The 57,125-nt window shown below is 54.9% G+C and carries 56 protein-coding genes and 4 pseudogenes (1 of these 60 running past the window's edge); 28 read left to right on the forward strand and 32 right to left on the reverse strand.

The genetic code is table 11. From position 1 onward, the window contains the following. Positions 1-100 precede the first annotated feature (100 nt). On the reverse strand, positions 101-946 hold the full coding sequence (locus tag ACR0J7_RS10135) for an EamA family transporter (protein ID WP_480483616.1): 846 nt from the start codon (positions 944-946) through the stop codon (positions 101-103). Positions 947-1,075: 129 nt separating this feature from the next. On the opposite strand from ACR0J7_RS10135, the gene ACR0J7_RS10140 reads away from it, so the two are divergent. After that, positions 1,076-1,525, forward strand: a complete 450-nt coding sequence (locus tag ACR0J7_RS10140; RefSeq protein WP_480478526.1) for a group II truncated hemoglobin — start codon at positions 1,076-1,078, stop codon at positions 1,523-1,525. A 69-nt stretch (positions 1,526-1,594) separates the two neighbouring features. Here ACR0J7_RS10140 and glnT read toward each other — a convergent pair whose 3' ends face one another. The 6 genes from glnT to ACR0J7_RS10170 form a co-directional block, all read right to left on the reverse strand. Continuing rightward, positions 1,595-2,923, reverse strand: coding sequence for a type III glutamate--ammonia ligase (gene glnT, locus ACR0J7_RS10145; RefSeq protein ID WP_480483615.1), 1,329 nt, complete (start codon positions 2,921-2,923; stop codon positions 1,595-1,597). A gap of 81 nt (positions 2,924-3,004) precedes the next feature. Next, positions 3,005-4,333: an FMN-binding glutamate synthase family protein gene (locus ACR0J7_RS10150; protein ID WP_480483619.1), complete on the reverse strand. Its 1,329-nt coding sequence runs from the start codon at positions 4,331-4,333 to the stop codon at positions 3,005-3,007. A 20-nt stretch (positions 4,334-4,353) separates the two neighbouring features. After that, positions 4,354-5,037, reverse strand: a complete 684-nt coding sequence (locus ACR0J7_RS10155; protein ID WP_480483614.1) for a protein GlxC — start codon at positions 5,035-5,037, stop codon at positions 4,354-4,356. Between the two features lies 1 nt (position 5,038). Next, positions 5,039-5,968, reverse strand: coding sequence for a class II glutamine amidotransferase (locus tag ACR0J7_RS10160; RefSeq protein ID WP_480914109.1), 930 nt, complete (start codon positions 5,966-5,968; stop codon positions 5,039-5,041). 147 nt (positions 5,969-6,115) lie between these two features. Next, positions 6,116-6,331 carry a hypothetical protein gene (locus ACR0J7_RS10165; protein ID WP_480483612.1) on the reverse strand — a complete coding sequence of 72 codons (216 nt, stop codon included), beginning with the start codon at positions 6,329-6,331 and terminating at the stop codon, positions 6,116-6,118. 11 nt (positions 6,332-6,342) lie between these two features. Further along, on the reverse strand, positions 6,343-7,716 hold the full coding sequence (locus ACR0J7_RS10170) for an ammonium transporter (RefSeq protein ID WP_480483611.1): 1,374 nt from the start codon (positions 7,714-7,716) through the stop codon (positions 6,343-6,345). Positions 7,717-8,056: 340 nt separating this feature from the next. On the opposite strand from ACR0J7_RS10170, the gene ACR0J7_RS10175 reads away from it, so the two are divergent. Genes ACR0J7_RS10175 through ACR0J7_RS10195 form a run of 5 tightly spaced genes read left to right on the forward strand, consistent with a single transcriptional unit; the run spans position 8,057 to position 12,420 of the window. Beyond that, on the forward strand, positions 8,057-9,202 hold the full coding sequence (locus ACR0J7_RS10175) for an aminomethyl transferase family protein (RefSeq protein ID WP_480508321.1): 1,146 nt from the start codon (positions 8,057-8,059) through the stop codon (positions 9,200-9,202). Between the two features lie 55 nt (positions 9,203-9,257). Beyond that, a complete protein-coding gene (locus ACR0J7_RS10180; RefSeq protein ID WP_480487939.1) occupies positions 9,258-9,854 on the forward strand; it encodes a dimethylamine monooxygenase subunit DmmA family protein in 597 nt (198 codons plus the stop codon). Next, positions 9,851-10,813, forward strand: a complete 963-nt coding sequence (locus tag ACR0J7_RS10185) for a PDR/VanB family oxidoreductase (RefSeq protein ID WP_480508325.1) — start codon at positions 9,851-9,853, stop codon at positions 10,811-10,813. Before ACR0J7_RS10180 ends, ACR0J7_RS10185 begins: the two co-directional genes overlap by 4 nt. Positions 10,814-10,826: 13 nt before the next feature. Beyond that, positions 10,827-11,894 carry a heme-dependent oxidative N-demethylase family protein gene (locus tag ACR0J7_RS10190; RefSeq protein WP_480508327.1) on the forward strand — a complete coding sequence of 356 codons (1,068 nt, stop codon included), beginning with the start codon at positions 10,827-10,829 and terminating at the stop codon, positions 11,892-11,894. 7 nt (positions 11,895-11,901) lie between these two features. After that, on the forward strand, positions 11,902-12,420 hold the full coding sequence (locus ACR0J7_RS10195) for a GNAT family N-acetyltransferase (protein WP_480492855.1): 519 nt from the start codon (positions 11,902-11,904) through the stop codon (positions 12,418-12,420). Here the strand turns inward: ACR0J7_RS10195 and ACR0J7_RS10200 are convergent. From ACR0J7_RS10200 to ACR0J7_RS10235, 8 genes and pseudogenes are all read right to left on the reverse strand, one after another. Continuing rightward, positions 12,398-13,027 (reverse strand): helix-turn-helix domain-containing protein, encoded by a 630-nt coding sequence (locus ACR0J7_RS10200; RefSeq protein WP_480483605.1) that lies wholly within the window; start codon positions 13,025-13,027, stop codon positions 12,398-12,400. The two genes, ACR0J7_RS10195 and ACR0J7_RS10200, sit on opposite strands and share 23 nt — an antisense overlap. A gap of 550 nt (positions 13,028-13,577) precedes the next feature. Beyond that, positions 13,578-13,709, reverse strand: a pseudogene (locus tag ACR0J7_RS10205) (IS481 family transposase); the annotation flags it as partial. 270 nt (positions 13,710-13,979) lie between these two features. After that, positions 13,980-14,579, reverse strand: a complete 600-nt coding sequence (locus tag ACR0J7_RS10210) for a short chain dehydrogenase (protein WP_480545995.1) — start codon at positions 14,577-14,579, stop codon at positions 13,980-13,982. Then, positions 14,576-14,938, reverse strand: a complete 363-nt coding sequence (locus ACR0J7_RS10215) for a MerR family transcriptional regulator (RefSeq protein WP_480914111.1) — start codon at positions 14,936-14,938, stop codon at positions 14,576-14,578. The genes ACR0J7_RS10210 and ACR0J7_RS10215 overlap by 4 nt, the downstream gene beginning before the upstream one ends. 197 nt (positions 14,939-15,135) lie before the next feature. Continuing rightward, entirely contained in the window at positions 15,136-15,561 is a 426-nt protein-coding gene (locus ACR0J7_RS10220; protein WP_480914114.1) for a type 2 periplasmic-binding domain-containing protein, read from the reverse strand. Then, complete coding sequence (locus ACR0J7_RS10225) at positions 15,562-15,846, reverse strand: transporter substrate-binding domain-containing protein (protein ID WP_480914117.1); 285 nt, start codon at positions 15,844-15,846, stop codon at positions 15,562-15,564. Continuing rightward, positions 15,843-16,208 (reverse strand): MerR family transcriptional regulator, encoded by a 366-nt coding sequence (locus ACR0J7_RS10230; protein WP_480914119.1) that lies wholly within the window; start codon positions 16,206-16,208, stop codon positions 15,843-15,845. Before ACR0J7_RS10230 ends, ACR0J7_RS10225 begins: the two co-directional genes overlap by 4 nt. A gap of 321 nt (positions 16,209-16,529) precedes the next feature. Further along, positions 16,530-17,441, reverse strand: coding sequence for a PLP-dependent cysteine synthase family protein (locus ACR0J7_RS10235; RefSeq protein WP_480914122.1), 912 nt, complete (start codon positions 17,439-17,441; stop codon positions 16,530-16,532). Between the two features lie 126 nt (positions 17,442-17,567). Between ACR0J7_RS10235 and ACR0J7_RS10240 the strand changes: the two genes are divergently transcribed. Both ACR0J7_RS10240 and ACR0J7_RS10245 read left to right on the forward strand, forming a co-directional pair. Next, the gene (locus ACR0J7_RS10240) at positions 17,568-17,945 is read left to right on the forward strand and encodes a winged helix-turn-helix transcriptional regulator (protein WP_480487944.1); all 378 of its coding nucleotides are present in this window, start codon (positions 17,568-17,570) and stop codon (positions 17,943-17,945) included. Positions 17,946-18,032: 87 nt separating this feature from the next. Then, positions 18,033-18,161 carry a hypothetical protein gene (locus tag ACR0J7_RS10245; RefSeq protein ID WP_480914124.1) on the forward strand — a complete coding sequence of 43 codons (129 nt, stop codon included), beginning with the start codon at positions 18,033-18,035 and terminating at the stop codon, positions 18,159-18,161. A gap of 148 nt (positions 18,162-18,309) precedes the next feature. On the opposite strand, the gene ACR0J7_RS10250 is transcribed toward ACR0J7_RS10245, so the two are convergent. The 6 genes from ACR0J7_RS10250 to ACR0J7_RS10275 all read right to left on the reverse strand — a co-directional run bounded on the left by ACR0J7_RS10250 (position 18,310) and on the right by ACR0J7_RS10275 (position 23,645). After that, on the reverse strand, positions 18,310-18,987 hold the full coding sequence (locus tag ACR0J7_RS10250) for an aspartate/glutamate racemase family protein (protein ID WP_480483598.1): 678 nt from the start codon (positions 18,985-18,987) through the stop codon (positions 18,310-18,312). Positions 18,988-18,994: 7 nt separating this feature from the next. Beyond that, positions 18,995-19,717 (reverse strand): ABC transporter ATP-binding protein, encoded by a 723-nt coding sequence (locus ACR0J7_RS10255; protein WP_480899800.1) that lies wholly within the window; start codon positions 19,715-19,717, stop codon positions 18,995-18,997. 3 nt (positions 19,718-19,720) lie between these two features. Beyond that, on the reverse strand, positions 19,721-20,503 hold the full coding sequence (locus ACR0J7_RS10260; RefSeq protein ID WP_480495253.1) for an ABC transporter ATP-binding protein: 783 nt from the start codon (positions 20,501-20,503) through the stop codon (positions 19,721-19,723). Then, a complete protein-coding gene (locus ACR0J7_RS10265; RefSeq protein WP_480483618.1) occupies positions 20,500-21,471 on the reverse strand; it encodes a branched-chain amino acid ABC transporter permease in 972 nt (323 codons plus the stop codon). The genes ACR0J7_RS10260 and ACR0J7_RS10265 overlap by 4 nt, the downstream gene beginning before the upstream one ends. Before the next feature lie 19 nt (positions 21,472-21,490). Continuing rightward, on the reverse strand, positions 21,491-22,360 hold the full coding sequence (locus tag ACR0J7_RS10270) for a branched-chain amino acid ABC transporter permease (protein WP_480483595.1): 870 nt from the start codon (positions 22,358-22,360) through the stop codon (positions 21,491-21,493). A gap of 97 nt (positions 22,361-22,457) precedes the next feature. Then, a complete protein-coding gene (locus tag ACR0J7_RS10275) occupies positions 22,458-23,645 on the reverse strand; it encodes an ABC transporter substrate-binding protein (RefSeq protein ID WP_480899798.1) in 1,188 nt (395 codons plus the stop codon). Positions 23,646-23,874: 229 nt separating this feature from the next. Between ACR0J7_RS10275 and ACR0J7_RS10280 the strand changes: the two genes are divergently transcribed. Next, on the forward strand, positions 23,875-24,585 hold the full coding sequence (locus ACR0J7_RS10280) for a GntR family transcriptional regulator (protein ID WP_480773860.1): 711 nt from the start codon (positions 23,875-23,877) through the stop codon (positions 24,583-24,585). A 54-nt stretch (positions 24,586-24,639) separates the two neighbouring features. Here ACR0J7_RS10280 and ACR0J7_RS10285 read toward each other — a convergent pair whose 3' ends face one another. The 3 genes from ACR0J7_RS10285 to ACR0J7_RS10295 form a co-directional block, all read right to left on the reverse strand. Further along, on the reverse strand, positions 24,640-25,323 hold the full coding sequence (locus ACR0J7_RS10285; RefSeq protein ID WP_480773859.1) for an IS6 family transposase: 684 nt from the start codon (positions 25,321-25,323) through the stop codon (positions 24,640-24,642). Positions 25,324-25,852: 529 nt separating this feature from the next. Beyond that, on the reverse strand, positions 25,853-26,962 hold the full coding sequence (locus ACR0J7_RS10290) for a ParB/RepB/Spo0J family partition protein (RefSeq protein ID WP_480914128.1): 1,110 nt from the start codon (positions 26,960-26,962) through the stop codon (positions 25,853-25,855). Further along, positions 26,959-28,266: an AAA family ATPase gene (locus ACR0J7_RS10295; protein WP_480483587.1), complete on the reverse strand. Its 1,308-nt coding sequence runs from the start codon at positions 28,264-28,266 to the stop codon at positions 26,959-26,961. The genes ACR0J7_RS10290 and ACR0J7_RS10295 overlap by 4 nt, the downstream gene beginning before the upstream one ends. Before the next feature lie 469 nt (positions 28,267-28,735). On the opposite strand from ACR0J7_RS10295, the gene ACR0J7_RS10300 reads away from it, so the two are divergent. Both ACR0J7_RS10300 and ACR0J7_RS10305 read left to right on the forward strand, forming a co-directional pair. After that, positions 28,736-29,419 (forward strand): DnaA N-terminal domain-containing protein, encoded by a 684-nt coding sequence (locus ACR0J7_RS10300; RefSeq protein WP_480483588.1) that lies wholly within the window; start codon positions 28,736-28,738, stop codon positions 29,417-29,419. A 261-nt stretch (positions 29,420-29,680) separates the two neighbouring features. Further along, positions 29,681-30,149, forward strand: a pseudogene (locus ACR0J7_RS10305) (DDE-type integrase/transposase/recombinase). A gap of 104 nt (positions 30,150-30,253) precedes the next feature. On the opposite strand, the gene ACR0J7_RS10310 reads toward ACR0J7_RS10305, so the two are convergent. The 4 genes from ACR0J7_RS10310 to ACR0J7_RS10325 form a co-directional block, all read right to left on the reverse strand. Beyond that, positions 30,254-30,877 (reverse strand): class I SAM-dependent methyltransferase, encoded by a 624-nt coding sequence (locus tag ACR0J7_RS10310; protein ID WP_480483589.1) that lies wholly within the window; start codon positions 30,875-30,877, stop codon positions 30,254-30,256. Between the two features lie 9 nt (positions 30,878-30,886). Next, positions 30,887-31,633: a CDP-diacylglycerol--serine O-phosphatidyltransferase gene (gene pssA, locus ACR0J7_RS10315; protein ID WP_480487950.1), complete on the reverse strand. Its 747-nt coding sequence runs from the start codon at positions 31,631-31,633 to the stop codon at positions 30,887-30,889. Positions 31,634-31,645: 12 nt separating this feature from the next. Next, the gene (locus ACR0J7_RS10320; protein WP_480773855.1) at positions 31,646-32,320 is read right to left on the reverse strand and encodes a phosphatidylserine decarboxylase; all 675 of its coding nucleotides are present in this window, start codon (positions 32,318-32,320) and stop codon (positions 31,646-31,648) included. Between the two features lie 84 nt (positions 32,321-32,404). After that, a complete protein-coding gene (locus tag ACR0J7_RS10325) occupies positions 32,405-32,788 on the reverse strand; it encodes a hypothetical protein (RefSeq protein ID WP_480833471.1) in 384 nt (127 codons plus the stop codon). Between ACR0J7_RS10325 and ACR0J7_RS10330 the strand changes: the two are divergent. After that, positions 32,769-33,257, forward strand: a pseudogene (locus tag ACR0J7_RS10330) (IS110 family RNA-guided transposase); the annotation flags it as partial. The gene ACR0J7_RS10325 and the pseudogene ACR0J7_RS10330 overlap by 20 nt on opposite strands. Positions 33,258-33,560: 303 nt before the next feature. Here the strand turns inward: ACR0J7_RS10330 and ACR0J7_RS10335 are convergent. Continuing rightward, positions 33,561-33,719, reverse strand: a pseudogene (locus ACR0J7_RS10335) (IS6 family transposase); the annotation flags it as partial. A 77-nt stretch (positions 33,720-33,796) separates the two neighbouring features. Here ACR0J7_RS10335 and ACR0J7_RS10340 point away from each other — a divergent pair. Next, positions 33,797-35,650, forward strand: a complete 1,854-nt coding sequence (locus tag ACR0J7_RS10340; RefSeq protein ID WP_480899793.1) for a caspase family protein — start codon at positions 33,797-33,799, stop codon at positions 35,648-35,650. 25 nt (positions 35,651-35,675) lie between these two features. Here the strand turns inward: ACR0J7_RS10340 and ACR0J7_RS10345 are convergent, their stop codons facing one another. After that, on the reverse strand, positions 35,676-37,490 hold the full coding sequence (locus tag ACR0J7_RS10345; RefSeq protein WP_480914131.1) for a CHASE2 domain-containing protein: 1,815 nt from the start codon (positions 37,488-37,490) through the stop codon (positions 35,676-35,678). 98 nt (positions 37,491-37,588) lie between these two features. Then, the gene (locus ACR0J7_RS10350; protein ID WP_480914134.1) at positions 37,589-38,239 is read right to left on the reverse strand and encodes a DUF928 domain-containing protein; all 651 of its coding nucleotides are present in this window, start codon (positions 38,237-38,239) and stop codon (positions 37,589-37,591) included. Positions 38,240-38,476: 237 nt separating this feature from the next. Between ACR0J7_RS10350 and ACR0J7_RS10355 the strand changes: the two genes are divergently transcribed. Together ACR0J7_RS10355 and ACR0J7_RS10360 are read left to right on the forward strand one after the other, a co-directional pair. Next, positions 38,477-40,237, forward strand: a complete 1,761-nt coding sequence (locus ACR0J7_RS10355) for a caspase family protein (RefSeq protein ID WP_480914137.1) — start codon at positions 38,477-38,479, stop codon at positions 40,235-40,237. Between the two features lie 134 nt (positions 40,238-40,371). After that, positions 40,372-42,069 (forward strand): caspase family protein, encoded by a 1,698-nt coding sequence (locus tag ACR0J7_RS10360; protein WP_480483579.1) that lies wholly within the window; start codon positions 40,372-40,374, stop codon positions 42,067-42,069. Between the two features lie 397 nt (positions 42,070-42,466). Here ACR0J7_RS10360 and ACR0J7_RS10365 read toward each other — a convergent pair whose 3' ends face one another. Continuing rightward, positions 42,467-43,120, reverse strand: a complete 654-nt coding sequence (locus ACR0J7_RS10365; protein WP_209506749.1) for a GntR family transcriptional regulator — start codon at positions 43,118-43,120, stop codon at positions 42,467-42,469. Positions 43,121-43,328: 208 nt separating this feature from the next. On the opposite strand from ACR0J7_RS10365, the gene ACR0J7_RS10370 reads away from it, so the two are divergent. From ACR0J7_RS10370 to ACR0J7_RS10430, 13 genes are all read left to right on the forward strand, one after another. Continuing rightward, positions 43,329-44,411 (forward strand): Gfo/Idh/MocA family protein, encoded by a 1,083-nt coding sequence (locus ACR0J7_RS10370; RefSeq protein WP_480483578.1) that lies wholly within the window; start codon positions 43,329-43,331, stop codon positions 44,409-44,411. Positions 44,412-44,511: 100 nt separating this feature from the next. After that, positions 44,512-45,522 (forward strand): sialic acid TRAP transporter substrate-binding protein SiaP, encoded by a 1,011-nt coding sequence (locus ACR0J7_RS10375; protein ID WP_480483577.1) that lies wholly within the window; start codon positions 44,512-44,514, stop codon positions 45,520-45,522. A gap of 30 nt (positions 45,523-45,552) precedes the next feature. Then, the gene (locus ACR0J7_RS10380; protein ID WP_480483576.1) at positions 45,553-46,128 is read left to right on the forward strand and encodes a TRAP transporter small permease; all 576 of its coding nucleotides are present in this window, start codon (positions 45,553-45,555) and stop codon (positions 46,126-46,128) included. Then, positions 46,125-47,420 (forward strand): TRAP transporter large permease, encoded by a 1,296-nt coding sequence (locus tag ACR0J7_RS10385; protein WP_170753386.1) that lies wholly within the window; start codon positions 46,125-46,127, stop codon positions 47,418-47,420. The genes ACR0J7_RS10380 and ACR0J7_RS10385 overlap by 4 nt, the downstream gene beginning before the upstream one ends. Next, a complete protein-coding gene (locus tag ACR0J7_RS10390; protein WP_480914140.1) occupies positions 47,420-49,306 on the forward strand; it encodes a bifunctional sugar phosphate isomerase/epimerase/4-hydroxyphenylpyruvate dioxygenase family protein in 1,887 nt (628 codons plus the stop codon). The genes ACR0J7_RS10385 and ACR0J7_RS10390 overlap by 1 nt, the downstream gene beginning before the upstream one ends. Next, complete coding sequence (locus ACR0J7_RS10395; protein WP_480492853.1) at positions 49,236-50,180, forward strand: shikimate dehydrogenase; 945 nt, start codon at positions 49,236-49,238, stop codon at positions 50,178-50,180. The genes ACR0J7_RS10390 and ACR0J7_RS10395 overlap by 71 nt, the downstream gene beginning before the upstream one ends. Beyond that, the gene (locus tag ACR0J7_RS10400; RefSeq protein ID WP_480487955.1) at positions 50,177-50,992 is read left to right on the forward strand and encodes a citryl-CoA lyase; all 816 of its coding nucleotides are present in this window, start codon (positions 50,177-50,179) and stop codon (positions 50,990-50,992) included. Before ACR0J7_RS10395 ends, ACR0J7_RS10400 begins: the two co-directional genes overlap by 4 nt. Then, positions 50,982-52,151, forward strand: coding sequence for a Gfo/Idh/MocA family protein (locus tag ACR0J7_RS10405; protein ID WP_480773851.1), 1,170 nt, complete (start codon positions 50,982-50,984; stop codon positions 52,149-52,151). Before ACR0J7_RS10400 ends, ACR0J7_RS10405 begins: the two co-directional genes overlap by 11 nt. 7 nt (positions 52,152-52,158) lie before the next feature. Further along, entirely contained in the window at positions 52,159-52,833 is a 675-nt protein-coding gene (locus ACR0J7_RS10410) for a hypothetical protein (RefSeq protein ID WP_480914143.1), read from the forward strand. Further along, positions 52,826-54,016 carry a Gfo/Idh/MocA family protein gene (locus ACR0J7_RS10415; RefSeq protein ID WP_480520412.1) on the forward strand — a complete coding sequence of 397 codons (1,191 nt, stop codon included), beginning with the start codon at positions 52,826-52,828 and terminating at the stop codon, positions 54,014-54,016. The genes ACR0J7_RS10410 and ACR0J7_RS10415 overlap by 8 nt, the downstream gene beginning before the upstream one ends. A 153-nt stretch (positions 54,017-54,169) precedes the next feature. Beyond that, entirely contained in the window at positions 54,170-55,084 is a 915-nt protein-coding gene (locus ACR0J7_RS10420; RefSeq protein ID WP_480914146.1) for a sugar phosphate isomerase/epimerase family protein, read from the forward strand. Further along, on the forward strand, positions 55,065-56,474 hold the full coding sequence (locus ACR0J7_RS10425; protein ID WP_480588942.1) for an aldehyde dehydrogenase family protein: 1,410 nt from the start codon (positions 55,065-55,067) through the stop codon (positions 56,472-56,474). The genes ACR0J7_RS10420 and ACR0J7_RS10425 overlap by 20 nt, the downstream gene beginning before the upstream one ends. Next, positions 56,474-57,125, forward strand: partial view of a thiamine pyrophosphate-binding protein gene (locus tag ACR0J7_RS10430; protein ID WP_480899766.1) — the start only. 1,130 nt of this gene lie beyond the right edge of the window; only the first 652 of its 1,782 coding nucleotides appear in the window; it begins with the start codon at positions 56,474-56,476; its stop codon lies beyond the right edge, outside the window. Before ACR0J7_RS10425 ends, ACR0J7_RS10430 begins: the two co-directional genes overlap by 1 nt.

Below are 57,125 nucleotides of genomic sequence, written 5' to 3' on the forward strand. Positions count from 1 at the left end.
CCTGCTGGCCAACACCCTCACCGCCTGCTGCCGCGCAAACAAACTCCCAGAACCAGAAGGCCTGACCGCCTGATAAACACGGGGGCCGGAGCGGGGCGTTTCAGAGTGCAAGGTACCCTATACCTGCAAATGCAACACAACACCCAAGCCACTGCTGAAGAGCCATTTTTTCCTTCAATATGGCCCAGGCCAGAACTACGGTTAACAACCCAAAAACGGATGCCGAGACCGAGGCAAATTGTGCATTGGGCAAACCACCCGCTGAGACCACGCAAAGGATGGCAACTGCATCCAGAACACCCATCACACATAACAGGGGCATCGCTTGGGGTCCGGGCCAAATTGCTTTTCCAGATGCCACAGCAACCATCCCCAGAGTCAGGATTGCCGCCAATCGGCTGACCAGCGAGACCGAGTACTCGTTGCTAAGCTCGGTTGCATATTGTCCTAGGGCAAAGGCCGCCGCGAAGCCGACGGCCGCAACCAGCGACAGCAGTATTGTTGGGCCTGTTGCCGGATACACCACCGCATCCCGTTCGGACTTGGCTGCGACCACGGAAACCCCGATGCCAATCGCAATGACGGCAAGCCAATGCAGCGGGCTGATAGTTGCACCACGCCATATGGCCAGCAACACGGACAAGACCGGGTAACTCGCGACAAGTGGCGCAACCAACCGAACCGGGCCACGCTGAAAAGCGGCATACATGCTGATACCCGCCAACAGATAAAACCCGCCCGCGGCGACAGCGGTGAACACTGCGGCACCAGAAATCGAGTCAAATGTACCCAGCGTCACCGTCAGACCAAACTGAAGCACCGCGCCCGATATCAGCACGACCATCAGCGACGCGATCACGCTGACAGACTGGCTGACATAACGTACTGCCAGATCGTGTATCCCCCAGCAAAGTGCCGCGACCAGGCCAAGCGCCAGAGCAGTCATTTTGTCATCACCATCATCGGCTTTGTTTCAATCCGCTTGAGACCATGCATACGTCAAACTGTCACTGGTATTAAACTTATTTTCCTGTTATGCAATATTATTGAAGCCAAAGGCAGTAAGAGGCAGCACATGACGTCTGCATTAGAGCAACTTGGCGGTGAGAGCCGGCTGCGCAGTCTGGTTGAGCGTTTCTATGATCGGATGGAAACGGATCCGGCAGTTTATTCCTTGCACAGGCTACACTTTCGCGGCCATGGGCTAAACCATACCAGACAGGCCCAGTTCGAGTTTCTCAGCGGTTTTCTGGGAGGGCGGGCCTATTACCGCGAACGATTTGGTCATATGGACCTGCGCGAAATTCATGCGCATGTCCCTATCCGCGAAGCTGATGCCGAGCTTTGGCTGGAGACGTTTGACGCCGCGCTGGCGGATTGCGGCATGTCCGGTCCGGTTGTCGATAGGATGCGCGTGACGTTGCGCAGGGCGGCGCTCATGCTGGTCAATGACGTACCTGACTGGCGGCTGGAGGCGGATGCGGGCGCAGATGCCCGTGACACACAGCGTGAAAAGAGCGACTAACTTCGCGTGGCCATCGCAGAAACAGGGCCGCCTATGGCGCGGCCCCGATATGCAACCCTGCAATCCGACTTAGATATCGAGCGTGTTGTCTTTTTCCCAGCGCGAGAAATGGGAAACAAAAGAGTTCCATTCCTGATGCTTCATTTTCAGGAAAGCTGACGAGAATTCGGAACCCATCATCGCCTTCAGCTCTTTGTCCTTGTCGTATTCGCGCAGCGCATCAAGCATGTTCAGGGGCAGTTTCGGTGCACCGCGTACCTTATGGCCTTCGGCATACATATCGATGTCCCAGCGCTTGCCGGGATCGGCCTTGGACCGGATACCTGACAGCCCGGCCGCGATGATGACGGCCTGTAGCAGGTAGGGGTTGGTTGCGCCATCGGGCAAGCGCAATTCGAAACGTCCGGGGCCGGGAACGCGCACCATGTGCGTGCGGTTGTTGCCGGTCCAAGTCACCGTGTTAGGCGCCCAGGTAGCACCGGATATCGTCCGCGGCGCGTTGATGCGTTTGTAGCTGTTCACCGTGGGGTTGGTGATCGCCGCCAGTGCCGAGGCGTGTTTCATGATCCCGCCGAGGAAGTGCTTGCCGCGTTCTCCCAGACCAACCTCGCCGGTTGGGCCGTCACCCTCTCCTGCGAATACATTGGTTTTGGCGGCATCACCCGGCGCATCCCAGACCGAGATATGGGCGTGGCAGCCATTGCCGGTCAGTCCTTCGACCGGTTTCGGCATGAATGTCGCCCGAAGCCCGTGTTTTTCCGCGATCGATTTTGCCATGAACTTGAAGAAGGAATGCTTGTCTGCTGTGCGCAGGACATCATCAAATTCCCAGTTCATCTCGAACTGGCCGTTGGCATCCTCGTGGTCGTTCTGGTACGGACCCCAGCCCAGGTCCAGCATGTAGTCACAAATTTCGCGCACCACATCATAACGGCGCATCACGGCCTGTTGGTCATAACAGGGCTTTTCGGCTGTATCAAACGGATCACTGATCTGTTCGCCATCCGGGGTCATCAAAAAGAACTCGGCCTCGATCCCGGTTTTGACATGCATGCCCTCGCTTGCCGCTTCGCCAATCAGGCGGCGCAGAACATTGCGCGGGGCTTGCGCGACGTCCTTGCCTTCCATCACACAGTTGCCCGCAACCCATGCCACCTCTGGCTTCCATGGCAGCTGGATCACCGATGACGGGTCCGGCACCGCCAGCATGTCAGGATGCGCAGGGGTCATATCCAGCCAGGTGGCAAACCCGGCAAAACCAGCGCCATCTTCCTGCATCTCGGCAATGGCTTGCGCTGGCACCAGTTTGGCCCGCTGTCCACCAAACAGATCGGTGAACGAGATCATGAAGTATTTGACGCCTTTTTCTTTTGCGAAAGCTGCGAGATCTGTCGTCACGATTGCTTTCCTTTCCCTGTTGAATTTTCGGTTTTCAAAGCAAGAACGCGGCCCCCATTCAGGAGGCCGCGTCGCATATGTTCAGAACCCTTCCTTGCCCGGGTACCAACTGGTTCCCGCTAAGGGCACCCGCGCCATCGCGGCGGCCTCCATGGTCAGGGCACACAGGTCCTCCGGCTCGAGGTTGTGCAGGTGGTTGTGACCGCAGGCGCGCGCAATGGTCTGCGCCTCTAACGTCATGACCTTCAGGTAGTTGCGCAGCCTGCGACCCGCTTCGACGGGGTTCAAGCGCGCGGCAAGCTCTGGGTCCTGCGTTGTGATGCCAGCGGGGTCGCGCCCTTCGTGCCAGTCATCATAGGCCCCTGTGGTCGTGCCCAGTTTCTGATACTCGGATTCCCATTTGGGATCGTTGTCGCCAAGGGCCACCAGAGCGGCGGTGCCAATGGCGACCGCATCGGCCCCAAGCGCCAATGCTTTGGCCACATCTGCACCTGTTCGTATGCCACCCGAAATGACCAACTGAACTTCACGATGCACACCTAGATCCTGCAACGCCTGCACGGCGGGGCGGATACAGGCCAGTGTGGGCAAGCCAACATGTTCGATGAACACATCCTGCGTGGCAGCTGTGCCACCCTGCATCCCGTCCATGACCACGACATCAGCCCCGGCCTTTACCGCCAGTGCAGTATCATAATAGGGGCGCGTCGCGCCGACCTTGACATAGATCGGCACCTGCCAACCGGTGATTTCGCGCAACTCAAGGATCTTGATCTCCAGATCGTCCGGCCCGGTCCAGTCCGGATGGCGACAGGCCGAACGCTGGTCGATGCCTTTGGGCAGGGTCCGCATTTCGGCCACACGGTCGCTGATCTTCTGACCCAGAAGCATCCCGCCACCGCCGGGTTTAGCGCCTTGCCCGACCACGACTTCAATCGCATCCGCCTTACGCAAATCATTCGGGTTCATGCCGTAGCGCGAGGGCAGATACTGGTAGACCAGCTTGGATGAATGACCCCGTTCTTCCGGGGTCATGCCGCCATCACCGGTTGTGGTCGACGTGCCCGCAGCAGATGCGCCACGGCCCAAAGCCTCTTTGGCAGGACCAGACAACGCGCCGAAACTCATACCCGCGATGGTGATCGGAATGTCCAACTTGATCGGATTTTTCGCAAAACGTGTGCCTAGCGTTACCGAGGTATCGCAGCGTTCGCGATATCCTTCCAGCGGATAGCGCGAGATGGATGCGCCCAAAAACAGCAGATCGTCGAAATGAGGGACCCTGCGCTTGGCTCCGCCACCGCGAATATCGTAGATGCCGGTCGCAGCAGCGCGTCGGATCTCGGCATTGATGGGGTTGGAGAACGTCGCCGACTGGATCGGCAGGGTGCGGGGGATCTGATCGTCCATATCTTTCATACCCTTCTTCCTCAGTATGCGGCGGCGTTGTCGATGTCGAAATTGTACAGCTGCCGAGCCGAGCCGTAGCGTTTGAACTCTTCCGGTTTGGCATCACAGCCCGCCCGGTCCAGCAGGTCTTTCAGTATCTCCAGATGTTCGGGACGCATTTCCTTCTCGATACAATCGGCACCAAGACTTTTGACCGAGCCGCGCACGAACAGCCGCGCCTCGTAGAGTGAATCCCCCAGCGCATCGCCTGCGTTTCCGCAGACCACCAGGTTTCCGGCTTGCGCCATGAAGGCGGACATGTGGCCGATATTGCCGTGCACGACGATGTCGATGCCTTTCATCGAAATGCCGCAGCGCGAGCTTGCATTGCCCTTGATCACCAGCAATCCGCCATGGCCGGTCGCGCCGGCATATTGGCTGGCGTCACCATCGACGATGACCTGACCGGACATCATGTTCTCTGCAACACCCGGCCCGACGGACCCTTCTACCTTGATAGTTGCCTGCTGGTTCATCCCCGCGCAGTAATACCCGGTCGATCCCTTGACCGTCACTTCGATCGGCGCATCCAGCCCAACGGCAATTGCATGGCTGCCCTTGGGATTTACAATTTCCCAACGGGTCTGGTTGGTCTCAGAATTTTGTGCCTGCAAGCAAGAGTTCAACCCGCGCAGCCCGTCTGCCTCTAGATCATAGGTCTGCATATCAGGCGGCCTTTTCGTGGGTTGTAGGGCTGTCGTTGTGCGACCAGAAATAAACGGTGGACGGTTCAGGTTCCCAAACTCGGGCATCTTCGATGCCGGGCAGGTTCACCAGGGCGCGATACTCGCTGCCAAAAGCCACATACTGATCGGTTTCAGCCATCACGGCTGGTTTGCACGCGATCGGATCACGCACGACGCCAAAGCCGTCCTTGGTTCCCACGACAAAAGTGAAGAAACCGTCCAGATCATCAATGCTGGATTCCAGAGCCTCGCCCAAGGTGGCACCATTCATCATCTTCCAGGTCAGGTAGGCTGCGCCAACTTCGGTGTCGTTCTCTGTCTGGATCGTTACACCCGCGCGGCGCAGCTTGCGGCGCAACGAGTTGTGGTTGGAAAGCGACCCGTTATGGACCAGACATTGGTCGGACCCTGTATTGAACGGGTGGGCACCCATTGTGGTCACCGCAGATTCCGTCGCCATGCGGGTGTGTCCGATGCCGTGCGTGCCGCTCATTCCGCTGAGGTCAAAACGCTCGGCAACATCCTTCGGCAGGCCGACTTCCTTGTAGATTTCAAGGCTGTCGCCACGGCTCATCACCCGGACCGACGGGCGGATTTCGGCCAGCACGGCGCGTGCAGCTTCGAACTGACCGGCAGGAACTTCCAAAACGGCATGTGTGTCGTTGTTTCTTTGACCAACGGATGTGCCCAGGCTTTTGCCCAACTCGTCCGCAAGGTCGACAAAATCGGTTTCGGGGTTGGGGGACTGAACCGTAATCTTGGTTTCACCCGCCGATTCTGCGCCATAAATCGCAATACCGGCACTGTCGGGGCCACGATCTGTCATCGTGATCAGCATGTCTGTCAGCATATTGCCCAGTTGAGGAGCAAGGGACTGATCTTTGAGGAATAATCCAACAATTCCGCACATGGCTGGCAGATCTCCTTGTGTGTTTCGTTATGATTCGACGGTACCAATTATTCTGCAGGATATCAATAACGGTAGGAAAGTTTTTTTCCTGTCAGGCAATGGACGCATTCATTGATCTTGCGCCCATTGCCGGTTCTCAAAACCGGATCAATAACGATCCAGCTGTGCTTTTACTCTGTCTTCGTCTCCTGCGTGGCGGGCTTTTTCAAGATGCTCGCCCTCGCGGACAAATTGGATACGGTGCCAGCCGATCCAGAAGACGACGCCGATGATGACCATCAGAATTTCGTACCCCTGGAAGGGATAGACCGGGCCGACTTCGGCAAGATCAACGGCCCAACTTGTATATCCGATTGTAGACATAACGTTCTCCTCTATTTCGCGGCTGCGCCGCGGGCGGCCAGCTCTTCTTTGTCAGCCGCGATGATCGCTGCTTTGGCATCTTCGTAGGCATGGTGTTCGGCGTAATCGAGGCCCTGAAGCTCAACCTCTTCCGGTATGCGAAGAACACCGGCAGCAGCTTGCAACTTGGCCACGATCCAACCGGGCATGAAACCCAGCACAAAGAACATTATGACTGCACCGGTGACCTGTCCGACCGGATTGATCGTCGCATATCCTTCGTAAGGCGAAGACGGGACACCCCACAGGACAAACCCAGCAATGATGAGGCCAATGACACCTGAGTACCCGTGCACTGCAACCGCCCCGACAGCATCATCCAGCTTGAACCGGCGTTCGACCCAGTAGTGCAGCTTGTAGACAATCACGACACCGATCGCGCCGATGATCATCGCCTGGATCGGGTGGTACAGGTCATTCCCTGCGGATGCGGTGATAACACCGGCCAGCCCGCCAGAGAACGTCCAGAAGGCATCGCCTTTTGAAACCACATACGCCGCCATCAATCCACCAGACAGAGACATCAGGAAATTGAAGGTGATCGCCGAGAGAGTCGTCGGAGCCAGATAGATGTTTGTTGCGGTCCAGGTCACACCAGTGATCTGCCCGTCAATCGCCTCGGGAGAGATCACCGGAACGTTGCAGGCAGCGTAGAAACCCCAGAAACCGGTGTAGATCAGGAAAATCCCGATCGTCAGCATCCACGGATTGTGAGGTGGAATATCCCGAGGAGTTCCGTCCTTAGCAAACTTGCCAAGGCGTGGACCCAGAACCATGATCACACCAAGCGCATACCCCCCGGCGATCGCGTGAATAACGCCGGATGCATAGGCATCATGATACCCCAGAACACGCACCATCCAGCCGGCATAGTGCCAACCCCATGCGGCATCGATGATCCAAAAGACCGACCCGATCAGCACCGCATGTACCCAAAGGGCCGAAGATCTGATCCGCTCGATCACCGAGCCGGAAACGATCGAGGCCGCGGTCCACGAAAACAGCAGGAATGCGGCCCAGAAGACCCCTGTGATTCTGTCGCCAAGGTTGGTGGCCATTGTGTCGGCCCAAGGCAGATTCGCGGCACCCGCTTCTGCATCCAGACCGCCCCAGAACGGAAAGTTCGGAAAGGCCCAATAGATCCACCATCCGAAGAAGAAGAACGTGACCGTCACCAGCGGGATGATCATGATGTTTTTCATCAATGTGTGCATGTGGTTACGCGCTCGGCTGGCGCCGACCTCGTACATGCAAAAGCCCACATGGATGAGGAACATGAAGACGACCGTTACCCAGTAATAAAACTCGGTAAAGACCGTTGTGAGTGCGTTTAGATTACCATCCACTTCGTAGTCTCCCTGTTGTTGCAGCAGGAGGTCCGCCCGCGCAGAATTTCCTGCTGGGAATATTTATCTACTCAGAGGACATTTTCATTTGCGACCTGTCAATAGATATGTGGGGCAAACACCTTTTAGGCCTGTCCGTGACTTGCGCTTTGATGCATCAAAAACGGACCTAAGCATATGATAAATAATTAACAAATTTCGCTCTCAGGGATGTTTCCAGGGTGCAAAAATTGCAGGCAAATATTCCCAACAGGAAAAAATTCTGCACTCAGGTGTTGATTTTCAATCCAACATCGGCCTCAATGTGGCCAACAAAAACGATCAACGGGAGACCTGAACCATGGCCATTCTTTGGAGGACGTCGGCCCTTGCGCAGCGCCATGCCGAGATCGGCGGCGAGCTTGAGGACTGGAACGGAATGGGGACCGCTTGGTTCTATGACCACAGCCCTGAACGTGCCAAAGCGGACTACGAAGCCATCCGCACCAAAGCTGGTCTTATGGATGTGTCCGGTCTGAAAAAGGTTCATGTGGTTGGCGAGGATGCCGCTTACGTGATTGACCGTGTTACCACTCGTAACGTGGAAAAGATCATGCCGGGCCGATCGACCTATGCCTCGATCCTGAATGCTGAAGGCAAGTTTGTTGATGACTGCATCATCTATCGTCTGTCGGTGAACACGTGGTTGGTGGTGCATGGCACCGGAACAGGTATGGAGCAGCTGACATCCGTGGCGGCAGGCAAGAACTGCTCGGTCATTTTTGACGACGACATGCACGATATGTCGCTGCAAGGGCCGGTCGCCGTTGATTTCCTGGCAAAGCATATCCCCGGCATTCGTGACCTGGCTTATTTCGGCATCATGCAGACCAAGCTTTATGGGTGCCCGGTGATGGTTTCGCGGACCGGGTATACCGGTGAGCGTGGGTACGAGATTTTCTGTCAGGCCAAACATGCTGTGCATCTGTGGGACAGCATTCTGGCTGACGGCAAGGACATGGGCATCGTACCAGTCCAGTTCTCGACACTCGATCTGCTGCGCACCGAAAGCTACCTGCTGTTCTATCCGGGCGATAATTCGGAAACCTATCCGTTCGATGGTGAGACATGTGGCGATACGCTGTGGGAACTAGGTCTGGATTTCACTGTCTCGCCCGGAAAGACCGGCTTTATCGGCGCCGAGAACCATTATGCCTCGGAAGGCAAGGAACGGTTCAAGATCTATGGCGTCAAGTTGGACGGCACGACACCAGCGAACGAAGGCGCGGACCTGCTGCAAAACGGCGAAAAGGTGGGTGTTGTCACCTTTGGCATGTATTCCGAAATCAACGGGCACAATGTGGGTATTGCGCGGATGCCGGTTGCCTGCGCATCGCCCGGAACCAAGCTGACGGTGCGCAACGGAGATGGAACGGAAATAGCGGCGACTGCGGAAGAGATGCCGTTCTACGATCAGGATAAATCGATCAGAACCGCAAAGGGCTGAGTTTCAGGGGGCGCAACGGGCATACCGTGGCGCCCTTTTCCTATTTGAGGGTACAATGTCAAAGTTCGAATTTCCCAAGTCAATCACAAGCCGACCGATCTGGGGCACGCTGGAAGCTCGCAAGGGTGACCATCATCTCATGATCGCCGAAGCCGAAGGCGCAGAAGCCGTTCTCGACATCGCGACGCCTGATCTGATGGCCAAAACGCACCTGATCTATATCCCCAAAGGGACGGACTACTCGGAAAGGTTGCAGGCGCTGAACCCCGCGCAGTTCTACGAAGGACCTTCCTATGCGGCCGCGCTGCAACGCATCCGCCGCGTACTGGAGGACGCGCATATGGGACTGCAGGTCTATCTGAGCGGTACTGAGGGCATGATGGGCCAGGCCATGAACGAGGTGACAGCAGTCGGCCTGCCACACACGGCAATACAGACCGAGCATCGCGGTTCAGTTGCACGCCGGATGCAATGTGTGCACTGCAAAGGCATCACCGAAGATGTCGAGGTTGATCCATTTGTCTGCTCGCATTGCGGGCTGAATCTGTTCGTGCGCGATCACTACTCCCGCCGGCTTGCCGCCTATCAGGGTGTCCGCGTCGACGCCGAAGATCATGGCAACGTGCCCGAGCCGAAAGGGATTTACGAATGAGCGGTGCCGAGAAAATTCAGGTCAAAGTGACCGAAATCACCCCGCTGAATGAACTGGTGACGCGGTTCCGGTTCGAACGCATCGACGGCGGTCAGTTGCCAACATTTTCCGGCGGGGCGCATACCGTTGTCGAAATGAAGGATGGCGGTATCACACGGCTTAATCCTTATTCCCTGATGTCCGACCCGTTTGATCAGTCATCCTATACGATCTCGGTCCGCCGTGATGATGAAGGCAGGGGCGGTTCTTTGTTCATGCACCGTCAGGTCAAGCTGGGTGATGAAATGACCATCAGCTACCCGGTCAACCTGTTCTCGCTTGACTTGCGCGCCCGCAAGCACCTGTTTCTGGCCGGTGGCATTGGCATCACGCCCTTTCTGGCGCAGATCAAGCAACTCGAACTGCTGCACGGGCACTGGGAACTGCATTACGCGTGCCGCAACACGGCATTGGCGTCTTATGCCGAGCAACTGACAGACAGGCATCCGAATGAAACCCATCTGTATTACGACGACCAAAACCAGCAGATTGATCTGAAAAACCTGCTGAGCGGGCAACCCTTGGGAACGCATGTTTATGTCTGCGGTCCCAAGGGCATGATTGATTGGGTGCGCAACACCGCTGCTGCCGAGGGCTGGCCCGAGGATTGCGTCCATTACGAAGAGTTTCTGGCACCGCGACCCGGCAAACCGTTCGAAGTGCGGTTGGCCACATCGGACAAGGTTATTCATGTGGGCGAGAATGAAAGCCTGCTGGAGGCGATCGAACGTGAAGGGGTGGATGCTCCGTATCTGTGCCGCGGCGGGGCCTGTGGCCAATGCGAAACCGTTGTGCTGGATCATGATGGCAATTTCGTTCACCGCGACCACTGGCTGACCGATGAGGAAAAGGCAGCGGGCAAGAAAATCATGCCCTGTGTATCGCGTTTCGAGGGCAAGTCCCTCGTGCTGGACCGCTGAGAGGAGGCCCAACATGACCATTCAATTCAACGACGAGTCCTTCCGCGACGATTATACGTTTCATAACTCGGACTGGGCGATAAAACGCTTTCCGTTTCCGTTCCACGAAGACAGCTACATGTATTCGGTCAACATGGAACAGCATCGCGGCGGGCCCGAAGGGTCAGTCTATGAAAAGCGGTTCGATGTGGACGAACATTACGTTTCGGAAATGAAAGACCGCGCCATCGTTCTGGATCAGGACCCGCTGCGTTGCCAGTCTTTGCCACACATGACATTGGCGGGTTGGGACATTCTGGAACTGATTATGGTTTGCAAGTCCGAGGATTACCCGGATCTGTTTGAACTGCACCGCAACGGCAACCAGTGGCGCTGGATCAACAAACCATTGGGGATTGATCACAGCTTTACCTTCATGGATGAAACCACCCTGCCCTGCGGGCCGATGGAATATATCACCCGTCAGGCCCAGGGTGACTATGCGGTGCTTGATCAACGTGACGACATGCTGTGGATGGATGCCGGAATGGTGACCACCCAGGCCGACTGGAGCCTGGATTTCGACATTGGCATGAACTTTTTCGAATGGCACGCCCCGGTACCACTGGCCCACGAGATGGGTATCTTTCAGCGTGCGCTGAAATTCTTGCTGAGCATTCAGCAGGGCGCACCCGCACGCCGCCTGAACTGGACCATGACGGTCAACCCGCTTTTGGATACCAGCCCGGAGAACTACCATAAATGGGGTATTCAGAAAACCACACTGACACCGGAGAATATTGGCCAAAAACAACATCTTCGGGTCGAGTTGCAGACATTCTTCCGACTACCGCGTTCAAACGCGCTGTTATTCCCAATCCGCTGTTATCTGTGTAGTTTTCAGGATCTGATGACTGTACCGAAATGGGGTCGTCGCCTGCATCGTGTTGTTCGTGATCTGCCAGTGGAACTGGCAACCTACAAAGGGTTCATCGACAACCGGCCGCTGATGCTGGACTATCTCAGCCAGTTCGACGACGGGTTGCCCACCTCGCCCGGGATCTGGCCGGATCTGGAAACGGAACCCCCCTTGTCAAAGTAAACCGGCAATGTCAGGTGTCTTGGCTGTTATGACTGATCCAGACAGAACACCGTGGCTCATCCCGAGCGATGACTTCGCTCTGTATGACGCTCTGGCGCTGCTGCGCGAGTCCTTTCGGTACATGGATGCTCGGATCGACCCTCCGTCGTCCATCCATCGTCTGAACGTGGACGGAATGCTTGCGCATTGTCAAAGTGGCGGAGAAATCTGGGCCATCGGCCGACCGCTTTTCGCCTGCATGTTTCTAACGCCCAAGCCCGACAGCTTGTACCTTGGAAAGCTGGCAGTGAAGGACGGATTGCGAGGACAGGGTATTTGCCGGTCCTTGGTGGATCATGCTGCAATCCGCGCAGCGCAGCTTGGCCTGCCCGCGCTGGAACTGCAAACGCGCGTGGAGCTCACTGAAAACCATCGCATATTTTCCAGGCTTGGGTTCACGATTGTCAGCACGGGCAGCCATGAGGGGTATGACAGACCCACAGATTTCCTGCTGCGCAAGCCGATCAGTTTGTCTGCGGATAGCTGATCACTGAAAGATAGCGTGCCGGCAGATTGACCAACCGTTCCGGGCCGTGGGGTGCGTCGGCGTCAAAGAACAGGGTATCGCCGGGCTTCAGGGGATAAATCTGGTCCCCGTGGCGATAGTCTACCTCGCCTTCAAGCATGTAAATCGTCTCAATTCCGCCATGTTGGAACGTTGGGAACACATCGGATTCAGCAGTCAGTGTGATCAGGTAAGGTTCCACGATTACACCTGATCCATTGGCGCCGATATGCCCAAGCAGGTTGTACTGATGGTTGGCGCGAGTTCCCTCGCGCTCCAGTTCGACCCCTTCACCAGCTTTCGTATGAACCGCCTCGCGGCGTTCTTCAAACTGACGGAAAAAGCTAGTCAGAGGAACCGAGAGCGCATCCGCCAGCAATTGCAGGGTTGTCAGAGAAGGTGACGTGTTGCCGTTTTCGATCTTCGACAACATGCCGATTGACAACCCAGTTAGCTGAGCCAGGTCTGCAACCGTGATGTTCTGCTGTTTACGAAACGCTCGAACCTCGCGACCAATGGCGACTTCGAGAACTTTTTCCCTGTCACCCGAACGAACCGAATGCGGGTCCTGACTCAGATTTATCGCCATGTCTTTGTCTTTTTTTTTCAATTTCACTCTTTCAACGTCTTGCTACACTTGTCCAAACCGGTTCTGCAACCAGGCGCGGCGCAATAGCCCATCCAATTCGGACCACAATAGCACCAAGCTTTCCTGATAGTAAAATAATCATGCTGACAGAGAATATGAGCACGCTGTCCAATCGCAGGAACCGCTCCGCTGCACGCAGGTGTTTTGCCAAAACGCTGGACTGCCAGGTTTCACTGCATCAATCTGAAATCTCGGCTAAATCGACCCAGCGGTTTTCTTGGGTCGATTTCAGTAATGCGCCACAGAATCGCATTTCGTAGCGACCGTCTTCAAATGTCGCCAGTTGCGTAAAGTGCGACATGCTGCCTGTCGTCAGGGAATTTGGGACAGTTGGCCGCCTGAACTAAGAGAGGATCAGGCTCACCTGGTTGTTTTGATTATGCGGCGGATTCGAGGTGGAGCAAGCGCCGGGTTTCGATTGTCTTTTGTTTGGTCCTTCCTCGTTGTCTTAGTATGGTCTGCCCGCGTCCGAAGTAGACATCGGCCGGGGTTAGGTGTTCAGTTTCGGCATCTGGTGGATTGGATTTAGGATGGATCGATCTGGTTTTGATGTCCAGATTTTGCAGATGTATTCATATGGTGCGAGACCGCTGAGCGTCTTCAGTCTGAGGGCAAAGTTGTAGGGGTCAATTGCGGAAGAGTGTGGAATCCAACGCTAAGAAAACAATGACGCCATTGCGGGACGGGGCGAAATGACACTCTGAGCGATTTCGTGTTGCGCGCGCTCACAGCACCTGTATGCCGCAGGGACGGAAATTTCGGCGCCGCGGTGCAGCGCGGAGACCGGCCATTCATCGACTGCGCAGCAATTTTCGGACACCCAATTTACGAGTCGCGGACGAGAGTCCTATTTCGCTGCGGTTGCACCAACGTCCGGTCGCACGACGGGTTTCTAGTCAACGATCACCACCTGCCCTGTGAGAGCACCCTCGACACATTTCGCATATGCCAATCCAACATGATGGGATGAAACCGGTTTGTGGCCGTGAAACCATGCGCCGTAACGTGGCGCGGACACGTCCAACATGCCCGGACTGACAACATTGACTCTCAACCCGCGCGGCATCTCGATTGCAGCGCTCTTTACGAAGCCTGCCAATGCTCCGTTAGCGGTTGCCGCATTTGAACCCATTCTGATCGGATCGCGATCAAGAACACCGCTTGTCAGAGTGAAGGAACCTGCATCTGAAATGACGTCCAGCCCAGCCAGGACAAGGTTCACTTGCGCCATAACCTTTTGCTGAAGACCCACCATGAAGGTCACTTGGGTCATCTGCGCCAACGGGGCAAAGGTCGCGTCGCCTGCACAGGACACCACAGCATCGAAATTGCCGAGGCTTTCATACAGTGATTTCACCGCGTTTAAGTCACTTGAATCGACCCGATGGTCCCCACTTGAACGTCCCACTGTGACGATTTCATGCCTTTGCCGAAGCTCCTTGCAGGCAGCTTGTCCAATATCACCACCTGCTCCGACTACGATAATTCTCATGCCTGATCCTTCAATATCTCATCATAGCGTTTCAGTTTTCGATTTAGGATCACGCGGCATCGGTCCAGATCGGCCTGTCGATCTTCCAGGCGGCGGCTATGTGCCAAAAGGGCAGCTTTGCGCTCACGGACTTTGCCGTCGCCGGATGCGTAAAGCTCCGCAAAAGCCCGCATTTCTGCCAAAGGCATACCTGTCGAACGAAGGGACGCCAGTAACTCTAACCAATCGGCATCTGTCTTCGAGAATTTGCGCTTGCCATCCGCGCCGCGTTGGACGAATGGACACAACCCCGATTTCTCATAGAAACGAATTGTTGAAGCGCTGAGTCCGGTGCGTTCTGCAACTTCTGAAATCATCATGCGTTCTGATCCTCTCGCCCAAGTCCCTACCTACCTGAAGCTACTTCAGGTCAAGCAACTTCTGCAGAAACTCTCAAAAACCGCCATTCTCGCATCGCGCAGCTTCGGCCACTCTGGATCGCTGCAAGGCACTTGGGCAGTATCGATGCGGACAGACAGGACTTGGCGCGCCGCGACCAAGGTCAGCTTTCGACGTATCAGGCAGCCACAATATCAACTTCGGCAGCCGAGAAACCAAAAGAAGCGACCATGTTCCGATGGGCATCGGTCCCAAGGAAATGCGAAAGAACTGCATCGACTTCGTTCCGCAGGTCTGTGTCGTTCAAACCAAACGCGAATGACCCGAACGCAGGAGGTTTTTCTGAGTTTGGCACAAGGATCAGTTCCAGGTCCCATTCCGGGTTCTGCTCGATAAATCCACCATGCGTTCGACCCACGCTGGCATAGGCATCGGCGGTGCCTTCACAAACAGCTTGTGCGGCCTCGGCATATGTTTCGAAAATCATGATGCGCTCTGCGCTGACGCCAAATTCAATCGCCGAGCGATGTTGAAACTGGTCCCGGATAACCGCCAAACGGATATCAGAATTGTCGGCAACCGATCGATATCCGCTCAAACCCATCTAATTGCCCCCAGCCACCAGGAGCCCGTCGGGTAGCGCCCAGATCGGGCGGCTGAACAATGCGCTCTTCCTGCGTTCTTCCGTTCCAAAAAGACCGGTCGTCATGCGCCATCGGCCATCCCCGACCCCGGGCAAGAGTTCAGCAAATTCCGTTTCTACCATTTCAAAACCGGCAATGCCAAGTTGCGCCAATACATACCGCGCGAGTTCAACGTCACAGCCGGTGACGAGGCCTGTTGCATCGATGTAGTTGAACGGCGGTTCGATCAGGTAGGCAAACTTCATGGGTCATCCTCTTTGGTGTCCGGGCCATAGCTGGCGATCTTGATGGCGAGGATACTTTCGCATTTTTCGAGAGTAGTGCGTTTGGCTTTTAGCGTTGACGCGTGGCCCAACAGGATTTGTCGCCGTTCTTCGATACCTGCATCGCCCGCTTTGGCAAGAGTCGCAAACCGACGCATTTGCTTGAGTGGCATGCCGGTTTCGCGCAGCCAATAGAGCAGAGTCAGCCACTCGACCAAACGAGGCGTAAACCGACGATGTCCATCGGTGCCACGCTCGATCTCTGGCAGCATTCCCGACTTCTCGTAGAACCTTATAGTATGTGCGGATAGCCCACAGGCTTCCGCCGCTTCAGCAATTCTCATCTTCGCAAATGTTCCTCTGATCTCTGGGTAGCGAGTTAGAGCCACTCTAAGTCAATAGCGACTTTTGAAAAGCTGGCATTCGTGCAGAGTGCGGTATCTGTCAAACTGGGCTCTGGGCGGTCATCGAAGGCGGAGCAGCATCTGAATTAAGAGAGATCTGTGGAGCCATCGAGGACGGCCCAAACCAATCTCTCAGCGCAACCCCATACTCTACGGTCGCTGCCCGAAATTCAGACATTCGCTGCAGGCACGAAAGGTAGGATCACCGCAAGGTCAGCAGCGCGAACAAAGCTGGCATCGACAATTCGTGTTTGAGATCCACTACCGATGCAAGTCTCCGTTCAAGTAGCGCAGACCGGTGTCGATGATCACGGTCACTACGGTTTTGCCCGGTCCAAGTTCCTTGGCCTTTTTCAGGGCCGCCCAGATGTTTGCACCTGACGTCACACCGCCAAGCAAACCTTCCTGGCCAGCGAGCGCCCGGGCCCCCCAATAGGCGTCTTCATCCTTCACTGGAATTACATCATCGATGAGGTCCCTGCGCAGGATCTTCGGCACGAAGGATAAGCCTATCCCCTCGAGCTTGTGCGTACCTCTGGTGTCACCTCCTGAGAGGTTGCGCACGTAGTAGGGCTCCACGGCGACAACTTCGGTGTTGGGATTGTGCGTCTTCAAGACCTCGGCATTGCCCGAAATGCAACCGCCACCGCCCGCAGCCATGACGAAGGCATGTACGGGAGTGTTTACTTGGCTCAGAATTTCCTGAGCCATGTCGTGATACCCCAGCTTGTTATCTATGTTGTTCACCTGATCCGGCCAAAACGTGCCCGGTTCCCCGGCCAGTTCTTTTGCGCGCACAATCATCCGGTCGAGTACATCCGCAGTCAGCACGCCGCCCTCGGCGTGAACAATTTCCACTTCCGCGCCGAACGCTCTCATCGTTTGTAGCTTTTCCTCGGAGAACCCGTTTGAAGACACAAAGTAGGCCTTATACCCGCGAGTGGCACAGACCATCGCCAGCGAGCTTCCGGTGCTGCCACCAGTGTACTCGACAACGCGCCCACCGGGCTTCAACTCTCCGCGCCGTTCGGCCCCTTCGATCATCGACAAGGCCATGCGGTCTTTCATGCTGCCCGTTGGGTTGGCCCCTTCCCACTTCACATAGATGTCGGCGTGATCGGGTCCTGTCAGATGGGACAGTTTGATGAGTGGGGTATTGCCGATGGTGGTCATTTTGGAGCCTTTCGCGGACTGTCATCACCAGTGGCTTCCATAAGTTAAGTCACATACTGAGTCAAACTTCCATTTTTTAAGTAACTGCGCTAAGTTCAACAAATTGACAGCTAACATGAGGACGGAATGACCCAAACAGAGCATGAGTTTCGTTCCCGATGCTCGATTGCGCGCAGCCTTGAGATCCTTGGTGACAAATGGACCCTGCTGGTGGTGCGAGACCTGTTGTGGCACGGAAAACATACATTCCAGGAATTGCAGAACAGTGAGGAACACCTGCCCCCAAACCTTCTGTCTCAACGACTAAAGCGGTTGATGGAGTGGGGGCTTGTGGAGCGGGTGGCCTATCAGGTCAGGCCAGTGCGCTATCGTTACATGCTTACCGACCGGGGGCGAGCGTTAGAGCCAACCTTGTTGGGGATCATGAACTGGGGGCACTTGCACTTAGGGGGAGGACTGTTCGACCCAACGCTTGGCAAGACAGTGGCTGGAACATCGGTCTGAGTTTCCAGACACGTTCGTTCTGGGTTCGTAGCAGACCTGGGAGCATGCGCGTCAACTAGATTCCAGAGTTTGCGACACATCCTCGGCATGTCCGAAGCAGAATACCAACGGCTTCGCGATCTGACCAGCGAATGGCGTTTCGGCAACAACAATCTGCTGACGATCCTCCTGGAACACTTAGACGATGTTGTGGACAGGAAGCTTGGAGCACCGTGATGGCGGACTTCATCGAGGAATACGGTCAGCCGGAAAGCGGCAGATTGCGTTAGCTGACGATGAGGCCCGGCCGATAGTGTTGAAAAACTCTGATTTTGCCCAAAAGTGGTGGAATAGTTGGCCGTAGAGAGCAAGTCGAAGACCCCGGCTAGGCGTAAGAACACAGCTTCGACGTCGTCAATCTGGATTTGACCAAGGCTTCGGCAAAGGTGACGGCACAGGCAACACCATCAACAACTGGTAAACCAAACTCCTCGGATAATTGTGACATCAAGTCTGTCATTCCGGCACAACCCAGAACGATGGCTTCAGCTTTGTCCTCGTCAATGGCGGCGCGAATTTCAGCCCGTATCTTATCTATTGTCGCCGGATCGTTTTCCTCAAGCTTCAGAACCGGCACGTCCGATGCCCGAACCCGGGCACATCTGCGATCCAGGCCATATTTCAGCAAATTGGTTTCCAACCCAGCCAGAGATCGGGACAGCGTAGTAATGACGCTGAATTTTGGACTGATCATGGAGGCCGCGTGATAGGCGGCCTCACCAACACCAACGACCGGAGCCGAGGTGATGCAACGTACAGCGTCGACGCCTGTGTCATCGAAACAGGCCACTACGATGCCATCCACATCCGGATGCTGCTTGACCACATCCAACAAGCCCGGAACACAAGTAGAGACATCCAGATAGCCCTGTATGCTGGCGGGACCGTCTTGCGAAGTGGCAGCAATAATCATGGTTTCAGGATGCGCAGCCGCCCGCGCTGCCTCTTCTATCTTTCGCGTCATGGAACTGGTGGTGTTGGGATTGACGACTAGAAGTTTCACAACGTCCTCACATTTCTCCGCCCAGATAGGCGGCTTTGATCCGGGGATCAGTCAACAGCTCTTTGGAATTGCCCGAGATCACCACATTTCCAGTGGTTAGTGCATAGGCACGGTGCGAAATCGAAAGCGCCATGCGCGAGTTCTGTTCGACCAGCAGCACAGACACACCTTCGTCCCGGTTGATAGCTACAATAGACCGCGCAATGTCTTGCACCAGCTTGGGCGCAATTCCCAACGACGGCTCATCCAGCAACAGAAGGCGTGGCTTTGCCATCAGAGCGCGCCCGATCACCATCATCTGCTGCTCGCCACCCGACAAGGTTCCTGCCGACTGGCTGTAGCGCTCTTTCAGACGCGGAAACCGTGCCAGAACCGAATCCAGAGTGCGCTGAACATCCGCTTTGTCCGAGCGGGTAAACGCCCCCATCAGAAGATTGTCTTTTACCGACATGTACGGGAAGACGCGCCGCCCTTCGGGCACCATAGCGATGCCTTTCGAGACGATCTCGGCCGGATTGGTTCCGGCAATCTGTTCGCCCTCGAACGCAACCGAACCGGATTTGATCTTCGCCAGCCCAGTGATCGCCCGCAGGATCGAGCTTTTGCCTGCCCCATTGGCACCGATCAGAGCAACCGTTTCGCCTTGCTCAAGATCTATTGATACCCCTTTAAGGGCATAGACGTGATCGTAGTAAAGCTCGACATCCTTGAAATCTAACATTTTGGTCATGGCTCAGATCCCAATCTCGTCGTCGGCGCTGCCCAGATAGGCTTCGATAACTTTTTCGTTGTTCTGGATTTCTACCGGTGTGCCCTCGGCGATCATCTCACCGAAATTCAGCACAACGATCCGGTCCGAGATATTCATCACCGCAGGCATGTCATGTTCTACCAGTAGAACGGTCACCCCCCGGTCATCTCGCACCTTGCGCACCAGATTGACCATCTTCATGGTCTCGTCATGGTTCATCCCGGCGAAGGGTTCATCCAGCAGCAACACCTTGGGATCGGTTGCCAGACCAATCGCGATCCCCAACGCCCGCAGGTTGCCCTGTGGCAGGTTTGAGGCCTGTTCGTTTGCGATCTCGGTCATGCCGAGGAATTCGATCAGATCGTCGGCATATTGCCCGAAACTGTCGACATCTTCATGCGCCGTTTTTGTGCCCCAGAAATACCCGGCCAACGAAGCACGGGCCCGTAAGTGCTGAGCGACAATGATGCTTTCGCGCACTGTCATGGATTTGAAGATCGTCGTTTCCTGAAACGTGCGGACAACACCTTTGCGCGCCACTGCGTGTGGTTTCAGGTTTGAAATCCTCTCGCCCTTGAACAGCACCTCTCCGGTCGTGGTCGGCAGGAAGGACGAAATCATCTTGAACAGCGTGCTTTTACCCGCACCGTTCGGTCCGATCACCGACAGGATCTCGTTTTCATTGACGTTGAACGAGATGTTGCTGTTCGCGGTCAGGCCACCGAATTTCTTGGTGACATGGCGGACTTCCAGAAGATGGCTCATTTGTCCTCTCCTTTCTTGCCAGGCAGACGCAGGCTGAGCAGCCCGTTGGGCAGGAACAGCATCAGGATGATCAGCAAGCTGGAATAGGCCAGCAGCTGGAAGCGGCCCAACTCGAACAACAGGTCCCAGCCAAAATACAGGACCAGCGTGCCCAACATCGGGCCAAACACATATCCCAGACCACCGAGGAAGCAATTCAGCATGAAGTTCACACTGTCGGCGACCTGAAAGCTGGACGGATAAACCGATTGCGCGATCGATCCGAACATCGCACCGCCAATGCCGCCCAGAAAGGACGAGATGGCAAAGACGATGACCCGGATATACGAGATGTTCACACCTATGGAGCTGGCCAGTTCCTCATTCTGCTGCATCGAGCGGCAAAGGTGGCCAAGGCGCGAATTCACCAGCCGGTACATGGCGGCAAAGGTCAGGACCATCAGAACACAGGCGGTGTAGTAGAAGGCCAGTCTTGGGTTCTCCAGTGTTCCGAAATCGGGTATCAGAGGGATACCCAGGATCGACACCCCGCCCGGAAGCGGGATCGAGGTGATGCCCTTGGCACCATTCGTGACAGGCAAGGCAAGCGCAGTCAGGGTGACGACCTGTGTCAGCACCAGCGAGATCATTGCAAAATACACGCCCCGCAGCCGCAGGATCGGCAGACCGATCAGAACCGCCACACCGGCTGCAAAGAGGCCCGCAAGCGGCAGGGACAGCCAGAACGAAATGCCAGCCTTGGTCACCAGAATGGCCGAGACATAAGCTCCGATCAGGGCAAAGGCGCCCTGCCCTATGTTAATGCGGCCGATATAGAAGGTCAGCCAGACACCGGCACTGGCGATCGACAGCAGCGCTACCGAGGTCAGCGTGTAGTACAGGTCAGACCGTCCGGAGGCGGCGACAAAGCTGGGAACCGCGATGAAGATGGCCAGCAGGAAGACCGCCACACCGGCCCATTGGATCATTGAAAATTTTGGCACTGCGTTATCCCCACGGTTTGCCCATCAGGCCCTGCGGGCGGATGGCCAGGAAAATCATCAGCGAGACGAAGATCAGCAGATAGGTGATATCGCCATATTGCGAGAGCACCGCTAAACCGATGGCTTCCATGAAGCCAAGGATGATACCGCCTGCGATTGCGCCGGAAATCACACCTGCGCCGCCGATCATGACCATCATGAAAGCCTTGATTGAGGTCGGTCCGCCCATACCCAGATTGACGCCGGTAATAGTCACGAGCAGACCGCCGACCAGACCAGCCAGCATTGCGCCCAATGCAAATCCAATCATGGAGTAGCGAGCAACATTGACTCCCATCAGTTGGGCAGCGGTTCTGTCCTGCGCCAGCGCACGCAGGGCGCGGCCGGTTTTGGAATACTGCATAAACAGGATGAAAGTGACGATCGACAGAATAGCCAGCACGCAGATCAAAATACGGTCATATGGCATGATCAACTTGAAATCCCAGTTGAAAACCCCGTTGACGATCTTGGGCACACCGCGCTGTTTTTCTCCAAAGACCAGCAGGATGACCGCGTCAAACAGAAACGCCAGTCCCGCCGCCAGCAGCATTGTGCTTTCTTCGCGCGATGACCGTCGTATGACTGGGGCGAACAGAAACCGTTCTATCAGCGCGCCGAGCACGGCCAGAGTGATACAGGACGCCAGCAGCGCAAGGATGAAAGGCCAGCCAAGTTGTCCGTAGAAGGTGTAGGTCACAAAGCCGCCGAGAACGTACATCTGTCCGTGAGCAAAATTCAGTACGTTCATCAGGGCAAAGATCAGCGTCAGACCCAAGGCGATCATCGCATATTGCGCGCCCAGATAGATGCCGTTTGCTAGTATCTGTTCCATGATAGTCCCGCGTTAGGTTCGGGTTTCCCGGGCCGATCATCAGCCCGGGAGTTTGAGTGGCTCGTTAGGCTTTCGCCTTGTCGTGGGGAGTTCTGCCTCAGTCGACTTCAGCGACAAAGAGTGTTTCAAACTGTCCGTCCTGGTAGACATTCACTACCAGCGGGACCGCAATCTGACGCTTTTGTCCGAAGGAGGTTGTTCCGACGTACCGCATTACGGCGTCGCCTTTCATGAAAGGGTTCGGTGCTTCGAACGTGTCCATCGTGGTCTGGAACGCCTTGACGTCGTCAATGCCCGCCGGGTTGGCGTTCAAAGTCGCCAGAATATACTCCAGCGCATAGACCTTGGTATTCGATTCATCGTTATATTCGCCGAACATATCAGTGTAACGCTTGACGAATTCCTTCATGTCGTCCGATGCGATTTCAGGCGTCGATGCACCGCCGACCGAGATGAACCCGTTGGCCAGATCGCCCGCACCTTCGCGCAGAACCGTCGCATCCTGCGCGGTCTCGGTCGAGATGATGCCCTGATACCCCAGTTCGCGCGCAGACCGGATCAACTGAGGTGCATTGGCCGGCGAGACGCCGGACAGAACCAGCAAATCAGGCTGCGTGCGCATTACAGGCGTCAGAACCGGGGTAAAATCTGTCGTGTCCACCTGATACGTCACGTTGTCAGACACAACTTCAAGACCCAGCGCATTTGCCGCTGCGATCCCTCCATCCCGCTGGCTCAGCGGATCAGACTCGTTGGCAGCAACAAAGGCCACGCTCTTTACGCCTTTTTCGTCGCGCAGGTATTCGTAAATCGCCGGGCCGGATTGATAGTTCGCAACCATGCCCAAAACCGCATTGGACGCCGGAGCGGTATAAAGCTCTTTCGGGAAGGCATATGGGAAATACATGATCCCTTTTGCTTCGGCAACTGGGCGCACGGCGGCTGCGCCGTCATCCACGTTGGGACCAACCACATAGTGGATCCCTTCCTGCGCCATCTTCTCCATGCCTGCGATTGCGCGCTTGGGGTCTTTCTGGTCATCGAACGAGACGATTTCGATGTCGTATGTGGTATCACCAATCTTGTAGCCGCCGGATTCGTTGATCCAGTCAGCCCGCGCCTCCATCGAGCGCTGGTTCGAGATGCCCCAGGCCGCTGCCGGACCTGAAGTCACACCAACAAAGCCAATCTTGAGAACCGGGTTTTCCGCCCAGGCGGTGGAGCCCAGAACGGATATGGCCATCGCCAGGGCCGCCGATGATTTCATCAGATTTCTGCGTTTCATTGTTTCCTCCCTATTGAGGTTTGGGCGCCTCTTTTGTGCGCTTGCAAAGGTTATTGAGTCACAGGTCGAATCCCGGTGATGCTATTAAACTCAGCATTGTTAACAATCTATGTCAACATTTTTTAATCAACGGCAGTGTTGATATTGTGAACAAATGCTCAATATATTGTCATTCGGAAGCCGTGCGTCTAATAAAAACGAACATGAATTCCAGCCAAATCGGAACAAGATGACAGACGCCCAACAAAAACTCGACACCGTCCAATCTGATCCGGATGAGCAATTGATCGTCGATCGAATTTATTCCGCGGTTATGGAACAAAAGCTGGCTCCACGAACCAAATTGAGTGAACAAACCTTATGTGAGACCTTTGGCGTTGGTCGCATGCGCGTCCGCCGCGCATTGTTGTTATTGAGCAGCCAAGGCATTGTTGAACTTCATTCCAACCGCGGTGCCTTTATAGCCTGTCCAAGCCCTGACGAAGCTCGAGAGGTTTTTGAGGCCCGCTTGATGATTGAGTCTGGCATCGTACGTACACTAGCACATGAAAACGGCAGCCTGGGAATCGACGCATTACGGACACATGTCAAAGAAGAAGATAAGGCTCGGGCAGCTAATGATCGAACCGAGATTATTCGGCTCTCAGGTGAGTTTCATGTGGAGCTGGCCAAATGCCACAACAATACGGTACTCACACGCATTGTCCGCGAGCTGGTAACCCGGTCGTCTCTGATCGTGGCATTGTTCGGAACCAACAGAGACTCTTCGTGCCCCGATGATGAGCACGCTTCGATCATTAATGCGATCTTGAGTGGTGATCCAAAATCCGCGGAAGACAACATCCAACACCATCTCCTTCACGTAAAAAACAGTCTGGATCTGGAACAAACCCGAAAGGTTGAACCCGATCTGGCTAAGATACTCACCGGGCGCATGTAATTGGATCTGTTGCAAACTTTTGGAATGACTAGAGTAGCAACTAACCGGACACACCTATCCTGCGATCTCCGCAAATATCTGAAATCCCGACGTCGTAGCGTTGGGGAACTGCTGCTTTCGGATCATGTTTGCGACCTCGATGCCGTCCAGAATAGCCGATGCGGACCTGAACGATTTGAACCCGCACATGTGCCGCACGCAACGCTTGATAAACCGATAATCCTGCTCGGTCAGGTTATTCAAATACTTTGACCTGACTGTTTGAATTTTGGCAGGGCAACCAAACCGATTAAGCATTTTGTTCACCTCTCGAATGCCCGCTGCGTTGGTTCCGCTTTTGTCGATGACGATCTTGCTCGGGATTCCATTTGAAGACAGCGCTTTGGCAAAGAACCTAGCTGCCGCTGGACGGTTCCTCCGCTCAGACAGCATAAAATCAAGGGTATCTGCTGCCTTGTCGACAGCCCTGTAAAGGTACATCCAATTGCTGCGAACACGAACATATGTCTCGTCCATGCGCCAAGAGCTCGGCGTTGGGCGTTTCTTCGATTGCGATCTTGCTGCGATCATCGGTGAATACCTCACGACCCACCTGATGAGAGCGGCATGGTCCACCTGAACGCCGCGTTCTGCCAGGATTTCTTCTAAGTCCCGATACGACACCGTGTAACGCAGGTAGAAGTACACAGCGTACAAAACAGCATCCTTGGGGAAATGACAGCCCTTCAATGAGATCATGCTCAAACAACCTGTTCAAAACTGTTCGACGAGTACAAACCTCAGATCACACATGCGCGTCAACCAGACCCCAGAGTTCGCGACACATCTTTTTGGGTGCTAAGCCAGCGCTGTTGGCATATATTGTAGTTTATGCAAGTGGCTAACACTACATGTGCCTCAAATCACAACCGACTGATCTTCGACTGTAAACATCGCAACGATGCCTGCGCACTAGGTAAGTTTGACGTTCGGCGGGTCGGCGGGGTAAGCGCGACGCTCCCGGCGCCGCCTGTTTTCGACAGAACGGAGATACATGCCTAAGCAGATTATGTCCATAATCGATATTTTGAGAAACTTCATACTTGGTTTCACAGCAAGCTTTGATATGCCGGTTACCCTGTTCACGCCATGGCCCGCGCCCTCCGGTTCAGCTTGGACAGTAGATGTACCCGACAATGTCACTTAAGGCCCCTACCCTTTGCGCGGCAAAACAAAAAAGGCGCCGAAACCTTTCCGACGCCTTCACCTGACTTGCCAGGTCGTGATCTTACCCGTGGGTAAGATCATCTTCCTCGGGAAGCGCATCGAGCAGCGCAGCAATTGCTGCCTCCAGTTTGCTTCGATCAACGCGGGTAAAATCCAGATCATACCGCACCTCGATCCTTCCACTAGAAGCAGCACATTTCGCGATCCCTGCCCTGCCCGAAACCTGAAAAGTTGTTTTCGCGCGGCGTGGTTTACCTGCACTGGCGGCCACCGTCTTCTTCGAGGACACAGCTTCTGGCTCACCTAGAAATGACCTAAGAATTGCGACTTCACGCGCGCCATCCCGATCAGGCTCACTCTTCAGTGCCTCGCTTACCTGGCGAACCAGACCTGGCGTCGCGTCAAATTTGCGCTTTAGCTCAACACCCACGTTTCGCGGAATGTCGTTCGGGTGGGTCAGAACTTTGTCCAACATTAGCAGCAAACTGGCAAAAGACCGGATATAGCTGCGCTTTGTGTAGCTGGCAGATTTGAACAGCGTGGACACCGCCTTGTCGACATCCGGACAGTCATTCGCAGGGTCTTCGGAATATGCACGGGCGAGGGCGCCCATTTCCGCAAATGAGATATCCTTTCGGATCAGGTTCTCGTCGACCATACGCCGATAACTGTTGTCCAGATCACCCGCATCAGAAATCCCCGCTGGAATTCTGGCATAGGTTTCGTCACCGGTCTCATCGTACAAGGCACGATAGGCAGACAAACGGCGCATGCCCTGGATCAATTCATACAGCCCGTCCGACCTGCGCTCCAGGCGGATCGGGTTGGACAAGCCGATCTCCCTAATAGAGTCCTTTAGTTCATCCAGTTCTGGATCGGGACCGGGTTTGCGATCTCGTGTCAGCTTTTCCGTTACAACGTCGTTCAGCACCACTCGTTCTGTCACCAAACCTTCGGCTCTCAGCCGAACCAGTTCGTGTGCAAGACGATCGTTTTCTGCACGGATGGATTGCTCTGTCGATTGTTGATCACGCAAAGCGTCGGCATTTTCCGAAATTGCAGCGGCCATTGGGCCACGTCGTTTTTCGAAAACTTTATCCGGCACCTTACCAACAGGAATGTCATCCATAGCCGGTAAATCAATATCGAACATTCTCCGCTTGCGGCTCATGCGTCATCCTCCACCTTGTCCCAGGCCGATAACATTACGCCCCGGAATTCCTCATACACATTGTCGAAAGTTGAGCGGGCGCGCCGCCAGGTTTCGCGAGTCATTTCGCGGTAGTCCATTTCGTAGACCGAGCTCAGAAAACGTCCAGACTGCTCCACCGCACGGGTCATTTCCACCGGGTGCTGTGCGACGTGCTCGCCAAATACCTTCTTAAAGGCATCAAACATCGCCAGATGCAGCGCATTGCCCGGTTCATACCGCGTCAACAGGAACCGCAACTCACAGAAGGTTTTGGGCAACCCAATCTTACCCGTGGGTAAGGTCTTGTCGAACCCATAGGCCAGATCTTCCAATGCTTCTGCCAATTGGCCGATGAACGACGTGGTCGAGTCATACTCCCAATAGCCAGGACCCGAAGGGATATAAAGCATGTCTGCGGCAAAGACCGCGTTCATAGACTGGTATCCGATTGCGGGCGGGCAATCGAACAGAATGAGGTCATAAGCGTCATCCGGAATCTGGTCCAGATACCGGGACACCGCCGCAAAGAAGGACCATTCGGGATTCAGGTGCCGGTACTGGGCCGACGCAAATTCAACAAAGGCTGCGTTCGCACAGGAAGGTATCGCATCGATCGTCGACCAGGAGGTCTTCTTGATGAAATCAGCAATTCGCAGATCGCCCAGGCCCATATCTGTTATCGCGGGCGGCAACTCCCGGCGGGGCAGGGCGGTTCCCGATTCTGCAGCGGCGGGGCGGTTATTCATGCGTTCTGTTTCACGAATGAGGTCACGCGCCATGATCCCCCAGACCGTATAATCTTCGGCCACATCCGTCAGCCCCATCGAATGGCTTAGTGTTGCCTGAGGGTCGAAATCCACCACAAGGACCCGATACCCATCCAGGGCGGCTGCATGGGCAAGATGCAGCGCCACGGTCGACTTTCCCGCGCCACCCTTGAAGTTTGCGACAGCCGCACGAATGGCGCGCTTGCCTTCAGGGCGAGGGGGCATCAGTGACTTGCGATTAATCTTGAGCCGTCGCCGAAGTTCGTTCACCTCTTCCAGGCTGAACCAGCGCTGACGCCCGTCGGGCTCAACTTCTCCACCAGGTAGGGAAGGATCGGCTGCAAGCTTTCCGCGAAAGGTTGACTGATTCACCCGGAAGATCAGTTCGGACACTTCCCAGCTGGAAAACCGGCGGAGCGTTTTCTCCATCTCAGGGCTAAAGGTCTGCTGGCGAATCCACCCCTGCAACTTGAGGGACTGATTGCGCAATGCGTTCAGGTCTTCGTGCGTGTACATGCCTCGGGTCTCTTAGTTTGGAACGTAAATTTCTGCTCGTTTCTTATTTACGCTTGATTTGCACTTTAAGCAAAAGAAATTATGATGAGAGTACGATCTTACCCACGGGTAAGAAAACAAGGCGCAAAAACACCCGAAGCGATTCGACCGCCCCAGGTGGAACAAAACGATCAAGACAGCCCTATCCAGCCAGTATTTAGGGGGACGGACCGAAGGAAATAACCACATATAGGGGGACACAAAGACCCAATAAGGGGACACACAGAATGACCCCCATCACCAATATTTCACCAAATTTCTTTTCGTTTTTTGAGTTTGATCTGCGCAAGATCACGCGATGTTCCAGTCTTGGCTTGACAGAATCGAAGCTTTGGACGCTAATTAGGCCAAGATGACGAAAAGCGTTGGCAAACGGCGCGAGATTGGCGGGACACACCCGCCAGAGGCAGACTGAGCGGTGAGAACGGATATGCAGCTTGCGAAACCGGTCGGGCGAAATGCGCCGGCTTTGAAATATGATATACTATCTGCTCTGACCGTTCATGCGCTGTCAGGCGACAAGCACCGACAACGAAGTATTTTGCGTATCATTGCGTTGATTACGACCCGGTATAACTGGCGCAACAACGAATTATCCATTGGGCGGGAAGAAATTTCGCGCCTGTGGGCAGTGAACGAAAGAACCGTAAAGCGCGAAATGTCCAGATTTCGCACATTAGGTTGGGTAACGGTAAAACGGCCCTCAGCGCGGGGTCGTGTAGCCGTGTACGAGATCGATCTGAAACAAATCCTGATTGACACCGAAGAGGTGTGGTCTGTTATCGGATCGGACTTTCAAGCCCGGATGACTGACGTGCCGGAACCCGAAACGAATGTCGTACCCTTTGCAACCAAACCCAGTGCCCCTGACAGCCCAGCTGGGGATGTGTGGTCGCAGGTACAGGCGATTCTACACGGTCGCGATCCGGAACTGTGGGCAAGCTGGTTTCAACATCTGTCCGAAGCTGAAAGGGCAGGGGGGCGTGTTGTCCTTATCGCACCGTCACGATTCATGGCCGATTATATTTCGCAGAAGTGGTCGGCGCGACTTCTGGCCGCCTACAGCCGTATTGATCCCAGCATCAGGACGGTTCGCGTGGACGCAGCTGAGTAACTGTCTTCGGCCTTGTTGCCCAATTGTCGAACGTACGTGATCTCATGTTCGGTCCCATCGAGTAGTTTCCGAACAGTCTTCAAGAAGATCAGCAAAGGTCAATTCACGCCCATATTCCGTCTTTTTCAGCAGTTCAGCCAACTGGCTGGACAATCGTCCCTCCAGCTTCATGTATGCAGATCTCAGAGAAGTTTGCGAAAGAACCTAACTCGACGGTATTGCCAAGTTGTTCACGTTGAATGATCCAGCTATGTCGCGCCAATGAACATCCCAACGATCATGCCACTCCTGAAAAGTTTTCGCTTTTCTCGTGAGATCATTGCCTACGCGGTCTGGGCTTACCATCGCTTTGGGTTGAGCACAGCTGACGTTGAGGATCTGTTGGCTGCTCGGGCCGGTTGCCAAGTTTGGCGAACCCAGGGTCGTCATCACCGACAAATTGCGCAGCTATATCAAGCCGATCAAAATACTTGCACCAGAGGTTGACCATCATGCCCACAAAGGTCTGAATAACGCCATCGAAGTGTCGCACCGACCAACCCGCAAACGAGAAAAGATCATGGGCCGGTTCAAGTCTGACCTAAAGGCTCAGAGATTTCTGTCTGCGCATGACAAAATCAACCTGGTCTTCCGCCCCAGCCGCTATCAACTCACCGCAAACTCTTACCGCCACGCTCGTTCCGACGCGTTCAACCTCTGGGACGAGTACACTGCGGAAATGACCGCTTGATCCTGTCTTCGCCAATACCTCACATGCTCAGGTCATCAACTTGGCAATACCTGTCATTCTGCTCGGCTTCCTGTTTTAGTAGGCGCTAACTTTTCATTAGACCACTATGCAACCACTGACTTTCTCAAAACCAGAAAGGTCATCATCCCAATCGGTGGTAGGGCTCTTTGCTCTTCGACAGTTAGCGCTTGCTCTTGTAATACCGTGTCGATTTCGAAGTCAGAGTGCCAACCGATTGTGTTAGCAATTGGCGCAAACGCGCGTTCCAAGGTTGCCAGCAGACCTCGCTCTCGTTTGAAATGGTTCGTAATCACCACACTGCCGCCGGGTTTACAGACCCTCACAATTTCCGCCATTACCTTTTCCGGTTCTGGAACGACGGACAGCACATGCATCGCTGCAACCGTATCGAAATGGTTGTCTGGGAAATCAAGCGCGCGGGCATCCATTTGCCTTAGCTCCGCAACGTGGCTCAGGGATAAATCTCTTACCTTGCCGCGTGCTTTTTGCAGCATGTCCTCGCTGAAGTCGATTCCGGTCACCTGAGTCCTGGGTCCGTAATGTTCCAGTGACAGCCCGGTGCCCACGCCAACCTCCAGAACCTTGCCAGAACGTCTGTTGATATAGTCAACCGCATGCTGCCGCCCGACATTGGTGACGGCCCCAAACGTCTTGTCATAGACGGGTGCCCAGCGAGCGTAAGAGGTTTGAACGGCTTTGATGTCCATATCGTATCCTTAACGGTTAGAACGTGCTTCCCTGTCAATCCACGCCCAGGCGACCATTCCCACATATCCGACACAAAGCGCGATCAGCGTGGCCCAGGCAAAGGTCAGCAGCGCGGCGCCAACAACAGCGACACCGATGAGAAAAAACTTCGCGTTCTCGCGTGAAATCCGCGTGGTTTTAAAAGACCAGGTCGGTATGCGACTGATAAGCAAAAGACCAATGATCACGATGAAGAGGCAAATCAATATACTGGGCAGCGCGGGCGCATCCGCGAAAGCGAAGGACAGATACATTGGCAACATGACCAGCAGCGCCCCTGCAGGGGCTGGAACCCCCTCGAAATAAGCGCTGTCATGTTCGCAGGTCTCGGACTTGCTGCCCACATTGAACCGAGCAAGGCGCATAACGCAGCACACCGCAAAAAACAGCACGGCGAGCCATGCAGCACTGGGTACATCCTGCAAAGCCCAGAAATAGAGAACAAGCGGCGGGGCAACGCCGAAGTTCAAGAAATCCGCGAGCGAATCCAGTTCTGCCCCGATTTTGCTGTCACTGCTGAGCAAGCGCGCAATGCGCCCATCCAACCCATCCAGCACACAAGCGGCTATAATCAACTGCACCGCAAGCTCGTAGTTTCCCTGAACGCCAAATCTGATTGCCGACAGGCCCGCGCAAATGGCTGTTATTGTCAGTGCATTGGGCAGCAAATGAATCAGCGCAAACCCGGTCTCTTCCTGTTCGGATGGTTCTGTCACTGATCCAGCCACCTACTTTTCATTGGGTGTGTGCAAACTGGCAAGGATAGTTTCGCCGGCAATCATCGTTTGCCCGACACGCACCTGCGGCTCCACGCCATCTGGAAGATAAACATCCAGACGGGAACCGAAACGGATCAATCCAAATCGCTCTCCGGTTTGAAGCGCGTTGCCAGGTTTCACAAAGCAGACGATCCGTCTGGCCACTAGGCCGGCAATCTGGACCACAGCCAGGTCCTGACCATTCCTCATTCGAATACGCAGGCTGTTGCGCTCGTTATCGGCACTGGCCTTATCTAGGGATGCGTTGAAAAATTTGCCGGGGCGGTAGGCAACGGCGGTGATCTCACCTTCAATGGGCGTGCGGTTCACATGGCAATTGAAGACGCTCATGAATACACTGACACGAGTGAGGGGCGTGTTTGGCATCCCAAGCTCACTCGGCGGCACTGCCGCTTCGATTAGCGAAACCACCCCATCCGCCGGGCTGACAATCAAGCCTTCCCCTGTCGGTGATACGCGTTCGGGGTCGCGAAAGAAATAGTAGCACCAGACCGTAAGGCCGACGCCAATCCAGCCCAGAATGTCGGACAGGAGAAACAGACCGACCGTGATGGCGGCAAAGATCGCGACAAACCGAATGCCTTCAGGGTGCATCGGTTTGATGAACGTATCGCGCATGCGCATCGTAAGCTTTCCCCGAGGTCAATTGATGGCACTTTCATAAGTGGATTGCTGGGGAACGCAAGTGTAGCGGGTGCAGACGATTCATTATTTCAGATATCTGATCCAAAGGGCTTGATCGTCTGAATCTCCGCGCACTTCGGTAACTTCAGCTGGGTTGAGGCCAAATTCCGTAACCAAGTCTTCGACCTGACCCGATTGGAAGCTATCGAGGCTTCGTACAAGTCCGCCTTCTTCAAATGCGATCAATTCGTGAGATCTGCCGGACCACCGGACGATCCCGCCACAGAGCGTTCTAAGTTCCATATCGACCAGTTCTGCAACCGGGGTCGGCAAAGAAATCGCTCCATTTGAGAAATCCTGTACGGTTCTGAAGGTGTAGAGGCCCCCGCTGGCCTCGGTGTGCCATTGTGGGTTTGCAAACAACCTGAATGGAGGCCTGCGCCAGTGCTTAGAAAGGCTGATCAGCATGTTGAACCAGCTGGAGGGTCAGATCAAAGAACTGGATGCCGAGATTGCCCGCCGCGCGCGGTCAAATGAAACGGCACGCCGCCTTATGACGGTGCCTGGAATTGGTCCGCTCATCGCGACTGCGCTGGTGGCCCTCGCCCCGCCGCCGGAAACGTTCCCGCGAGGGCGCGACTTCGCGGCTTGGCTCGGGCTGGTTCCAAGACAGCATTCAACAGGGGGCAAGCAGCGCCTCGGCGCAACGACAAAGATGGGAGAACGTTCGCTCAGGCGGTTACTGATCAACGGTGCCAACAGCGTTGTTATGTGGCGTTCGCGTAAGAGAACGGAAACCGAACCCTGGCTTGCCCGCATGATCGAACGCAAGCCGCCACTGCTGGTCCGCGTGGCCCTTGCGAACAAGATGGCGACGATCGTTTGGGCCTTGATGAACACAGGGGAAGTCTACCGGGCTCCGGCTGCCAACGCGTAAGGCGTCTGTGGCCGCGAGGCGGCGGAAACGGAAGAGGACAATGGACGGTATGGCATAAGGATCGTGAGACCGGGTCGGAAAAACCAGCTTGCGACAGAGTGCTTTGAGCACGTGGTTCTGAATTGGACCGGATCCGCTAACACCATAGGGGCCAGCGGCATGTGCAAACGCCGCGCAACAGGCCGAACACATGTCAGTACCCGAACCGATGCAATTACCGGTCAAAATTACCTCTTGTGTTTTGGGCGTCTACACGTGTCGCAAACTTAAATGAGATTAGCATTGTCAGTGCTGACGAGCCGATTATCCAGCCAATCTGGCAAACTGTTGAAATGGAGAGAGTCCAGGCGTGAACTGACCTTTGCGGATCATGTTGACCAGTTCGATACCAGCCAAGGCAGATGCTGCTGAAGTGAACGACTTGAATCCCAGCGTAGGCCTGATCCTTCGTTTGATGAAACGGGAAGTTTTAGCGCGGTTCATACGAAAAAGTTGGCGGCACACCTGGCAAATTCTTTGTAGCCTTATCGCGATTCGATGTGGATTATGTTAAAGTAACTGCGGCTTTCGTGGACGAAGTTATTATGCTAGTACACCTTGTTTTTCTAGGTTTTTTGCGGCTTAGGTCTAGCCTCATCGCTATTGTGATGTTCGGACCTGCTATTGTACTGGCGGACGTATCTGATGTCAGACGTACGGCGCTTGTCATAGGAAATTCGCAGTATGAGTACGTTTCGAATATTCCGAACTCGGCAAATGACGCCCGGGATATAGCAGCAGCGCTTGGTCGGATAAGTTTTAATGTGACCGAATTATACGATCTCGACTATCGCCAAATGCGGCTGGCCCTTCGGGATTTTTCCGACAAGGCTGCGACGGCCGACGTGGTATTGGTCTATTTTGCGGGTCATGGCATCGAAATAGACAACACTAATTACCTGATTCCCACCAACGCGGAACTCAAAAGCGACAAGGATGTGGAATTCGAGGCTATACGGCTGGACTCGGTACTAAATTCGGTATCGACGGCGAAAGGTCTCAAACTTGTTCTTATTGACGCCTGCCGAAACAATCCGTTCCTTTCTGATATGGAGCGCACAACCGCGACGCGGTCGATCGGGCGCGGATTGAGCAGTATTGACCCCGGAGGTGTTCTGGTCGGCTATTCTGCACGCGGTGGAACTTTGGCTTTGGATGGAAAAGGTCGCAACAGCCCATATGCCGAAGCGCTGCTTGAACATATTGAGGTTCCCGGGCTGGAACTTGGGAAATTGTTTCGCAAAGTCCGGGATTCAGTCTTTAAACTTACCGATGGGTACCAAGAGCCCTTCACTTATGGCTCATTGCCAGGGCGGGATATTTTCCTTGTCCCTGCAGCGGCCAAGGTGCCTTCCATTTTAAAAGAAACGCCTGCGCCTGTTGCCGAGTCCTCGCCTGAAGATGAGCGTGAAAAATCTGCCCAACGCGTTCTGCGCGAAGCGTTAAAGTTGGATGATCAAACGGTCAAGTTGGGCGCTTTGAAGATGATCGCGCAGCTCTATCCAAATACACGCGCTGGTCAATATGCGGCTGACGTAGCCGATGTGCTCAGCCGTTCACAACCGATTAAGAACAACGCCAGCGTGCCTACAGAGTCTGCTGCCGCGTCCCAAAGCCCGATCAACACGACGAACCAGGAAAACGTCGCGGGGCAACAACCAGATCCAGCCCTTGTGGCAGAAAAGGATCTTAATCTCAGCCAAAACGACTATCGCAACATTCAACGTGGTCTGAATTTCCTAGGGTATTCAGCCGGGCCTGTTGATGGGATATTCGGTACGCGCTCTCGTGCGGCACTAAAGCAATTTCAGAGCAAAAGCGGTTCGACCAGAACGGGGTATCTGACAGCGCAAAGCCTTGCTGTGTTAAAGAACGTCGCAAAGCCGCCACCCTCGGCGCACAGCGAGGAACAAACGAGCGGCGAAACGCTTGCTGCCTTGCCGAAGACGACCCAAACCGGCGCAGTAGCGAACAGCTACCATGGGGATTACTCAATCGTGGTCAGAAGACGACCCAATCCAAACTACAATGACCCTGAGCTTGCTAAGGATCGGCCCAAAATAGTGTTGCAGATGGTGTACCGGAAGTCGTCCGCCGGGTTTCAGATGATCAGCGCTCAGGATCTGACGGAAGGTGGTGAAAATCGACCAAAACGATTTCGCGCATCGTTATCAGAAAAGGGGCGGTTGCGTATTTCGGGAAATACAGGGTACCTGTTTGGTAAAGTAAGAATTGTCCCCTTCTCGATTACTCAGAGAATTCCTGCAGACTTTTCCAAGGGGCAAACCCTCCACTCCAACCAAGGCCAGTTCGACAAAGCCTTTTTCATGGATGTGACGATAACAAAACGTTGAAACTCACAACACGAAGTATTCGCAGCTACTCGGGTACGCGCCTGTTGAGTTCAACTACTTGAATTTCTGTCTCGCCATCATCGTGAATGAAACTCGCAGCCACTGGCCATCGTCGTTCAGCGTCCACAGTTTTTGCCGTCGCCATGGTCATATAAATGGGACGAAACCCATCGGCATCCGGTGCTAGGGTCTTGATCCAGCTTTCCAGGCGTGCAGCGACATTTATCGTATCACCGATGACGTTATAATGCATGGATCCGCTGACACCCAGTGTGCCACCGATTGCTTCTCCGCTGTTCAGCGCAATCCGTAGCTTGTATGCACGTTGATTTCGAAAAGTGTTATTAAGTGATGCCACGGCTTCGCGCATGGCGTTGGCACAACGTAGTCCGGCCTGCGCGTCCGATTGCCTTTGCTCGCGTGTTTCGCTTGGAATTGGCGCGCCAAACACAACCAGTATGCCGTCTCCTGTATATTTCTCGACAAACCCACCATGCGCGCGAGCGATTTCACCCAGCCGATCAAGAATTCGCGCGATCCACGTCATAAACTCGTCTGCATCCATCGCATTCCCGGCGAGGGTCGACCCTTCAATATCCGCAAGCAGCGCCGTTACATACAGCTGTCGAGATCGGGGCTTTCCACCCGACATTAGATTTTTGCGCTGCTTCCAGATCTCAGCTGACAACTCTTCGGACAGATGAGATGAAAAAACCTGTGCGATCGCGCGTCTTTGGTTGCGCGAAAAGCCTGAGATGATCCCAAAGCCGAAAAGAAACCCGAAAGTCCAGCCCAGCAGAGAAGGCGCGACAGGCATTAACAACGCGAACTGTTGAAACATGGACAACGTAATCGTTAGCAGGACGCCACCTATCCCGGCCAGCAACACCGCATTGCCGGTGACCCTGACGAAAACAGACACGCAGGCACCTAAGAAGACCGAAGCGAGGATGATGAACGCAGGGAACTGACCGTCCAAAGCGCGCAGCGGAGAGGCTTGGCCGTTGAAGTAGTCAATCAACTGTTGAACGATGGCGGCATGAATTTCGGCACCAAAGGTAAAATCTGACCCGGTTGATCGGTTGAGTGGTGTTGAAAAGTAATCTTTTACGGAATGACTGGTAACGCCGATTATCACGGCATTTCCCTCAAAGCGATCCAGCCCAGTTTGAGTCAGAATCTCTGCGGCGGGAACACTGCGCGTGATCGGCAATGCATTTTTGTAATCAATGACGATTTGATAGCCTGACGTATCCACGTTGCGGAACAGGTTTGCACCCGGGGCCAAGGATTTTACAACTGTATCGCCAAACATCAAATAGCGTGGATTGTCGGGAGCGCTTTTCAATGCGGGTTGCCCGGTATGGGTCGCGGCCAGATGCATAGGCAGTGACAGGGAAATACCATCGTGCGTGTTTACTAACAACAAGGCGCGTCGGGCAACGCCATCAGGGTCAATTGGAATATCAGCGAACCCAGTGTGCGTGCCCGGCGGCGCTGAAATGCCAGCAGTCTCGCTATCCTGCAATTTCGAGATCACGAAAACTCTGGGATCGCTCAGCACCTCAAGTAAGAGGTCCCGACCTTCACCTGCCGGAACGTCCCTATAAATGTCGACGCCCACCGTAGTTGCACCAGAGGCGAGCAAGGTGTTTACAATCTGTGCCAATTGCCGATCGGGGACCGGCCAACCCCATTCGCTCAAATCTCGGTCGGTGATGGCAACCAGATAAACGTCTGCTATAGGTTCATCCGCCGCAAAGGCCGATATTGTCCAATCGTATTGGAGAAGCTCAAGTGACTCGAGCATGCCTTTTTTCCGGAGTTCGACCAGAGGCATGCCGACAATCAGTGTAATGACACAGACCAGAACCCAGCGTTGCCAAACCGGCATGAGCGATGACGTTCTCTGCCATGCATGCTTTTGACGCTTCGATGTCACTGACCTACGCCAGCTGAGTTCAGCAATTGTTCGAGTTCGGCTGGGTTCGTCGCCTGCACACGGCCGCTGAGGCCTATATCCACAAGTTCAGAGAGCGCATCGAACCACAGACCAGCTGCGGCCGGGGTGTCGGATCTAAATTCTTCCGGCAAACGCTCGATCAATCCTGATGTTCGTTCGACCACCGCGTCGGTGTTTGGATCGAGCAACTCGAGTTGCAAAAGATAAACTCGGTCGGTGTCCAGCAGAATATTTGACCTACTGAGGTCCAGACCATAATCGCCGGGTGGGAAAGGGCCACTGATGTGTAACTCTATTGCAGTCATCCCGGATGGGCCCAGTTTGACGATTACATTTCCTCGATGGCCCCGAGTTAGCCGCCAGATCAACGGCGGAAAGGCTTGAGTTGTTAGCCCACCGTCTGCTGGAACCAGTAGCAATAGGTCAGAAGCGGCATCCGAAGGTATATTCCGGGTGCCTGCGCCCATTCGATCCTTTGGCGTACCTATTTTGGGAGGAACAAACACAATTTCTGCGGACGTGTCAGTGTTTTTCTCATCGCCGGAAGCCAGCGCAAAACCGTTGAGAAACAGGCCTGCAGCCAGTACGAAGACAAAAACAGCTATTGATACCCAATTCCACGACACAAGACGCCTCTCGAAGAAAACTGCAAGTGTATCCGCTTTTTGAAGGTTTAGCGTAGGCTTGAAACTACGTTGAGTCCAGTTCCTGCTCTGTCTCGCTTCAGCTGATCCTAAGCTCGGTGGTCAGGCAATTTTATGCTAAAATAAGGATCTGTTCGGTTCAGAGTCGAGTCTGTGCTCATGGTTCCTGAAAGCAAATGGCGAAGCGGCGCCTCGTGTTTGTTGGTGGTTTGTTTGCTCTTGATCTTGCCGCTTGCGGCAGAGGCTAAGGGCAAGCGCGTCGCTCTTGTAATAGGTAACTCCGCCTATCAATACGTCCCGGACCTGCGCAATCCGGCCAATGATGCTGAGGACATATCTAAGGCGTTACAGCGCATTGGGTTTGAGGTTACACAGCATCAAAACCTGAGTTACACAGATATGCGCATTGCATTGCGCGACTTTGCCGAAGCCGCAGCCGATGCGGAAGTGGCGCTTGCGTATTTCGCGGGCCACGGAATCGAAATTGAGAACACAAACTATCTGATACCCGTGAATGCCGCGCTAAAAAGTGATCGGGATGTAGAATTTGAAGCCATTCGTCTGGACGCTATCGTGAATGCCATTGCTGGCTCGTCGGCTCTAAGTATCGTGATTGTTGACGCATGCCGAAACAACCCGTTTTTGGCCCAGATGAAAAAGGCCTCGAGCACTCGTTCAATCGGGCGCGGTCTGGCCGCGGTTGAACCAAGAGGAGTCGTGGTCGGATACGCGGCCCGAGGTGGGACTCTGGCGCAGGATGGCGACGGCCGGAACAGCCCTTACGCGCAGGCGTTTCTGGAACATGTTGAAGAACCGGGAGTGGAACTTGGTAAACTGTTCCGCAAGGTGCGCGACCGCGTGGTCGCACTGACCGACGGGTATCAGGAGCCTTTTGTCTATGGCTCACTACCGGGCGAGGACATATTTTTGGTCCCCAAGGTAGAACAGGCTGCATTACCCTTCCCTGACCTTCAGGAGTCTGACGAACCAGTCTTGCAGCCGCAGGTAACTCAGAAAAACGCGCTGGCCGCAGCTATGAAGGTGAACACAGTCAGGGGGTGGGATTTGGTCGCCAGATCCTATCGCGCTGCAACGTTATCCGAGCCCGAAATACTGAAGCGGATGGCCCAGATCACACCTGCCTGGACCAGAAAAAGCGGGCGGCTCGATGAGATAGAAGCCGCGCTCTTGCCGGGCCCTGCTCAGAAGAAGGAAGTACAACAAAGTCTTAACAACTCAGGCTTCGACGTCGGTACACCTGACGGAGTTTTCGGACCGCGGACCCGATCAGGCATCAAGGCGCTTCAGGCCAACGTCGGGTTAGAACCAACCGGATATGCCGATCTTGCTGTCCTGTCCGGCTTGGGGATCAGACCGCTGGCGGATGATGGCGCGAGTTTTATCAGCAATCCCTTTGCTGTCCGACAGGATATATCCGAGCTGGAAGTGTTAGGTGAATCCGAAGAGGTCACGCAAATTCTTGGCTGTTTGGGCCTGCGTAAAAGCGTCTATGGTACGTTTCGCGGAAACCTATATATTGCGCTGGTTTATTCAGGCAGTGTGCAGAGTGCGCGCAGCGAGGCGCAAAAATGTGGCTTGGATTTGGCCGCAATAACATCGGCTGCAGAGAATGCGTTCATCGTCCGGATGATTTCAAGTGACCCGGCTTTCTTTGAATTGGGATACGACAGCAAAACGAAAATCAGCTACAAGGCCGGACCCTATTTCGGGTTCAGAAAGGACCCCAAAGAAGACGGTGCCATCATCGGATGGCGATGGTTCAGCGGAGAACCCGTGAGCTACACCAACTGGTTGCCATCCAAGCCAAACAAAACCCACGGCAAAGGCAGAAAATCATTTGCCCAATTTCAGTACGAAGCGCGAGGACGGCGCGACCTTGACGATGTGACCCCAACAAAATGGTTCGATGGCTCTGGATGGAATGCGCGTTCCGTGGTCTTGGAAGCTTCTCTGAAATAACGCGCTCTGCCCAAAGGGTTTCAGCGAAGCTATGTTTTTTATGAGGATACGCTGGCAATCGGATCGGCATATTCGATTCAATCAGGTTATGTGGTAATGTTCAGGCGTCTCAACTTGTTCCGATCGGGGGCAGTTTGTTTAACAGTTCATTTCAATATCCTTTCAGGACATTCTTATGGCTGATAGGCTTTGCGATTTGGTTCTCGGTTTCGCATGTTGCGCACGCGGACACCAAACGGGTCGCATTGGTGATTGGAAATGCCGAGTATCAACATGTCGCCAATCTTCCAAATGCAGGCAATGATGCCTCGGATCTGGCCAAAGCCTTGCAACGGATCGGTTTCACGGTTTGGCACAATCAGAATCTAGATTACCGTGGTCTCCGCATTGCGTTGCGCGACTTTGGTCGAGCGGCGAAAGATGCGGATATGGCCATCATCTATTTTGCGGGTCACGGGATTGAGATCGAAAACACAAACTACCTTATTCCTGTAAACTCAGAACTGCGCAGCGATCAGGATATCGAATTTGAAGCGATACGGTTGGACTCCGTCATCAGTTCTTTGTCGGGTGCCGATGGGTTAAAGGTCGTTTTGATCGATGCGTGCCGGAACAACCCATTCCTGAGCACGATGGAAAGAAATGGCGGCACACGCTCCATCGGTCGCGGATTGGGTCGTATTGACCCCAGCGGAGTATTAGTAAGCTACGCAGCCAAGGGTGGAACGTTGGCTCTTGATGGAGAGGGGCGTAACAGCCCGTATGCCACAGCGCTGCTAAAGCACATCGAAGAGCCTGGGCTGGAACTAGGTAAAATGTTCCGCAAGGTCCGCGACACCGTATTTAAGTTGACAGATGGGTTTCAGGAACCTTTCACCTACGGTTCTTTACCGAGCCAAGATATCTACCTAGTTCCGGTGGCAGCGCCCATGCCGCCGGAAGCCAAGCGTGTCGGGTCTGACAACCGTGAAATCTACGCTGACTTTGAGTTGGCTCGTTCACTCGGAACGCTGGATGCAATTGAGTCCTTTCTAAACCGTTATCAGGAACAGAATGATCACTTTGCGGTAACGCTCGCCCTTTCGCTTCGGGATGATCTGCGTGAGAAGGCAAGGCAACAAGCTGCTCCTGACGACAACCCCAGAACGAACGAGACGGAAGTCGCCGTTGCGGCTCCGCCGGACAATCCGACTGAGGAAGCACAGACACGCAGCCTGGTCCGTGACATTCAGAGCGAATTGAACCGCGTCGGATGCAGTGCGGGCGCGGCGGACGGCGTTGCAGGTCCTCGCACTAGAGCGGCATATACCAGATACCGGAACGCCCGAAAAAACCTGGGGCTTCCGGCGGAAGGTCTGAACCAACAACAGACCCTTATTGCGCTTAAGAAAGAACCGGGTCGCGTTTGCAAGGAAGTTGCGGTTGCTGTAGGTTTAGACGGTGATTACGTCATCTCCATTCGGCGTAGATGGGATGATGACTATTGGCAGACTGCAACGCGCGGCGACGAATCCTACTACCCCGGAAAAATCGAACCACTCGCTTCATTGCGGATCAATCGGAAAGGCAGCAAAGTGACTCTGGTGTCCGCCCAAGCGTTTACCGGAGGCGGTCCGTGGTTCAAGGATTTCCAGGGGTCATTGGATGACAACGGTCAACTGAAACTCCGTTTCACCCTAAGCTCACATTTTGGTCCACCGGTGACGCCCTACAAGGTTCGAATTGATGTAAAATTGCCTCAAGGACTGCAACCCAACCGACGCCTCGTGTATGAGCCACGACGTATCGACGGTCAGTTTTTCCTGAATTTCCTGGTTAGACGTGCGAACTAGCTTCCAACGGAAATCCCAAGATGACGAGGGTCGACAAGAGCGGCATGAATACCAAGCTGCGTGCCGTTTGCGCCAAAGTTGCAGAGACCGATTTCCTCTACTACGAAGTCGGCCATCGGCTTGAGAGCCGTTGAAAATAGAATTTCCACTAAATCAACTGAAGTAGCTGCATGTTGTTGTAGAACTCCGTACCCTGCCATGAGGTCGGTGATATCGGAAGGTGGTGGGCGGGATCCCAGCGATCGGCAGCTATGCGGGCTGCACCACCAGCATTCGGCTTCGACGCCAAAGGTCCGGTATGGGGCGCTCACAAACTTCTCGATTTAGATGTGGAATCTTGAGGTATTCCCTGCCAAATCGACCTGAAGACGTCGAGGCACACAATCAGCATGCCGCCTTACATAGCCTCCAACGTATGGGCGAGGCCATTTCTGATGTGATCTTCCAACAGTTTCTTGGCTGTATCAGCGTCTTTGGCCAACGCGGCATCGAACATGCGTTTGTGTTCTTGGGCTGCAACCTCACCTCGGTAGGTCAGTACGAGCATCTGATAACGAAGGTACTTGTCATAAATGATTGAGTGAAGGGATAAGAGGTTCTTGGAATTACAGGCTGCAATCATCGCTTGATGAAACTCTGAATCGTACCTCTTCCAGGTTTCCTTTTCAGAGTCATCTCCCTTGAGAAGCCGTTGCTCCATCAAATGCAGCTTGTGATGCGCAGCGACCAGATTGCCTTCCCAGTCCGTGTCGCCATTCGCAATGGACAACTCCAACGCGTGGCATTCCAGCAGAACGCGCAGTTCTGAAATCTCGGTCAGGTCTTCTCGTGAAACTGGCGTGACCAGGAAACCCCGTTGCTCAGGAGCTTCGACAAATCCGTCGCTGGCGAGCCTGTTCAGCGTTTCACGAAGTGTCGAAAGGCTTGCCGAATAGCGTTCCTTCAAGGCGTCCAGCTTCAGTTTGGAGCCGGGCTGCAGCTCCCCGAAGATGATGTCCCGCTTGATGCGCTGATAGGTGCTTGCACCTATCGTAGACGGCTGTTTCGCCATGCGTTTCACCCGATATTTTTAGTTTCCTCGTTCAATTAGCATTTTTTTGAGACATCAGCAATCCAAACTGATGTATGGTATAAATAATAATATCATACATTATTGCGGAATCGCGAAAACCCCAATACGGTCGTGGCCAAATTGGGCAAGGCAGCCTGATCGCAATCAACGGTTTCGGGATTTTCCGGACCCTCCGGAAGGAAGCAAAGTGTCTAAGAACTTTCGCATTGCCATTGTCGGCATTGGTCTTGTTGGACGCCGCCACGCAGACGCTATCCGAGCGTTGCGCCATGTTGATCTCGTTGCGGTAGTCGACCCCAGTGATGAAGGTCGTGCTTACGCCGTTGAGCACGGGGTCGCATGTTACGAGACCCTCGAGAAAATGTTTGCAAATCAGACGCCAGACGGAGCTGTTCTTGCGACCCCGACCACGCTTCATGTTGAACAAGGCCTCACGTGTGTTCGACACGGTTGTCCTGTTCTTGTCGAAAAACCGATCGCCGTAGAAGCCACCGCTGCACTTGAGCTTGTTCAAGCTGCGGAGAAGGCCAATGTGCCACTGATGGTCGGTCATCATCGCAGACACAATCCTCTGATCAGGTCGGCTAAGGAAGCAATTGTCGATGGAAAGATTGGAAATGTGCGCGCTGTCCATGCGAATTGCTGGTTCTATAAGCCAGACGAGTATTTTGATACTGCGCCCTGGAGAAAGAAACCCGGTGCAGGGCCCATCTCGGTCAATCTTGTCCACGATGTGGATCTGCTGAGGTACCTGGCCGGAGAAGTTGTGACCGTACAGGCTCAGTCAGCTGCATCGCAGCGGGGCTACGACAACGAAGATGTTGCTGGTGCGCTGTTGACATTTGAAAGCGGGGCGATAGGGACCATAAGTGTGTCCGACAGCATCGTTGCTCCATGGAGCTGGGAGATGACGTCTCAGGAATATCCAATCTATCCTTCGACCACAGAGAGTAGCTATATGATCGGTGGCTCTCATGGTTCGTTGTCCGTTCCCGATCTTCGCCTGTGGAGTTACCAGAGTGAGCAACGGGACTGGTGGACGCCTATCTCATCGACCGCGCTGAAGAAGGGTGCGTCTGACCCTTTGGTCAATCAGCTCAGGCACTTTATTGAAGTAGCCCGGCACGAAGCAGTGCCGATTGTGTCTGGATGGGAAGGTTTCAGAACGCTTCAAGTTATTGAAGCTATTCAGAATTCTTGCAGAACAGGTGAAACGGTCAGGATCAAAAACTTACAAAAAACACCAATGGTAGATATGACAGTAGTATAAAATATCAGATATTTTGCAAAAAATCTTGCAAAATTTCCAAAATAGGGCAAAACTCTGAATCGCAAAAAAGAAGCATCATGATGTCTCAGGGAGGAGCAAAGTGATTACCAAACTTACCCGCCGGGCTGCTGTATCAGCCCTTGTTGCAACCGGTGTTCTGTTTGGCGCGACAAGCGGTGCGCTGGCGGAAGACAAAGTGCAACTTCGCCTCGCAACATCAGGATCGGAGACCGACCAGCGCTCGGTCGCTATGGCCGAGGTTTTCGCGCCGATGGTCGCTGATTTTGCAAGCTACGAGCCCAGCTATAATGGAACCATCTTTGCCCAAGGCACCGAGTTGGATGCCATCAGCCGGGGTAACCTGGAAATGTCGATCACCTCGGCGCAGGAACTGGCACAGTTCTTCCCCGAGTTTTCGATCTTTACCGCAGGTTATGTCCACCAGGACGCCGCGCATCAGGTGGCTGTCTTCAACGATCCCTTGATGGATGCCTTTAAGCAGAAGGCCGAAGAAGAATTAGGCGTCAAACTGCTGTCGGTCATGTATCTGGGCCGTCGTCAGGTGAACCTGCGCCAGCCCAAGGATGAGCTGACAGTCACGACACCCGCAGATTTGGAAGGCGTGAATCTGCGGATGCCGGGCACCGACGCATGGCAGTTCCTTGGCAAGGCGCTGGGTGCCGCGCCGACACCGATGGCCTTCTCCGAAGTCTATACCGCGCTGTCGACCGGTGCCGTTGACGGGCAGGATAACCCGTTGCCGACCGTCGTCGACGCCAAGTTCTATGAAGTGACCAATCAGATCGTCCTGACATCGCATCTGGTCGACCTGAACTATATCGCCATCGGCAAAGAGGTTTGGGACGGGCTGACACCGGAACAGCAAGCCAAGGTTCAGGAAGCTGCGGACGCAGCAGCTGAATCAGGCCGCCAGAAGCAGCTTCAGAAAGAAGAGGATCTTGTCAGCTTCCTGAAAGAGCAGGGCATGGAGATTTACGAACCCGATCTCGCTGCGTTCCGCGATCAGGTACAGTCTATGTATCTGGACAGCGAATTCGCTGGCTCATGGCCCGAAGGCGTTCTGGATCAGATCAACGCTCTGGGCAACTGAACCCAGTAAGACAGGGGAGGGAGAACCATAATGAAGGCCTTTATGAAGGGGTTCTCCCGACTGACCGAAGCGATTGCCGGCGGGATGCTGGCGGCAATCTTCCTTATCTTCCTTCTCCAAATTCTACTACGGTACTTCTTCACCCCAGCAGGCTGGACGCTGGAATTGATCGGCATTCTTTGGGTCTGGGTGATTTTCTTCAGCTGCGCTTTCATCGTGCGCGAACGGGATCACGTGAAGTTCGACATCATCTATCTTTCGGTGCCGATGCGCGTACGGCAGGTCTTTGCGATGCTGGCGGCCGCAGCGATCGTAGTCGGTATGCTCTACAGCTTCCTTCCGACGTGGGACTACATCGACTGGATGAAAATCCGCAAGACATCGACTGTCCGCAATCCGTTCTCCGGTGAGAAGATTCCGCTGCGCACAGTATTCTCGATTTACGCGGTATTCATGCTGGTCGTCGCAGCGCGCTACGCGTGGCTATTCTTCGACGTCATGCGCAATGGCCCACCAAAGACAGAGTTGGAACTGGTCGTTGGGTACAACGTGGTTGACGATCATCCCCGTGTCGACGTCGAAAAGGATGAGGAAGTTAAGAAATGAGTTTTGAACTTCTTTCCTGCCTGCTCGCTCTCTTTCTTCTGGCAGGCATCGGGACACCTATCGGCTATTCCATCCTCCTGGCCTCATTAGTGTACCTGGGCACGGCCGGACTGGACGTCGCCCTCGCGGGCGAGAAGATCCTGCAAGGTTTTTACAAAAGCACGATCCTGCTTGCCGTGCCTTTGTTCATCGTCGCCGCGAATATCATGAACGCTGGATCGATCACGGACCGTCTTTTGAACTTCTGCGTCGCTGCTGTCGGTCGTTTCAAGGGCGGCCTCGGGCACGTAAACGTGGTAGCGTCACTGATCTTTTCGGGTATGTCCGGCTCGGCCGTCGCGGATGCTGCTGGGATCGGGAAGATCATAATTGAAATGATGACCAAGGATGGCCGCTACAGCCGAGGCTACGCAGCTGCAATCACGGCGGCGTCGGCAACGATCGGCCCTATTATTCCGCCCTCTATCCCAATGGTTTTGTACGCGCTCGTGTCCAAGGCCTCCATCGGGTCGCTGTTCCTAGCCGGTATTCTGCCGGGCCTGATCATGGGCGTCGTCCTCATGGCGATGAACTATTATCTGGCCGGAAAGCGGAACTTTGCATTGGAAGAACCTGTTCCACTGCGCGAGTTGCCGGCTAAAACCGCCAACGCATTTCCGGCACTGCTGATGCCCGCAATCCTGCTCTACGGCATATATGGGGGCGTCACCACTCCGACTGAAGCTGCCGCCGTAGCTGCATTCTACGCCCTGCTACTGGCAGCGTTGTTCTACCGAGCGCTGACCTTCCGCGGCCTTTATCAGGTGTTCGTCGATAGCGCGCGCTCTTCCGCAGCCGTCGGGGTTGTCATTGGTGGCGCGTTCATTCTGAACTTCATCGTCATCCAGGAACAAATACCGCAGTCTATCTCGGCGCTGCTGGAGGGTTCCGATGTTAGCCCGATTGTGTTCCTGATCCTCGTAAACCTGCTGATCCTCGCGCTGGGATGCGTGTTAGACGCAACAACGATCATCCTAGTGATTGTGCCCCTGTTCATTCCAACCTGCGAGGCGCTTGGGATTGATCTGGTGCATTTCGGGGTGCTTGTCGTCGTGAACTCGATGATCGGTCTGATCACGCCGCCCTATGGCATTCTGCTCTTTGTGATCAACGCCGTGACGGACATTCCGCTACGCGAAATCATCTCGGAAATCTGGGCCTTCCTCGCGGTTCTTATCTTCGCCCTGGTGATCATGATACTGATGCCTGATTTGGTCCTGTGGTTGCCGCGTATGTTTGGATATCAGGGATAATGTGCCTCTCGGTTTCGACAACGTCGATCCCCGGTGATCTGGCCGAAAAACTAAGCACTATCGCTGACGCGGGATTCGGGGGTGTCGAATTACACGAACCGGACTTGACCGCTTTTGACGGGCCGCCATCGCAAATTCGGAACATTGCATCAGATCTCGGCCTGAAGATTTGCCTGCTGCAACCTTTCCATAACCTTGAAGGTCAGTCTGGCGGCGGACGGGAACGCGCCTTTGATCGACTGAAGCGCAAACTCGACCTGATGAGCGAGTTGGGTACGGATCTGCTGCTAATTGGGTCCGCATTCGAGGTCGATGCCGCTGCGACCGAAGAACAGGTAATCGCAGATCTTGGCGAGGCGGCCGAAATAGCAAAGGCAATGGGGTTGCGTCTGGCTTATATGGGCTTGCCATGGTCGGATATTATTCACTCGGATGAACAGGCGTTAGGCGTCGTTGAAGCTATCGACAGCCCTTATTTGGGGTTGGCCTTGAATTCCTTCTTCTCGCTTGCCGACGGGTCCAAACCAGCCCGCCTTCGGGACATTCCCGGAGATCGGCTGTTCCATGTGCAGCTATCCGATGCACCCCGACTTGAGATGGATATTCGCAGGCTCAAACGGCACTTTGGGCTTCTGCCGGGGCTTGGGTCGCTGAACCTTGCGGGCTTTGTGCGGGTGTTGTCCCGCGCTGGGTACAAGGGGCCTTGGTCTATTGCGCGTGTCAATGAAGCAGCTCCTCAACCCGGTGGCCTGACACTGGCCCGAGACAGCTACAGGTCGCTGGTGAACCTGTTAGATGAGGTTTCCCGGACCGAACCGGGAACAGATTTCGGCATCCCGGACCTGCCGGAACGCGTCTATGCGTCAGGCTTCGAATTCGTCGAATTTACAGCCGACGAAACAAGCGGCGCGCAGCTGGCAGATATGCTGTCAGCAATGTGTTTTCGAATGGAGCGAAAACACGTAACCAAGTCCGTCGAGCTGTGGCGGCAGGGCGCGATAAACATCGTTGTAAATACCGAAAAGGAAGGTTTCGCCCATTCGGCGTTCCTGGGTCACGGCCCCTCCGTGTGTGACATGGGGTTGCGTGTCAAAGATGCGGATCAGACGGTTCAGCGAGCGACCGCGTTGGGCGCGCCGAATTTCTCACAGCCGGTAGGGACTGGGGAACTGGACATCCCGGCCATCCGAGGTGTTGGTGGCAATGTTGTCCATTTCATAGATGAGAAATCCGATCTGCATCGGGTTTGGGACATCGAGTTCGAGCCAGTCGCCAAGACCAAAGCGATCCAGCCTGCTGGTCTGCGCCGCATCGACCATCTGGCGCAGACGATGCGTAACGATGAGATGCAAAGCTGGCTGCTCTATTACATTTCGACTTTTGAGATGGCAAAATCTCCGATCGTGAACGTTGCCGACCCTTCAGGTGTTGTGCAAAGCCAAGCCATCGAGAGCCCCGAGGGCGAAGTGCGTTTAAACCTGAATGGTGCAGTTGGGCGTCGAACACTGGCGGCTTCATTCCTTGAAGACGGTTTTGGTGCCGGTGTTCAGCACATAGCCTTCCAGTCGGACGACATATTTGAAACCTCAGCCCAATTGCGGAAGTCCGGCTTTCCCAGCCTGTCCATCCCAGAAAACTACTACGCTGATCTGCAAGCGACATTCGGGTTAAGTGAAGACCTGATCGCCCAAATGCGCAGGGATAACATTCTCTACGACCGCGCAGCGGGTTCCGAGTATTTTCAGATCTACAGCCGACCTATCTTTAACGGCTTCTTCTTTGAAATTGTTGAGCGCCGATCTGGCTATTCCGGCTATGGCGCGCGCAATGCTGCGTTCCGATTGGCGGCCCAAGCGCGACACCACATGGCGGAAGGAACAACCTGAAATGAAGGCGGCACTAATCGGCCAAGGTATTGCTGGCTCCATGACGCCTGAGATGCACGAGGCAGAAGGTCGGGCGCAGGGTATCGATCTGAGCTACGGTAGGATCGACACTGCAAAAGAGCCATTTCGTGGAATGTCGGTCGCTGATTTACTGCATTATTCCGTTGAATTAGGCTGCGCGGCGGTCAACGTGACGCATCCCTACAAAGCATCAGTCATTGATCATCTTGATGAGCTTTCCAAGACTGCTGAGGAGCTTCAAGCTGTCAACGCGGTGGTTTTTTGTGACGACCGAATGGTTGGCCACAACACCGACTACATAGGTTTCCACAGTGCCTTCGGAGATTCTTTGGGATCATCGAAGACTGAAACGGTTCTCATGTTTGGTGCTGGTGGCGCGGGCAGTGCAGTCTCTTTGGCTTTGCTTGATTCAGGTGTTCGAGACCTGGAGATTATTGATCCTGACCTCCGCCGAGCGCAGGCGCTGGTCAGTCGACTAGAGGTCTTGCGCCCTTACGCAAAGATTCAGGGTTCCCCTTCGATTTCGTTGGATCGGATCGAACTTGTGGACGGAGTGGTCAACGCAACACCACTTGGAATGGACAAGTACCCCGGAACAGTCATTGAACCATCCCTGTTGCGGCCCGATGCATGGGTGGCAGACATCGTATATTTCCCGCTTGAGACACACCTACTGAGCAGGGCCCGCGCAACTGGGTTGAAAGTGATGAATGGTGCTGGAATGGCGGTTCATCAGGCTGCAGCGTCTTTTGAAATCTTCACCGGCTGCACCGCCTCAATCAGTCGCCTTCAAAACGTTTTCGATTCACTTCGTCAGCAGCGCATGCGCGAGTTTAGAGGTGCAACGGTATGACAAACGACGAACAAGCAATCCGCCAATGGTGGCGCACATCCATCATTGACATGAAACCCGGCAAGATCGCGTTTCGTGGCAACGCAATAGAGGATCTGATCGGGAACGTTTCTTTCCCGCAGATGATCTGGCTGATGGTGCGGGGCGATCTGCCCAGCGACGCACAAGCGCGTCTGTTCGAAGCCGCTTTGGTCGCAGGCGTGGATCACGGCCCACAGGCCCCCTCAATCGCGGCGGCGCGCATGGCTGCCACCTGCGGGGTAGGTCTCAATAATGCGATGGCGACTGCGGTGAACATGCTGGGCGATGTGCATGGCGGAGCAGGCGAACAATGCGCCGAGCTGTACTATGATATCTCGGAACGCGTGAATGCTGGGGCATCGCTGATTAATGCTGTTCAGGACGGTCTGGACAGCTGGCGCGAGACGTACGGCAAGATCGTCTCGGGCTTTGGCCACCGTTTTCACAAGCCCGTCGACCCGCGCGCGCCCCGGCTGATGCAACTTGTTCGTGATGCGGCAGATGAAGGCACTGTTTCGGGTCGCTTTGCTGATATCGGAGAAGAGGTTCAGGCTGAACTCGGCCGTCAACGCGGCGGTCGGCCAATTGCCATGAATATTGACGGCGCGACAGCTGTGATCTTCTGCGAACTTGGCTTTCCCGCGCCCTTGTCGCGGGGGTTGTTCTGCCTATCCCGCTCGGTCGGAATACTCGCCCACGCTTGGGAGCAGATGAACCAGGGTGGCCGCAACAAAGGGCCCATGCCCCCGAATTACTTACCTCTCTACGAAGACAGGAATGATGACACGTGAGACATCGAAATCCTTCCGGGTCGGCCTTATCGGTTGTGGTCGTATCAGCGATATCTATCTAAAAACGCTATCCAAATTCTCAAACGTCGAGGTCGTGGCTTGTGCAAGCCTTGATCCTTCGGAAAGCCGCGCCAAAGCAGATCAATACGGTGTCGCCCAGGCCTGCACACCAGATGAAGTGTTTGACGATCCGACGATTGACTGCGTTCTGAATCTGACAATTCCGGCGGCGCATGCGGAAATCAGTTTGCGCGCGTTGGAGGCCGGCAAGCACGTCTATTCCGAGAAGCCGCTGGTTATGAATCGAACGGACGGAAAGGCGATCCTGCACACTGCCACTGAAAAGGGGCTACTGGTCGGTTGCGCACCCGACACGTTTCTGGGCGGTCGTTGGCAGACCGTTCGGCGCTTGATCGATGAAGGCGCTATCGGGAAACCAACAGGGATTTTTGCCCATGTCGGGACCCACGGGACGGAGCGCCACCATCCCAACCCGGATTTCTACTATAAGGCGGGTGGTGGGCCAATGCTGGACCTTGGGCCGTACTACCTGACCGCCATGATCTACTGCCTTGGACCCGTTGACCGGGTTGCCGGAATGGCTCGGCGCACGTTTGACAAAAGGATGATCGAAAACGGCCCTCGCAACGGCGAATGGATGAATGTCGAGGTGGACACGCACTCCCTAAGCCTGCTGCAGTTCTCTTCCGGAGCAATAGGGTCGATGACCATGAGCTTCGACGTCTGGGACAGCGAAACTCCGCGGTTCGAGATCTATGGTGAAAACGGAACCATCAGCATCCCTGACCCTGACCCGGTTCATGGCGCCAACATCTTTCAGGGAGATGTCTGGCTGAAAACACGCGAAACCTCGCGTTGGTCGCATCAGCCCCGCCCAACCGGTCGCGAGGACTGGCAGGTGGTAGAAAACAAACACGGCTTCAACGAAGACAGCCGCGGTCTCGGCCTTTTGGACCTCGCCCTGGCGGCACAAGAAGGACGCCAACCCCGTGCAAGTGGAGCGCTTGCTTACCACGTTTTCGAGGTCATGGACGCAATTGAACGGGCGCCAAAATTCGGCGCCTATCAGACGATAGAAAGCCGTTGCGCGGCTCCGGAGCCTTTGCCGGTCGATTTCCTTAACGATGAGAGGAAGTAGCTGGTCCATGCCGATTGAGACACTCGACTTTGCCCAGCCATTCTTTGGCGTCCAGCACATAACTGACGAGCGCAGAATTTCTATCGAGGGTCGCGCCATCGTCCTTAACCTTGGGGGGCGAAATCTCTCTGTCGATGATCAGCCCATTGCACCGCTTTCCTCTGTGATCGTGCAAGACAGCACGCTTACCGGCGTGGAACGTGCAGTCATTGTCCACGGTTTCGACGCCCATTCCAATGACAACGAGTTGTTCGCATGGGTGAAAGATACATGGCCATCTGCTTTCGATGTTCGCCAAGAGGAGCGTCTGCGTGGCGTCAGCCACTACATGTCGCCGAAGGTCTTCGTGGGTAACGTTGGACTGACCATGTACCATTCCGGCTCGGTCCCTTTGAATGTCGGATTGCATAAGGATCATCCGTTCTGCCCGGTACCAGGGTTTCGCGAAGTGCATACGCAGATCGTTGGCTTCGGCAAAATGCAGCAATGTCGCGAACGGGATGTCGAGACCCTGTATCTCGAAGAATTCATGGCCCCGGGCACGACGCACAAGCCGATGTATGACACCGAAGGCAACTATCCCTGGCATCAATACGAGACGATTACCCCCAGCATCTTCATGGCGGTGGAAATCCTGCCCGAGGGCGCACGGGTCCCGGAAATGGAGGTTCAGAATGGCTGAGAGACTTCTGCCCGAAAACCTGAATTTTGACGGTCCTTTCCCCCGGTTGTCGCGCCGTTTGCGCCTGGGCGTTGTTGGCGGAGGGCGGATATCTGTCACGCAAGCAACGGCCGCGCGGATGACCGACCGGTGGGAGGTCGCCGCAGGTGCGCTCAGTTCTGACGCCGCGCGCAGCAAGGCGCGCGGGGCCGAGTGGTTTCTGCCGGCAGACCGGTGCTATGCGTCGTTCGAGGAGATGGCGCAGGCTGAGGCAGCGCGTCCGGATGGCGTGGATGCCGTGATGATCACCACTCCGAACCACGTTCATTTCGACGCGGCCAAAGCGTTTCTGGAGGCGGGCATTGACGTGCTGTGCGACAAGCCCCTGACCAATGAAGTCGCCGAGGCCGAGGGGCTTGAGGAGATCACCGCGCGCACCGGGCAGGTCTTTGCCGTCGGCTATGCGATGTCGTGCTTTCCGGTAATCCGGCAGGCGAAACAGATCGTGGCCGATGGCGGTATCGGCAAGATCAACCAGATCCATGTTGAGTTCATGCAAGACTGGATGACGCCCGAAGATGTGGCCGATGCGCCTCATGTAAAGTGGCGGCTGGATCCCAAGATTTCAGGCCCGACCAGTTGTGTCGGCGATATCGGCACCCATGCCGCGCATCTCGCCAGTTTTGTCTCGGGCCTGCCGATGACCGACCTGCGGGCCGAGTTCCACGTCTGCGGCGCGTCAAAGCCTTTGGAAGACACGGTATTCATGTTCACCAGCTATCAAAACGAGGTTCCGGGAACCCTGATGGCAACGCGCCTTGCCCCCGGAAACCGGGGCGGGTTGCGGTTGCGCATATTCGGGAGCGAAGGAGGTCTCGAGTGGGATTTGGAGAAGTCCGAGCAGCTGAAGTTCAATCGGTTTGGTGAACCGGATCGTATTATCAGCCGAGGTCACGGGCATGGCATCGGCCCCGGTGCAGAACGACTGATCCGTACCGCACGGGGTTTTCCGGAGGGGATTATCGAAGCCTGGGCCAACTTATATACGGAATTTGCCATGGGGGTGGCTGCCCGCCGGGATGGTGTCCCGGTTCCGGCTGATTGGCTTACTTATCCCAGTGTCGATCAAGGTGCAGACGGCGTGCGTTTCATTGGTGCCTCGGTCCGGTCACACCAATCCGGCGGTGATTGGGTCACAGTTTAAAACATAAATCCGAGCAGTTGGAAAACGCCCGTGGCATCGCCCGGGCGTTTCTATTTTCAGAGCAGCATTCAGAGTTGATATTTTAAAAAATATCAGATATTTTTTACTACGTGTGATGAATTTGAGATTCGCAGACACGTGGAGCTGTCGTTCATGGTGAAATCCGATGAGGCTGGCGCAAGCCCCTCTCTTTATTCCTTGGCGCATCTGACGCTGATCGGCTGCACGCCGCCCGAGTTGGTTTATATCGCCGCCCGGGCCGGTTACGATGCCGTCAGCCCGCGGTTCATTCCGATGCACGTGCCCGGTGAATTTACTCAGTCTCCAATCGACAAGGCGCAGGTGCAGGCCACCAAAACGGCTCTCTCTACCACCGGGGTGAAAGTCCTCGATGTCGAGCTTGCGCGCATCACGGAAGATGTCGATCCGCGCAGTTTTGAGCCCTCGTTGGAGATCGGAGGGGAACTCGGCGCCAAACGCATGATCATGAGCGCATGGACCAACGCCCGCGATGATCGTGACTTTCTGATCGACGTCTATTCCGAAACCTGCGAACTGGCAGCGCCCTACGGGTTAACGGTGGACTTGGAGTTTCCGAGCTTCTCCCGCTTGCGCACGCTGGATGAAGCACTGGACATTGTCCGCGCCTCTGATCAGCCCAACGGCGGTATTCTGGTTGATACGCTCTACCTGCACCTCAGCCGCGTAGATCTTGGTGAGCTGTTGCACGTTCCCTCGGACCTGTTTCACTTCCTGCATATCTCTGATTGCCTGCCCGGCATCGCCGATACGCGTGAGGGCATGATCCAACTGGCCCGCGATGCGCGGCTATATCCCGGTGAGGGATGGATCGATTTCATCGGCATCATCGAACGGATGCCACCCGTCGACTATTCCATCGAACTGCCCAACCAAAGCCGCGTGGCCGAGTTGGGATATGAAGAACACGCGCGTCGCTGTCTCAGCCACGCCAAGCGAACATTCGGCGAGGCGCGGTCACAGCGTCGTATGCACGATGCAGCAATTCCAAAACACCAAGAGGATCATCATGGGCAAGGAGCTCACTGAAAACGACCGCAACATGGCGGCCGATATGCTGGCACGCGCCCGCGCTGCCATGGCCGAGATCGAGGATTGGGATCAGGGCAGGTTGGACCGCCTGTCTCAGGCCATTGCGTGGTATGCGGGGAACGAGAAGACCTTCACGCGTCTAGCCCAGCAAGGCGTGGACGAAAGCGGTATCGGAGATCGCGAAGGGCGTCCTGCCAAGCGATTTAAGATTCACATGGTGTTGCGTGATGTCTTGCGGACACCATCGACCGGGATCGTCGAAGTAGACGAAGAAAAGGGTCTGGTAAAATATGCCAAGCCTGCCGGTGTGATCGCATCCCTGATTCCGATGACCAATCCAGCGATGACACCACCGGTGACCGGTGTTTCCGCCGCCAACGCCCGGAATGCTGTTATCTTCAGTCCGCATCCGCGAACCGCTCATACCACCTTCGAGATGGTCGAGGTCATGCGAGCGGCCTGCCGTGCCGCTGGTGCCCCCGAGGATCTGTTTCAATCCATTCGCAAACCGTCGATCCCATTGACGCAACATTTGATGGAGATCTGTGATCTGACGCTGGCAACGGGCGGCAAGCCCATGGTCAAAGCCGCGTACAGTTCAGGGCGCCCGGCCTTTGGCGTCGGCGCGGGCAATTCATCCATCGTCATCGATGAGACTGCCGACCTGGACATCGCCGCTCAGAACACACGAATTTCCAAGACGTCTGACTTTGGTTCGGGTTGTTCGGCCGACGGTAACATCATCATCCAGCGCTCGGTTTACGACGATATGGTCAAGGCGCTTGAGGCCGAAGGTGGATACCTGTGTTCGACCAAAGAGAAGGCCATGCTCGAAGCTGCCATGTGGGATGAGAAAGGAAACCGTACCTTCCCGACTATCGCCTGTCCGCCTCAGCAAACGGCCAAGGTCGCCGGTTTCTCGATCCCCGAAGATCGCAAGTTCCTGATGGTTGAAAATCAGGGGCAAATCGGGCCGCAGCACAAGTTCTCGAAGGAAAAACTGACCACGCTGATGGCACTTTATCACTTCGACACATTTGATGACGCGCTGGAAACGGTCAGCCAGATTTACAACACCGGAGGCAAGGGCCATTCCTGCGGCATCTATAGCCACAATGACGATCACATCGACCGGTTGGCGCGCCTGGCTCCGGTCAGCCGCATGATGGTTCGACAGCCTCAGTCCAAGGCCAATGCGGGTGCCTGGACCAATGGCATGCCTATGACCAGCAGCCTGGGTTGCGGCATCTGGGGAGGCAACATCACCAATGAAAACGTCACCATGAAACACATGATGAACTACACCTGGGTCAGCCGTCCCATCCCCGAGGATCGCCCCTCGGAGCCGGACCTGTTCGGTGAGTTCTACGGACAGGAGGTCGCGTGATGGACGGAGCGAAATTGGACGGCAAGACCGTTGCCGAACACATCGTCGACTTTCTCGAACGTCGCGAGGTCAAGCATGTATTCGGCCTGTGCGGCCATACGAATATCGCGGTTCTGGCCGCGTTGGCGGAAAGCCCCATCGATTTCGTCACCGTACGGCACGAACAAATCGCCAGCCACGCAGCGGACGCATATGCCCGCGTGACGGGCAAGGCCTCGGTGGTGCTGTCCCACCTCTCCCCGGGGCTGACCAATTGTGCAACCGGGGTCGCCAACGCCGCCCTGGACTGTATCCCGATGGTCGTGATCGCGGGCGACATTCCAACGCACTACTACGGCAAACATCCACATCAGGAAGTGAACCTGCACGCAGATGCTGCCCAGTGGGAGATCTATCGTCCCTTTGTCAAACGCGCCTGGCGGGTAGATCGGGCAGACCTGATGGCCGAGATTCTGGAAAAGGCGTTTCATCTCGCCGAAAGCGGCCAGCCCGGGCCAGTGCTGGTCAACGTGCCGATGGACATCTTCTCCGAGGTGATCCCCTCGGACAGTTTCGACCGTATTCTCGACAACACGCGCGCGCTCAAGAAACCGTCGATTGACGATGAAACAGCGCGAGAGATTGTCGAAGCGTTGGCTAAAGCCGAAAACC

The organism is Ruegeria sp. O4, assembly GCF_056535125.1.

Coding starts and splice junctions, on each gene's coding strand:
- ACR0J7_RS10420 (WP_480914146.1), top strand. CDS start 54,170: ATGGTGAAATCCGATGAGGCTGGCGCAAGCCCCTCTCTTTATTCCTTG.
- ACR0J7_RS10185 (WP_480508325.1), top strand. CDS start 9,851: ATGAGCGGTGCCGAGAAAATTCAGGTCAAAGTGACCGAAATCACCCCG.
- ACR0J7_RS10405 (WP_480773851.1), top strand. CDS start 50,982: ATGACACGTGAGACATCGAAATCCTTCCGGGTCGGCCTTATCGGTTGT.
- ACR0J7_RS10215 (WP_480914111.1), bottom strand. CDS start 14,938: ATGATGATTTCAGAAGTTGCAGAACGCACCGGACTCAGCGCTTCAACA.
- ACR0J7_RS10365 (WP_209506749.1), bottom strand. CDS start 43,120: ATGGCGAAACAGCCGTCTACGATAGGTGCAAGCACCTATCAGCGCATC.
- ACR0J7_RS10180 (WP_480487939.1), top strand. CDS start 9,258: ATGTCAAAGTTCGAATTTCCCAAGTCAATCACAAGCCGACCGATCTGG.
- ACR0J7_RS10260 (WP_480495253.1), bottom strand. CDS start 20,503: ATGAGCCATCTTCTGGAAGTCCGCCATGTCACCAAGAAATTCGGTGGC.
- ACR0J7_RS10200 (WP_480483605.1), bottom strand. CDS start 13,027: ATGGCGATAAATCTGAGTCAGGACCCGCATTCGGTTCGTTCGGGTGAC.
- ACR0J7_RS10295 (WP_480483587.1), bottom strand. CDS start 28,266: ATGTACACGCACGAAGACCTGAACGCATTGCGCAATCAGTCCCTCAAG.
- ACR0J7_RS10275 (WP_480899798.1), bottom strand. CDS start 23,645: ATGAAACGCAGAAATCTGATGAAATCATCGGCGGCCCTGGCGATGGCC.
- ACR0J7_RS10265 (WP_480483618.1), bottom strand. CDS start 21,471: ATGATCCAATGGGCCGGTGTGGCGGTCTTCCTGCTGGCCATCTTCATC.
- ACR0J7_RS10385 (WP_170753386.1), top strand. CDS start 46,125: ATGAGTTTTGAACTTCTTTCCTGCCTGCTCGCTCTCTTTCTTCTGGCA.
- ACR0J7_RS10175 (WP_480508321.1), top strand. CDS start 8,057: ATGGCCATTCTTTGGAGGACGTCGGCCCTTGCGCAGCGCCATGCCGAG.
- ACR0J7_RS10310 (WP_480483589.1), bottom strand. CDS start 30,877: ATGGACATCAAAGCCGTTCAAACCTCTTACGCTCGCTGGGCACCCGTC.
- ACR0J7_RS10300 (WP_480483588.1), top strand. CDS start 28,736: ATGCAGCTTGCGAAACCGGTCGGGCGAAATGCGCCGGCTTTGAAATAT.
- ACR0J7_RS10395 (WP_480492853.1), top strand. CDS start 49,236: ATGGCGCGCGCAATGCTGCGTTCCGATTGGCGGCCCAAGCGCGACACC.
- ACR0J7_RS10320 (WP_480773855.1), bottom strand. CDS start 32,320: ATGCGCATGCGCGATACGTTCATCAAACCGATGCACCCTGAAGGCATT.
- ACR0J7_RS10220 (WP_480914114.1), bottom strand. CDS start 15,561: ATGGGTTTGAGCGGATATCGATCGGTTGCCGACAATTCTGATATCCGT.
- ACR0J7_RS10400 (WP_480487955.1), top strand. CDS start 50,177: ATGACAAACGACGAACAAGCAATCCGCCAATGGTGGCGCACATCCATC.
- ACR0J7_RS10165 (WP_480483612.1), bottom strand. CDS start 6,331: ATGTCTACAATCGGATATACAAGTTGGGCCGTTGATCTTGCCGAAGTC.
- ACR0J7_RS10255 (WP_480899800.1), bottom strand. CDS start 19,717: ATGACCAAAATGTTAGATTTCAAGGATGTCGAGCTTTACTACGATCAC.
- ACR0J7_RS10230 (WP_480914119.1), bottom strand. CDS start 16,208: ATGAGAATTGCTGAAGCGGCGGAAGCCTGTGGGCTATCCGCACATACT.
- ACR0J7_RS10155 (WP_480483614.1), bottom strand. CDS start 5,037: ATGCAGACCTATGATCTAGAGGCAGACGGGCTGCGCGGGTTGAACTCT.
- ACR0J7_RS10290 (WP_480914128.1), bottom strand. CDS start 26,962: ATGAGCCGCAAGCGGAGAATGTTCGATATTGATTTACCGGCTATGGAT.
- ACR0J7_RS10195 (WP_480492855.1), top strand. CDS start 11,902: ATGTCAGGTGTCTTGGCTGTTATGACTGATCCAGACAGAACACCGTGG.
- ACR0J7_RS10140 (WP_480478526.1), top strand. CDS start 1,076: ATGACGTCTGCATTAGAGCAACTTGGCGGTGAGAGCCGGCTGCGCAGT.
- ACR0J7_RS10285 (WP_480773859.1), bottom strand. CDS start 25,323: ATGATCTCATTGAAGGGCTGTCATTTCCCCAAGGATGCTGTTTTGTAC.
- ACR0J7_RS10225 (WP_480914117.1), bottom strand. CDS start 15,846: ATGAAGTTTGCCTACCTGATCGAACCGCCGTTCAACTACATCGATGCA.
- ACR0J7_RS10380 (WP_480483576.1), top strand. CDS start 45,553: ATGAAGGCCTTTATGAAGGGGTTCTCCCGACTGACCGAAGCGATTGCC.
- ACR0J7_RS10135 (WP_480483616.1), bottom strand. CDS start 946: ATGACTGCTCTGGCGCTTGGCCTGGTCGCGGCACTTTGCTGGGGGATA.
- ACR0J7_RS10390 (WP_480914140.1), top strand. CDS start 47,420: ATGTGCCTCTCGGTTTCGACAACGTCGATCCCCGGTGATCTGGCCGAA.
- ACR0J7_RS10415 (WP_480520412.1), top strand. CDS start 52,826: ATGGCTGAGAGACTTCTGCCCGAAAACCTGAATTTTGACGGTCCTTTC.
- ACR0J7_RS10245 (WP_480914124.1), top strand. CDS start 18,033: ATGTCCGAAGCAGAATACCAACGGCTTCGCGATCTGACCAGCGAATGG.
- ACR0J7_RS10345 (WP_480914131.1), bottom strand. CDS start 37,490: ATGCCTCTGGTCGAACTCCGGAAAAAAGGCATGCTCGAGTCACTTGAG.
- ACR0J7_RS10410 (WP_480914143.1), top strand. CDS start 52,159: ATGCCGATTGAGACACTCGACTTTGCCCAGCCATTCTTTGGCGTCCAG.
- ACR0J7_RS10160 (WP_480914109.1), bottom strand. CDS start 5,968: ATGTGCGGAATTGTTGGATTATTCCTCAAAGATCAGTCCCTTGCTCCT.
- ACR0J7_RS10235 (WP_480914122.1), bottom strand. CDS start 17,441: ATGACCACCATCGGCAATACCCCACTCATCAAACTGTCCCATCTGACA.
- ACR0J7_RS10150 (WP_480483619.1), bottom strand. CDS start 4,333: ATGGACGATCAGATCCCCCGCACCCTGCCGATCCAGTCGGCGACGTTC.
- ACR0J7_RS10280 (WP_480773860.1), top strand. CDS start 23,875: ATGACAGACGCCCAACAAAAACTCGACACCGTCCAATCTGATCCGGAT.
- ACR0J7_RS10325 (WP_480833471.1), bottom strand. CDS start 32,788: ATGCTGATCAGCCTTTCTAAGCACTGGCGCAGGCCTCCATTCAGGTTG.
- ACR0J7_RS10190 (WP_480508327.1), top strand. CDS start 10,827: ATGACCATTCAATTCAACGACGAGTCCTTCCGCGACGATTATACGTTT.
- ACR0J7_RS10210 (WP_480545995.1), bottom strand. CDS start 14,579: ATGAGAATTATCGTAGTCGGAGCAGGTGGTGATATTGGACAAGCTGCC.
- ACR0J7_RS10425 (WP_480588942.1), top strand. CDS start 55,065: ATGGGCAAGGAGCTCACTGAAAACGACCGCAACATGGCGGCCGATATG.
- ACR0J7_RS10240 (WP_480487944.1), top strand. CDS start 17,568: ATGACCCAAACAGAGCATGAGTTTCGTTCCCGATGCTCGATTGCGCGC.
- ACR0J7_RS10270 (WP_480483595.1), bottom strand. CDS start 22,360: ATGGAACAGATACTAGCAAACGGCATCTATCTGGGCGCGCAATATGCG.